Genomic DNA, 56450 nt, shown 5'->3' with positions numbered 1-56450 from the left:
GCGCGCCAGGCGCCGACTGCGGCGAGGGCGCCGATGCGGCCGCGCCCGTTGCCGGCGTGGGCGGACTCGTAGCCCGCATCGGCGGCCAGTTCGACCGCGTCGGCCACGTCGTGGTAGTCGCGGACGGCCGTCCGAGCGAAGTCGGCCACGGCGCCGGGGACGCCCTCGGGGGACCCGGGTGCGACGACCACGCCGGGGTTCGTCCGCGGATCGGCGGTCTCGGCCAGGTCGAGGTGGTCCCGGGCGAGCGCGAGCGCGCGCTCCGGGTCGAGGTCCGTGTGGACGGCGAGCGCGGCGTTCCCCCGGGTCTTGTGTTCGACGCCGGGATTGAGCCGCACCAGCAGGCGGCGCTCGACGCGGCCGCCGGCCTCGCGGACCTGCTCGGCGAGGGTCGCGGCGACGTAGGTCGTGCACATCCCGCGTTCGCGGGAATCGGTGTCGTCGAGGCCGATGACGGTCACGAACGCCCGTAGCGCGGTCGCGGGCAAACGGGTTTCGACTGCGTTTCTCTACATCAATCTATCGGTTAACGCGAAAGAACGGGGCGTAGGGACAGTCTACGGGCGGCACAACGCATATATGCAGTGACGTACTTACGAATACGTATGTCACGGTCGGCACTGGTCGGCAACGTCACCGCGATGTTGGAGGACGCGGGCTTCGTGGTGAGCGAGCGCTGTGCCATCCGGCCCAAGAGCTTCGACGTCGCGGCCCGCCGCGGGGAGGAGGTCCTCCTCGTGAAGATCCTCGGCAACATCGACGCGTTCGACGGCCAGACCGGCGCCGAGATGCGCCGCCTCGGCACCTACCTCGGCGCCACCCCGATGGTCATCGGTCTGCGAACCAGGGACGAGGAGCTCAAACCGGGCGTCACGTACTTCCGCCACGGCGTCCCGGTCCTCTCGCCCGACACGGCGATGGATCTCTTCGTCGAGGAGGTCCCGCCGCTCATCTACGCCGCGCCCGGCGGCCTCTACGTCAACATCGACAGCGACGTCCTCGCGGGCGCCCGCGAGGACCGCGACTGGTCGCTGGGTCGGCTGGCGAACGAACTCGGGGTCTCCCGTCGCACCGTCTCGAAGTACGAGGACGGCATGGACGCCTCCGTCGAGGTGGCCAGCCAGCTCGAGGAGCTGTTCGACGAGCCGCTCACGGCGCCCGTCGACGTCCTCGACGGCGCCGACGAGGTGCGCGAGGACGAGCCGACGCCCGAGGACCCCGAGGTCGACCCCGAGGACGAGCCCATCGTCGCCGTCCTCACCCGCGTCGGCTTCGACGTCCACCCGACGGACCGCGCGCCATTCAAGACCGTCAGCGAGAACGAGCGCCGCGAGGAGGAGATGCTGACGGGCCACTCCGAACTCACGAAGACTGCGGAGAAGCGCGCCCGCATCATGTCCTCGGTCGGCAAGGTCACGCGGACCCGCTCGGTGTACGTCGTCGAGCGCGCCACCCGCGAGTCCGTCGAGGGCACCGCTATCATCGAGGAATCGGAGATGGAGAACCTCGAAGAGGCCGACGAACTCCGCGACATCATCCGCGAGCGCGCCGACATCGAAGGCAGCTCGGCGTAAGCGCGTCGCGGCCCCGGCGTTCGGTTTTCCGCTACTCGAACGCGTAGAGCCGCAGCGTCGTCGGTTCGGGCCTGCCCTCGCGTGCCCGGTCTCGATTGGCCGGCAGCGTCTCCCAGCGGAGGGCGTACGTGCGAGTGTCTTCGCCCTGTTCGGTGCCAGTCGCCGAATCCGCGACCCACTGCACTTCGTACTCACCACCCGCTGTCGGCCGGCGGAGTTCTTCGGAGAGGCCGTGCCAGGGCACGTCAGCACCCTCGACAGCCAGCATCTCCGGATCCAGGACCCATCGGCCGGGACCGTACTCGGCGTGCCAGAACGTCTGGACGAGGCGGTCGTCGGCGACGCGAACGGGGTCGACCAGGATCTCGTCGTCCAGCGTGCCGTGACCGCCGAACTCCCAGCAGTAGTCCCAGTCGCTGACCTGCGAGACGGTCCAGTCGCCGGCGCTCGCGGCGTCAGTGGCGCTGCTGGAATCGCCGTCCGGACCGCCGCCGTCGAGCCGCGCGTCGTAGACCTGCGTGTCCCCGTCGGCGTCGTGCCTGTGATACGAGATGACGGGTCGACCCGCCGCGTCGAACCCCACGGCGACGTTGCTGTTGAGCAGCCCCTCGCCGGCGGGGACGGGGTCGACGACTGCGCCGTCGTCGGCGGTGATCGGCAGTTCGAGCGCCCGTCCGTCTGCTCGCACCCAGTCGACGAGATTCGAACTCCGGGCGTACGAGAGGTCGTGGTTCGTGGCGGCGTCGGGCGTGTCGCGCCACACCCACGCGAGGTGGTAGTCGCCGTCGGGGCCGCGGACCGGCCCGGTCGGATAGGCGTTCATCTCCCCCCGTCCGTCGAGCAAGGGTTCGTCGAGGAGCCGGCGCCACGTCTCCGTCTCGGGGTCGTAGGCGTTCAGCAGGCGGCGACCGTCGCCGCTGCCGCCGTCGCGGTACATGAACACGAGGTCGCCGCCCGGGCCGTCGAGGAACGTCGGATAGGTGACCGCGTCCTCGTCGCGGCCGACGAGTCCGTCGACGCGGCGGAGCGTCGTCGCGTCGAGCGGTTCGGTGCTCCGGAAGTACACCAGCGGGTCGACGTGCATGTTCCCGCTGACGTGGAGGTGGCCGGCGGAATCGACGGCCGCCACGATATCGTTGTGGCTGTCCCACCCGATTCGCTCGTCCAGGTGTGTCCGCGTCCACTCGTCGTCGTCGAGGTCGCGCTGGGCGACGGTCAGCCGTCGCTCGGCGTCGTAGTAGGCGACGAACTGCCGGCTCTCGGCCGTCAGCAGGTCGAACCCGACCGGGTGGCCGGCCCAGACGTCGTCGACCGCGACAGTGGACGCGGCTCTTCGCTTCACCGGGGGTCGCATGTCTCCCGGTATTTCGTCGGGCTGTCGTAACACCGTCGGATCTGTGGGGCGGGTTCCGTGGTTCGGCACGACCAGGGGTTCGTAACTTGACTCTCGCCATGATGTTCAAAATGAAAACAAATATTAGCAACTGGATATCTCGTGGAAGCAATGGGACCACTGGGTCGAATTGGGGCACTTGGGTGTGCGCTGATATTGGTGATTGCAGCGATTCCTCCGGTAACGGGGGAACAGGTACTGCTTCGGGCGTCGGACTCGCCGGTGCCGGCAACGAGGGCGGTTTGGCAGCGGCCGGGAATACGCCGTCGGAACCATCGGTGGCACTGAAGGCCGAGGCCGCGACGGCTATCGAGGACGTGAGCGTCTCGAAGCCGCGGTTCGCGTCCGCACGTGATCGCGCTTCCGAGCGGATCAACGGGACGCTCAGCGAATATCGTGGTCCGGTTCGCGTCGAATCAATGGGAGTGTTCACTGACGATGCTGTGGCCGTACAGGCGCTCGTGAAACTCGCCCGCTCGGAGGCGAATGTCACTGCACTGCGGGCGAGCCGGTACGTCGCGCTGGCGGACAACCAGACCGCACAGCAGGCCATCACCGACGCACGGCGCGCTCTAGAGCAGACGGAAGGCGAGATGGACAACCAGGGTCTCCGACGGAGTGCCGAGGCGCACGTCCGCAACGCCGAGCGGCAGTTCGACCGTGCACAGCGTCGCCTCAACCGGGCGAACGACTCCGACGGGGCGCGGGCGGTCCGTCGATACGCGCAGGCGATCCGAACGATGCGGACGTCTTGGCAGCAGGCTCAGCAAGCGCTCCACCTGATCGATCGGGGGACCACACCGTCGGTCGCGATCATCGATCGATCCGACCCGATCCGCAACGGCACCACAGAAGCGACGCGGACTGTCGCCGTTCGAGTGTCGGACCCACGGGCGTGGACGCTCGGGAATCTCACCGTCTCCGTGAACGGGCGAGAACAACTCAGTCGGCAACCGAACGTCATTCGAGGTGGCCCCGCAGACAATTTGACGTTTCTAGTTCCGGTCACCCTCACAGAACGCGTCGCGAACGTCACTGTCGCCGTAGCCGACAACGATCGGAAGCCCGGCGAGCGCGGCGGAAGCGGCTCGACCGCACAGGCGACTGCGACGCTTCGCTTGGACGGAGACGGTCTGAACGAGTCGACAGAAATGGAACTCGGAACGGATCCGCTTGATCCGGACAGCGATTCGTCAGAGACCGAACGTGACGAGAGCGGCGATGGTATCATCGATGGTCGCGCGGACTTCGACCGCGACGGTCTCGGGACGCTCTCGGAGTTCGCACTCGGGACTGGTCCGCTCTCGGCTGACACGGATGACGACGGACTCCGCGATGGGGTTGAACAGTACTTCCTCCCGACGAACCCGCTCTCGGCCGATACGGACGAGGACGGGACCCTCGACGGTGCCGAGGACTATGACGGTGACACATTGACCACGGCCGAGGAGATCGAAGCCGGAAGTTCGCCGTTCCTCGCGGATACGGACAGAGACGAACTTCGTGACCCGGTGGAAGTGAGCGGAGAGACGAACGTCACGGACCCCGACACCGACGACGACGGACTGCTCGACGGAGTCGAAGGGACCGAACAATTCGATACGGATCCGCTCGATCCGGACACGGACGACGACGGCATACTCGACGGCAACGAGACCTACACAACGACGACCGGGAACGAGTCGCTCGACGCGACCGTCGACATCACCGGCGAGGGTAACGTCGCCGGGAAGACGACGGTCGAGGAGCCGACGCACGTCCGCTATCAGGAAGAGTACACGCCGAACGCGTCGGTCGCACCGTTCGTCGAGTTCGAGTCGCAGGCGAACTTCTCGCGGGCGAACATCACGATCGCGTACAACGAGTCGCGCGTCGAGAGCAGCGAGGGTAACCTCTCGATATATCGGTTCAACGAGAGCGCGCAGCGCTACGAGCACGTCAATTCGACCGTGGATCCCGACTCGAATACGGTGACGGCGACGACCGAGCACTTCTCGACGTACACGGTCTTCGACAACCAGCAGTGGCTGGATTTCCTCCAGCATCGCAACGACATCCTCTCGATGCGGCCCAACGGCACCAACACCGAGCGGATCGAAAACTGGACGTTCGAGTCGATGCCGTCGTCGATCGCGGCCAGCAACTGGTCCTGTAATATCGAGCCACGCAGCGATGGCTTCAAAGACGAACCAGCGAACGGTGACTGCGAGATCGAGTCCGACCGCGATTCGATCCGCGTCTTGGAGAAGACCAATCGCGAGCGGTACCTGAATCGTTCGCAGACGCTGCCCGACGACGGGCCGCTGTTCGTGAAGGTGAAAGTGACAGCGCACGTCCAGAGTTCGTGGTCACATAGCGCGGCGGTATTGACGGTCACCTCCGAGGGGGAGGAGACGGACATCTACCGCCTGGAGACCGACACGAGTTCGAGTTCGAAGACGCGAACGGCGACCCGGCGGCTGAACATCACCGAGTACGCCGGCGAGAACGTCACCGTCTCGCTGCGAGCCGACGCCCGCCACACCGGCGGCGACAACTCCTGGCTGCGAGCGCACTACGTCGACTTCGAGGCGCCCACCGAGGAAGTCGTCCAGCGGGATTCCGATGGCGACGGCATCCCCGACTTCCGCGAAGTGACGGGTATCCCGCTGGCCAACGGCGACGTCGTCTATACAGACCCCCTCTCGAACGACACCGACGGCGACGGCCTCGAAGACGGCGAAGAAGTCGACATCACCTCCCGAGTCACGCAGGAACCGCCGAACAGCCAGGCGCTCGAAACGGGATACCGCTGGTCGAGTAATCCCGCCCTCGGACACAAAGACACCGACGGCGACGGACTCACCGATTCGACGGAACTTGACGGCTGGCGGGTCCCGACGATCAATCGGAGCGGAACGGCCTACCAGTACGCTCCGCGTGATGCGAACGGTTCGATAGCGGTTTCGTCGGATCCGAGTGACGCGGACTCCGATAGCGACGGCGTAACCGATTACGCCGAGAAGTTTCGCACGCACACCGACCCCAGCGGAGACGTGCGCTACGCCATCGCTGGCACATTGGTCGTCAGCGAGTACGCCGACACGCTGGACCACGACCAGGACGGCTTCCCCGACGAATTAGAGATCGATGGGATCGCGACGCAGGTCAACGGCGAGTTCACTCGGATCGAAACCGATCTGTTGAGCCCCGATACGGACGATGACGAGCTCCACGAGGCCGAAGAGTTCCGATCGAGAGAAGTGATCGGTCGTGACGTCGGACCAACCGAGGTACAGATGTCGGTCTTCCCGTTAATCAGTGATCCGACAAAAACCGACTCCGACGGCGACGGACTATACGACCTGACCGAACACACGGCCGACTCGGATCCCCTCCTCGCCGACTCGGACGGCGATAAGATCGGCGACTTCCGGGACAAGAACCCGATGTCAGACGATTCGCCGCCTGCCGTGCAGTTCGATCTGGAGAAAATGGATCGCATCGGCGGGTTCTTCCGCATCACCGACGACTCCGAGATCGCCTCGATCGACGTGAAAGCCCACTATCCCGGAGTCGGCTGGAAACTTCGGCCAGAGGCTGAGGGGACGATCGAAGAAGACGAACGGTATTCGTTCGGTGTCGGGACCCACAACGCGAAGAAGGCGGATAAATACTGGGTCAACATCACAGATACGAACGGGAACACGGCCAGTTATCTCTTCGAATTCGAGGTCCAAGGAGGGGATATTGCGAGAACTGCAGTAGTTACTGGTAGCGGACTTGCCGTTTCGACGGACCCGTATATTGGTGACAACCTGCTCGGTGGTGCAATAGCAATTGGTGGGATTATATTTATCGCAAACGCCGCCGAGCACATCAGTGATGTTGAAAAGGACCAGATCGGCTCGTTCCTCGCGGCCGAACCAGTTAACCAGTGGGAGGGCACCGTTGTCGGGCATGTCACACTTCGGCCGGGTTTCGCTGAGACGGCCAACGGCCAGACGTGGGGCCGTGGCTGGGCGTACATCCAGGCGACTTCCGGTGTCACGCAGGACCAGATCGGCGACATCCTCCAGAACGGCGAGCACGTTGCCGGTGAAGGGGCGGTAGACTACGTCATCGGGCAGGCCGGCGAGCGGGCGATCATCCTGACCATCATCGGTGGGACGCTGATGGCGGCGTCGCAAACCGCTTACGACGAGTGTTCTGAGACCACAGTAGATCTGGACGAGACTGACGACTGGCAGTATTCAGACCCGAATAAGCCAAATAAGCCATTCGATGGGGACAAGTCTGCTGTGCGAAGTGCGTTTGAAGAGGTGGTGACGGTGTTCAAAGGTAGCAACGGTAAGTGGTACCATATTATCAAAGTCGGTCCAAACCGATTCGCGATAGCAGTGACCCTTGCCAAATCCGGAGGGAGCGGCAAATTTTATCGGTATCTTCAAACATTCCTTACTAATATCGAGAACGGACAGACATTCTTCGAGAATTTGAAAGACGCCGAGGACTATATTGAGGATGAAGAAGTAAAAAATTACGACAAGGTAGATTGTAAGTAATGACGGCATCTGAAAGACCCTATAAAAAAGCCGAGGAAGAACGAGAACGGGGGAATCTCGTCGAGGCCGGGGAGTGGTATACGAGCGCTGCGTTCAAAAAGGCCGCAAGTATGCCGCTATATCCGAGTTCTGGAGGAGAATTAAAGCATTTCCTCGAAGCGGCGACCTGTTACAGAATCGCAGGGCGGATGAACCGCTGTGTAAACCGTTGTCGAACCGGGATCCTGCGTGCAGAAGAGATGGCGGACCGAGCATTATCAGCCCCGACACCTGATCGCGATATTCATCACGCTGATCGAGGTGGGTGGTACGAAGCAGTCGGGATGTTTAGGCTCGTCGGAAACGTAGGTGGAGTCGAGGACGCATACGACAACGCCTTCTCGATCTACGAGGAAGCGGGAGATCCACGCTCTCACAGAGCCGAGCCCCCGAAAACAACGCTGTACACGTGGTTCTATACCCTCGAACACGCGGCGACAGGCGATTCGACGACGATGGAGTTCAGGAAACAGCAAACGTATATCGAATTCGCGGAATACGTCCGAGAAAAAATCCCCCAGTACTTGCAAACACTCGAAGAAACAGGTGAATGGGGGAATGAGGGAGCTTCTGATGGAGAATACGGTTCAAGAGATGGCTCAAATTAGTGATCTTCAGTTGAAGACGCGAAAGACCAGCTAAAACGACAACCCGACGACCCTGGCTGAATCGATAACGGCCTGAACGAGTGTTAATATGACGGATAACCCGGTGTACGAGTACAAGGACCGAGCTGAAGAGGCACGGAGTGATGGGAATTACGATGAGGCCGGCCGATGTTATACGCTCTCCGCCTATCAGGCCTTTGGGAAATGTTACTACCCGGATCCTGAATCGATCAGTACTGGTACGTATATCGGCCTCGGGATGTCGAGCGAACCGTCAAGGACCCAGACTACATTTACCAGAACGGTAGAAACCGCCTCTATGTGAAGGAAATCGACGGAAGGTGGGTGACCGTGCGGGCTTACCTGGTTGACGGTGTATACATTGTCGGAACTGCACCGGTCTACGAGTCACTTTCGGAGGTCAAGGACTTCCTCGAGAGAAAGGGGTATCCGAAATCACTAATCTACGAGAGAAACAAATAATAGCCCCTTCACCTCCAAACAAATGCCCGACGACGAAATCAAGGACACCGCTTCAGAGGAGCAGGCCGGGACAGTGTTAGATCTACTTCAGGGGTACAATCGGTACGCCAGAGAGTTGCGAGAGAACGGTCAGTTAGCACCTGCCGGAGAGTATTACGTAGCTGGCGCCCGCGGAAGACTCATGCGATCTTGGCCACTACCGGATGGTGCATCTGAAAATGTGCAGCCATCTCCAACGTATTCTATCTCTCAATTCACATACGGGATGCGAGAGCTGCTCTTGGGTTCACTCTGTTTTCGGTTAGCTGGTTCCTCTGACCGTTGTCGTAATCATAGCGAGCAGGGTTGTCTGATCGTTTCTGATCTGATCAGAGGGAAAGAACTCGAAGCCGAACCAGAACTCGGTCTTTGTCACGAAATCCTGGGAGATCTGCGAGTAGTCGGTGAGATCGAGAATGCCGATGAGGCGTACGAAACCGCGGCTGAGTTCTATTCGGGAACGGATTCCCACCTCGGATGGCAGATGGAGGATGGGTTTGACGATTTCAGCCTCTTGGTCACCGACTTAGCAGACTCAGCGGGATACACCATCAGTACTGAGACGCGAGAAGAAGTGACTAGAACCTCTCTTGATGCTCGTATCAGATTCAAGCGAAACCACTTTGCGAAGATTATTGACACAGTCCTCGCTGCTGGCAACTGGGAATCTAAGGTTCTCTGATTTCTCCCGAGTGAGAAGACTCTATGAACAAGCGATTACAGGAATTAAAGGGCGAGGGTCGAAAGGCCCTCAAATCACACGAGTTCGAGACTGCGGCTCAGAAGTTCACGTCAGCGGCGCATCTTTCGTTTGCCTCGGGAAGATTCGAGTGCCTGGATACGGTCAGCCCTGGACTCGCGTTACTGCTCAGAGCTAGTCTCAGTTATCGGATAGGCGGTTCCGAACAACGCTCCAGATATCGAGCACGGAGTGGCATTTTAGTGCTAGAAGAACTCGAAACGCTGGCCGTCGAGACCGATGTGGAGTGTGGACTCCTCGCCGAATACAGCGGTGATTTTGAGGTCGTTTCTGGTGGCTCTGACGGTGCTGATTCGTATCGGCAAGCGCTCGACTACTATTCGAGCTACGAAGAGGACAATGGAATTGACGAGCGGATCGGTCAGATGTCAGAACCACCATTCCAAGAAAACACCGAACTCCTCCGTGAATTGACCACCGCTGCACAGATGTCTATCCACGAGGAGAATGCGACAGAGATCGAGTATCACTCTCCTGTCGCACGAATACAGTTCAAACAGGACAGGTTCCCGGATGTGATCGAATCGGTCGCCGAACGGCAACAGTGGCTATGAACCGGGATTCAAAAATACGTGACTTCGAACGCTGGCTCGAAATACCGCGAACGACCTCCGGCTGAACGGACCAAATTGAGACGGTTGCAGAGCCATACCGAACCGCGACCCCCGCAGTTCTCGCAGCGATTCCGCATAACGCGCCCGAACTGGGCCGGTGACCGAGTCGACCGCTCAGTCCGCGGGGTGCGTCGGCGGCCGACGCTCGTCGTCCTCGTCTTTCCGCCGGCGGCGGGCGACGATCTCGCTGGCGACGAACGGCGCGGCGACGATGGCGCCGGCGAGGCCCCACAGCGAGGTCTCGAAGAGGTCGATGCCCGCAGCGCCCGACGCGGCGCCGGCGGGGTTCCCGACGACGACGGCGCCCTTCATCCCGGCGGCCTGGTGGGGCGTACAGGCGTACTTCACCACGCCCTGGCCGTCGAGTTCGAGCGCGTAGGTGTCGCCCTCCGACCCCTGCATCGCGCTCTCGAAGTCGTGGGTCTCGCCGGCGACGTTGTGCTGGCCGCCCTTGCCGGTCCACTCCCAGACGACCTTCGTGCCGGGGTCGACCCGGACCGCAGCGGGACCGAAGGCGAAGGGCCCGCCGTTGCCCTCGGCGCCGACCTCGATCGTCACCTCGTCCTGGCCGGTCTTGTCGACCGTGCCGTCGAAGTTGCCGACGTTCTCGAACCAGCCGTCGTAGTCGGGTTCGACGAACTCGCCGCCCGCAGCGGTGCCGTCGCCGCCGCTGGTCTCGGTGCCGCTCGCGCCGTCACTGTCCGAACCGCCCGAGCCGCCCGACTCGCCCCCGCTCGCGCTCGGGACGGTCACCTCGGCGTCGCCGACGACGACGGCGCCTTTCATCCCCATCGCCTTGTGTGGGACGCAGGCGTACTTCGTGACGCCCGCGCTCTCGAAGGTGTGGGTGAACGTGGCGCCCGCCTCGCTGATCATGTCGCTCTCGAAGCTGCCGTCTTCGGCGACGACGTTGTGCGGCGTGCCCTCGCCGGTCCACTCCCAGACGACTTTCGTGCCGGGGTCGACCCGGACCGCGGCCGGGCCGAACCCGAAGGCGCCGTTGTTGCCCTGGACGCCCACTTCGACGGTCACTTCGCTCTTGCCGGTCTCGTCGACCACGCCGTCGACGTTGCTGACGTTCGAGAACCAGTCGCTCAGGTCGGTCGACTGTGCGGCCGCGGGGGCGGACCCGACCGTCGCGAGTCCGCCCGCGGTCGCCCCGATAGCGAGGGTCTTCATCACGTTCCGACGCCCCTCGTCGATGCCGTCGTCTCCGTTCATATCTCTCCGTAGCCACCTTCGTCAAATAACCCCCAGCGGGCGTTCCCGTGAACTGAGAACCCGCGAACGGTGGCCGAACATGTTCGTCGCCCCCGCACACCTCCGAGAAAACGCGCCTCGGTTATACCCTCACTCGACCGACATGCAGATGTGACCGCCCCATGACCAACTCACCACGCACCACCCGTCGAACGTTCCTGAAGACCAGCGCTGCGGCGGGTGCCGCCGCAGTCGCCGGCTGTGCCGGCGAGATTCCCGCGGACAAGGTCACCTACACGGAGGTCGACAGCGGGCCCCGGTCGCTCGACGCCCCGAAGGCGACGACCGCCGACCGCGTCGCCGCGGACCCGACGGACATCCCCGCGCCCATCGACCGCGACGAGCCCGCTACCGTCGAGGTCGAACTCACGACGAGGGAGGTCACCGCCGAGATCGAGCCCGGCGTCACCTTCGAGTACATGACCTTCGACGGCCAGATCCCGGGGCCGATGATCCGCGCCCGCGTCGGTGACACGGTCGATCTGACCATCACCAACGCCGAGGACAACCGGATGCCGCACAACATCGACCTGCACGCGGTGCGCGGGCCGGGCGGCGGCGCCGAGGCGACGATGGTCGAGCCCGGTGAGTCCACGCGCGTTCGCTTCACGGTCACCTACCCCGGCGCGTTCATCTACCACTGCGCCGTCGCCAACCTCGACTACCACATCTCCTCGGGGATGTTCGGCATCATCCTCGTCGAACCCGAGGAGGGCTTGCCCGCGGTGGACCACGAGTTCTACCTCGGCCAGCACGAGGTGTACACCGACGGCGAGACGGGCCAGGAGGGCCACCACACCTTCGACATGGGCGCGATGGCCCGCGAGGACCCCACGTACGTCCTCATCAACGGCGAGAAGTACGCCATCACGCCCGACAACTACGCCGACATGACCGCCGAGACCGGCGAGACCGCCCGCGTGTACTACTGCGTCGGCGGGCCGAACCTCGCCAGCTCGTTCCACCCCATCGGGAGCGTCTGGGACGAGGTGTACCCCCAGGGCGGCCTGGGCGGCCGACCCCAGCGGAACATCCAGACGACGCCCGTCCAGCCCGGCAGCACCGCCATCGCGACGATGCACTACCCGGTTCCCGGCCCGGTCAAGCTCGTCGACCACGCGCTCTCGCGGGTCGCCCGCAAGGGCGCACTGGCCGTGATCGACGTCCAGGGCGAGGAGAACCCCGAAATCTTCGACCCCGACCCCGACGCCTGAGGAGCGTCGACGGACCGTCGGGGTTGGCGTTTCGGCATGGACCTCCGTTCGACTATCGAAAGCATTCCCGTTTTCTGCCGTGGCGCGCGCTGTCGCGGGTTTCATCCCGCGACGTAACCGTGCGAGGGATGAGCGACCGAAGGGAGCGAATCGGTTGGGGAGGCGTGAGGCGCGGTGCTGTGCGGTGCGGATTCCGGTTTTCTGGTGTCCTGGCGAGCGAAGCGGGCCAGGGCTCAGGAGAGCTTGCTCTCCTGGTGGACTGAAAGGGCGAGACCAGGTCGCGCGGTCTGCGCGGGCCCTATCCGAGGGAGCGCCAGCGACCGAGGATATCCCGCACAGACCGCGCGAGCGGGTCGAGGGCTTTCATCGCTTGTCATTCCCAGCGAGAGCAGCTGTTCCTAGCGAGCGGGTCGAGGGCTTTCATCGCTTGTCATTCCCAGCGAGAGCAGCTGTTCCTAGCGAGCGGGTCGAGGGCTTCTGTCGCGTGCTGTCACCGGCACTCAAAACGAGTTCACAGACACGAACGCCACCTCCCTCCGGAACTGTAAACACGCGTCCGGGCGTCGTGTCAGTCGACACAATGGACGCCGACCCGACGATCTACGACGAGCGACTCGCGGCGGAGATGGACCGCGGCGAGTTCGTGCTCGCTGTCGTCACCGCCACGAAGCCGGACTTCTACAAGCAGGCGCCGGTGGTCGCCGCCGCCCGCGAACGCGGGCTCCCCTGTTTCGTGATCCACACCGGCCAGCACTACGACGACCTGCTGGGGCACGGCCTCGAAGAGTACGACCTCGAAGACTCGATCGCAGTCGACCTGGGCATCCGGGGGGACCTGAGCGAGAAGACCGCCCAGACGATGCTCGCGGTGCGTCAACTCGCCGACCGGCTGGAGGAGTGGCCCGACACCACCGTCCTCCCGCTAGTCCACGGCGACACCCACGCCGCCGCCATCTTCCCGCAGGCGTGGCTGTTCGCCACCAACCAGCAGGTCGCGCACAACGAGGCCGGCCTCCGCGGGATGGCGCCCGACTACGACGCCGTTCCGACCGCGGGGGCGGGAACCGCCACCGACGCCGACTACCCCGACCCCGAAGCCTTCGTCGACGAGCAGTGGAACGGCGAGTGGACGGTCGACCGGACCGAGCCGTTCCCCGAGCAGTACGACACGTTCATCGGCTCTGCAGCCGCCCGCTATCACTTCGCGCCGGTCGAGCTAAATCGCGAACACCTCGAAGCAGAGGGCTACCCCCGCAGCGTCGACGGCCACGAGCGGATGCCCGTCGTCGGCAACTCCGTCGTCGACGCCATCGAGATGAAAGGGGGCCACGACGGCGAGAGCGTCTTCGACATCTACCCCGTCCTCGAAGCCCGAGACGACTGGATCCGCGTCGACATCCACCGCCGGGCGAACCTCCTGCCCGGTCGCTTCGAGGCGCTCGTCGAGGGCGTCGTCGCGCTCGTCGAGGACGGCCGCAACGTCAACTTCGTCGAACTGACCGCGACGCGGCACGCGCTCGAACGTCACGGCTACCGCGAGCGCCTGCAGCGGCTGGCCGACGAGCGCGAGAACTTCCTCTTTACCGGGCTCTGGAAGAAACATGCCCACGTCTACGAGTTCCTCGAATCCGGGCAGTGTCTGGCCGAACTGACCGACTCCGGGAGCATGCAGGAGGAACTCAACCACATCGACGAGGCGTGCTGTCTCACCGCGCGGTTCAACACCGACCGACCGGAGACCGTCTTCGAGGCGAACACGAACCTGCTCGTCCCGCCCATCTCAGGGGAGTTCGTCCGCGAGATGGTCGCCCACGCCCTCGACTCGCCCGACGTGCGCGAGCGCCTGCAGTCGGGCCCCGACCTCTACGGCGAGGCCGTGGGCGAGCGCATCGTGGACTTCCTCGCCGAGCGCCGCGACGAGGGGGTCTTCGAGTGGTCGCACGAACGCCAGGGCTTCGACGGTGTCGGCGGCGAGACCGTCGACTACCTATAGCAGACCGAGTCGCGAAAACGGCACAGAGGTGGGATTTAACTACCGTACTGCTCTTCGAGGTACTGCGACCACCTTTTTCCGCTCGGGGTCGCTCGCTCGCGGGTCACTGCGCTCCCCGCTCGCCTTCGAGGCTCTCACTCCGTTCGAGCCTCGCGCTCGCGACCCGCTCGCGCAAAAAGATGGGGCAAAAAGCCGAGCGCTCCCGTCGGTCGCGCTCGGGAGGACGACCTCAGCTCCCGTACTCTTCTTCGAGGTACTCCACGATGTCGTCGCTCTCGGGCATCCCGTCGACGCCGTTGTCGTGGTCGACGAGGACGGGGACGCCGGTCTGGCCGCTCACTTCCTCGACTTCGGTCCGTTCGCCGTGCGAGCGGGGAACCATGTGGGACTCGTAGTCCAGACCGAGCTCGTCGAGCTTCTGGATCACTTTCGCGCAGTAGGGACAGCCTTCGAGTTCGTACAGTTCGAGGTTTGCCATCACCGACGATTCGTGAGCGACGGGCAAGAGGCCAACGGTCGCGTGTATCGACCGTGCACGGGCGGTGCCGTCCGGTCGCCCCCGAATTCGCCCGCGTTCAAAGCCAGTTTGAAGCTTACGGGGGTGGTATTTGTCCGCCGACGGACCGATCGATCGCAATGGCAGCAAGACGCCACCCTGACCGGTCCCCTCCGGACCGTCGTGTCGACCGACGTATCGCTCGCAGCCGACCGCGCGACGCCCGAGCGCCCCGGCCGGGGGTGGTCGCGTGACCGCCAGGCGCCTCCTCGCCGCGCTCGTCGTCGCGACGCTGGTCACCGCGCCGCTGGCCGGCGTCGTCACCGCCGACGGCGCGGCCGCGACGCCCTCCTTCGAGGAGTCGATCTACACCGTCCACCAGGGCGAGACGGCCGAAATCACGATCAACACGACCGGCGCGGACGACACCGCACGACTCACCGTCGGCGACGCCGCCGAGACGAACTTCGAGGTCCGGGCGACGGTCACCGACGCCGACGGCGACGGCACCGTGACGGTCCGCTTCGACACGGGCGCGGTCCACGAGTCCGGGCTCGAGTCGTCCCTCACCGTCGCCGGCGACGACGCGATCGACAACCGGACCGAGGTCGCCGGTGTCGAGGAACCGCTCGACCCCGCCTCCTACGACCTCTCGCTGGGCGACCCCGACGACCCGCCATCGATCGCCTCGCTGGCGATACTGGCCGACGACGGCGCGGACGAGGGTGATGAGACGCCGAGCGACGGCACGGCGACGCCGAAGCCGACGCACGAGGGCACGACCCTCGACACGACCGACGGCGAGGTCCGCGTCGCCCCCGCGACCGAGCAGACGATCTCCGGCGAGACGACGCTGGACCCCGGGACGACCGTCTCGATCCGCGTGACCTCCGCCTCGTCGTCGTCGCCGTTCCTCATGACGGTCGAGACGACCGTCGACGACGACGGCACCTTCGCGGGCACGTTCGACTTCAGCGGGATGTCGTCCGGGACGCCGTTCGACGTGACCGTCCGCGGCGACGACAGGACCCTCGCCCGCGGTACCGGACAGGTCACGGACTGCGAGACCGACTGTCCGACGGGGACGGCGACCTCCGGCGGGGCCGACGGCGAGACCGCGACGCCCACGCCGCTCGACACCGACGAGATCCAGGTCCGTGACATCGCCCGAGTCGACCAGGGCGACGTCGCCCGGTTCCCGGTCACGTTCGGCGACGCCGACGCGCTGACGGTCACCATCGGCGACGAGGAGGCGGTCAACTACGAGACGACCGCCGTGATCCGCGACACGAACGACGACGGCCGGGCCGTCGTGGTCTTCCGGACGAACGCCACCGACGACGCCGACAGGCCCGCACTCGCGGTCGCGGAGGCCGGCGAGACCCGCCCGGCGAACGTCACGAGTGAGACGACGCTCGACTCGCCGCTCGACCCCGCACCGTACTCCGTCGACGTGTTCTCGGGGACTGATGCGGACGGCAACCCCGCGACGATCGGGACCATCGTCGTGCAAGACGCCGATAGCGACGGCGAACAGAGCGACGGAAGCGCCAGCGACAGTGGTGACGGCGAAGACGCGGCGACCGACGACCCGCCCGGCCCCGGCGATGCGACCGTCGCCGCCGAAGACGCCTCGGGCTCGTTCCTCACCGGTGTGGGCGCGCTGGCCCTCGGGGGCCTGCTCGCCTTCGGCGCCATCGCGATGTTCCTCGGCTTCGTCCGGAGCTGACCCCGCCGTCGAGAGTCACACGCCGCTCCCGCTGTTTTCGTTCCCCGACTCCCTGTTTCCCGCGTGTTCGTCGGTCGCTCTCGCACCTGTTCTTCGCGGTATCGCCGTCCGTCTCAGTTCCTCACTCACGCACTTCTCCTCGACGGATCCGCCGATGGCCGGTCTCAGAATTCGTGGCTGTTCCCGACCGGTCGGGTGACTCCGCGACTGCGTCGGCGGGTCGATAGCGGCCAGATCGTGGCCGATCGCCACCTACCAGTCGAGCGCGAGCGCGACGGCGGAGGCGACGGCGAGGCAGACGAAGAAGAAGAGGACGCCGGGCTCGACGACGTCGAAGACGAACCAGGCCAGCGAGCCGGGTTCGCCGAGGGTCGCGTTCGGGCTGGCGGGGCCGGCGCTGGCGCCGTCGATAGCGGGGCGAGCGATCCGCTCGGCGCCCCACTGGACGAGCAGCGCGGCGACCGCCAGCATGCCGATGCCGCCGACCACGTCCGTCAGCGACCGCTGGACGCGCGGGCGCATCTCGCGGTTCCCGACGATGACGAGCGGGTCGCTCGCTGGGCCGTAGACGGTCATCTCGTTGCCCTTCTCGGAGTATCGGCTGTCGATCGCCTCGACGAGGCCCGCGTCTTCGAGGTTCGAGACGTGGTAGTGGACGTTCTGGACGGAGGTGTCGATGCGGTCGGCGATCTCCGAGGCGGTGCGGGGCTGTTCGAAGAGCGCGCGGTAGACGGCCCGGCGCGTGTCAGTCGCGAGCGCGTCGAGGACGTCGTCGGTCTCCTCGCCCTCGACGTCGAGCACCCGCAACTGCTCGTCGCTCGTCGCCGTCCGGTCCTGAATGCGGTCGATGAGCCCCGACATCTGTCCGTACCCGTCGATCCACCCGCCGGTACTATAGCCCTGTCCGTAGGTTAAATCGCGCTTTGAACGCCGTCGCGGTCCCACCCTCGCCGACCCCCTCACCCGGTCGCGTTCGTCGGCCGACCGACCGCCCGCCGTGGCGCGACCAGGCCGTGCCCGGCGACGGCGTCGGTGCCGTTCGGTCCCACGTCGACGGCCGTCCGTTCGAGCAGGTGCTCGACCCGCTCGGGCGCGAGCCCGGGGCGAGCGTCGAGGACCAGCGCGGCGGCGCCACCGACGTAGGGGGTGGCCGCCGACGAGCCGACCAGGGGCTCGTCGTACCCCCTTATTTCGTGTCGAGCGGGCGCGACCAGGTCGACGCCGAGGCGGCCGTCGAGCGTCGGCCCGCGGGAGCTGAACGGCTCGATACCGTCGTCTGCGAGGTCGTAGGCGCCGACGCCGACCACGCCCCTGCCGGTCGCGGGCGCGGCCAGGCTCCCCTCCGGCTTCGCCTGCTGGAAGCGATGGGTCGGCGAGGCGAGACGGAGGTGCGCGCCGGTCGCGTTCTCGGGGCCGCGGACGGCGACGTAGTAGGTCCCGCCTTCCAGCCGGGCGTTGATCCGCGCGTTCGGTACGTCGTCTCCCCCGTAGGGCTGCGAGCGGGCGACGAGTCGCGACTCGTTGCCAGCGGCGCGGTACAGTTCCGCGGTGTAGGTCTCGTTCTCGTGGGCGCGGTCCCAGGAGAGCCAGATCTGCGTCCGACTGCCGCGGCCGGCGACGTAGTTGCGCGTCGTCTCGCCGAAGCGGAGCGTGCCGTTCGCCACGTCGTCGTAGCGGCCGTGCCAGTGCCCGCGGGCGAGGTTCCCGGTCGGCGCGACGAAGACGACGCCCTGGCGGCGCGCCCACTCGCCCAGTCGGGCGACGGCCGCGCTCCCGTCGCCGGGCGTCCCGTAGAACGACACCGGCGTGACGATGACGTCCACGTCGGCCGTGACGAGCCAGGTCACGGCGCGCCGGAAGTCACGCGTCTCGTCGAAGGTGGCGAGGTACAGGTCTGCGCCGGGGGCCGTCCGCGAGAGCACGGCCGCCGTCGCGGTGCCGTGGCGGTTGCGGCCGCCGTTGGACACCGTGGTCCCGTCGCCGAACGCGCGTGCCTCGACGACCCGGTCGGCGAACGTCGGGTGGTCGGTGTCGAAGCCGGTGACGCCGACGACGCCGACGGTGACGTTCTCGCCGGTGATCCCGGCGGCGTGGAGGCTCCTGAGGTCTGTGTCGGTCGGTCGGGGCGCCTGGTCGGCGGCCGGTGCGCCGGGCACCGTCAGCGCGAGGCCGCCGATGGCGGCCGTCAAGCAGAGGAGGGCGGCCGCCACGACCCCGAGCGCTCGCGTACGGGCGGTCATGCGGGGGACTGTCCGACGGTCCGAGCGCCGCGGCAAAAACGATACCGGAGTCCGACCGGGGGAACCACCGTCGTTTCCGGCTCTCACTCGGTCTGCGGCCGATCGCCGGTTGTCCCATCGTCGCCCGTCTCCGGCCGGTCCGCGGGCGTCGACCCCTCGCCCGTCTCCGGCCGGTCGATCTGGAGCACCGAGAGGACGAGATACCCTGCCGCGCCGACCACGAGCGTCCCAGGGACCAGTACGGACAGGACGGGGTGTAACTGGTAGCCGTAGGCTTCCGCTTGCATGAACCGGTCGAACTGTATCACGAGGACGGAGAGGGGGATCAGGACCAACGCGACGCAGCGACGGACCGTCCGCTGGAGGGCGTCGTCTGCCATGGACGGTGCGTGCGAAGCGGCGAGTGAAAAGCGGTCGGGTCGCGGGGTCGAACCGGCGTCAGCCGCGTTATTCGTCGAGGAAGTCCGGTTCGAGACGCTTCTCGGCGCGCTCGGCGCGCAGGTGCTCGCGGAAGTCGTCGGGGTCGACGTCGCGGGCCTCGCGCTCGGCGCGGTCGCGGACCGAGACGGTTCCCGATTCTTCCTCGTCGGGACCGACGATCAGCATGTAGGGGACGTTCTCGTCGTGGGCGCGGCGGATCTTCCGCTGGAGCGTGTCGTCGCCGTCGGCGACCGACACGCGGAAGCCGTCGTCGTCGAAGTCGTTCTTGAGGCGGTGGGCGTAGCCCAGCACGTCCTCGTTGAGCGGGAGGACGCGGACCTGTTCGGGCGCGAGCCACAGGGGGAACCGGCCGGCGAAGTGCTCGATCATGACGCCCATGAACCGCTCGAACGTCCCGAGGAGGGCGCGGTGGATCATGACCGGCGTGTGTTCCTCGTTGTCCTCGCCGACGTAGTTCAGGTCGAAGCGCTCGGGCTGGACGAAGTCGAGCTGGACCGTGCCGACGGTCCACTCGCGGCCGATGGCGTCCTCGGCGTCGGCGGCGATCTTCGGCCCGTAGAAGGCGCCCTCGCCGGGTTCGACCTCGTAGCCCTCGCCGAGCGAGTCGAGCGAACTGCGGAGGTCGTCCTCGGCGCGCTCCCAGAGGGCGTCGTCGCCGAAGGAGTCGTCGGGCTGGGTCTCCAGCTTGAAGGTGACGTCGAGGCCGAAATCGTCGAGCACCTCGTCGATGACCTCCAGCGTGCGGGTGACCTCGCCCTGGATCTGGTCGCGGCTGACGAACGCGTGGCCGTCGTCCTGGGTGAACCCGCGGACCCGGAGCATCCCGGAGAGCTCGCCCGAGCGCTCGTTGCGGTAGCAGGTCCCGAACTCGGAGTAGCGCTTCGGGAGCTCGCGATACGAGCGGCGCTGGCGCTGGTAGAGGTGGACGTGGTTGGCGCAGTTCATCGGCTTCAGGCCGTACTCGTCGCCCTCGTCGTCGTCGGTGCGGGCGCTGGCCTGCTCCCAGTGGAACATCTCGTCCTCCTCGCAGAAGTGCTCGTAGTGGCCCGAGGTCTTCCACAGGTCCGTCTTGTTCAGTTCCGGCGTCCAGACCTCCTCGTAGCCGAGTTCGTCGTTCTTCTCGCGGATGTAGTCCTCCAGTTCGCGGCGAATGGCCATCCCGTCGGGGTGGAAGTGGACACAGCCAGGGGAGTGCTCGGGGATGGAGAACAGGTCCATCTCGCGGCCGATGCGGCGGTGGTCGCGACGCTCGGCCTCCTGCTTGCGCTCCCAGTAGTCTTCGAGGTCAGACTCGGACTCGAAGGCGGTGCCGTAGACGCGGGTGAGCCGCGCCTCGTCCTCGTCGCCGCGCCAGTTGGTGGCGGCGATCTCCCGGAGGTCGACGGCGCCGATCTGTCCCGTCGAGGCGACGTGCGGGCCGGCACAGAGGTCGGAGAACTCGCCCTGGCTGTAGAACGACACCGTCTCGATGTCGGCGGCGGCGCCGCGCTCGCCGGCGGCCAGGTCCGCGAGGATCTCCTCCTTGTATGGGTCGCCGGCGACCCGCTCGCGGGCCTCCTCGATGGTGACCTCTTCGCGTTCGATGTCGAGGTCGTCCGCGACGATGGACTCCATCTCGGCGACCAGGTCGTCGAGGTCGCCCTCGTCGATGTCGACGCCGTCGAAGTCGTAGTAAAAGCCCTCCTCGGTGGGCGGACCGGTGGCGAGCTCGGCGTCGGGGTAGTGACGCAGGACGGCCTGGGCGAGGACGTGGGCCGCCGAGTGGCGCAGCACCTGCAGGTACTCGTCGGCCGAGGGGGTGACGATCTCGATGGTCGCGCCGTCGTAGACGGGGTCGGCCTTGTCGACGAGTTCGCCGTCGAGGACGCCCGCGACCGTGTCGTCGCCGAGCCCGGGGCCGATCTCGTAAGCCACACCCTCGACTGTGGTGCCCGACGGAACGTCGAGCGTGTTTCCATCGGGCAGTTCGACCGTTACTGAGGATTCCTGTCGTGACATGTCATCGACCTCCGGATCGCCACGCGTCGCTTGCCAGCCGATTGCGAGCGTGAGAACGTGGAGGTGACTGGTTATGGGGCGCGAGGCCCGCGTGTAAAGCAGTCACCTGCCATCTTGAACTCCGCTAACGCGCAATCGGATAAAAGGGTTGTGACGTGCGACGACCGTCGAACTGGCCTGGGAGAGAATGACAGGCTCGATACCGGCCGATCCGGAGTCTCCCCCGGCGGGCGGGACCGCACCGCTCAGACGTCCGCGTCCTCGGGCGCGTCGGCGAGCAGGTCGTCGGCGGTCAGCAGCGAATCCAGTTCGAGGTCGTGGTCGGCGAGGTTCTCGGCGGCGCCCTCCTGGCGGTCGACGACGACGATGACCCGGTCGACGACCGCGCCAGCGTCGCGGAGCGCCTCGGCGGCGTCGACGGCGCTCTGGCCGGTCGTCGCGATGTCTTCGAGGACGACGACCTCCTCGCCTTCGGCGAGTTCGCCCTCGACGAGGTTGGCGGTGCCGTACTCCTTTTTCTGTTTACGGACGATGACGTAGGGGTTGCCCGACTCGACGCTGGCGGCGGCGACGAGCGGGACGGCGCCGAGGGCGACGCCGGCGAGCTTCGTGTCGCCGACCCGCTCTGCGAACGCTGCTGCGATCAGTTCGAGGCAGTGCGGGTCGGTCTCGAAGAGGTACTTGTCGACGTAGTAGTTCGAGGTGCCGCCGTGGGAGAGTTCGAACTCGCCGAACTTGACGGCCTCGGCGTCGCGGAGCGCGTCGATGAGTCCCTGCTTGTCCATACGCAGCCTTTGATCCTATGTGGTTTATGTACTCCGAAGAACGCGGTCGCGCCCCGCTCACATTTCGCGGGTCTCCAGCGGCGGTTCTGCCGCGGAAACCGCCGGTGTCCGGAACGGCCGTCCGGGCCGCCGTCGACCGGGCCGTCTCGGTGGTCCGTCTGTTCCTGACGGGCGGCCACCCCGGCCGGGGACCGACCTCATCGGTAGTCGGAGATGAACTCGGGGTCGACGTCGTCGTACTCGACCGATCGACCGCCGTACTCGTTCGTGAACTGGTCGACGTCGGCCTCGTCCGAGAACGGGATCAGCTCTTTCCCCATCCCGCCGACGACTTCCGACCCGGCGACGTACTGGAGGGTCCGCGCCGGGGCGAACGTCTCCGGGTCCGTGTGTGAACTGATGAAGACCTTCCTCCCGCGCGTTTCCATCTCGTAGTCGGCTTGCGAGTAGTCCGTCACGTACACCGCGACGGCGGTCCACCCCCGCCGTTCCCGCTCGAAGAGGTAGGGGAACAACCCCGACACGAGCGTGTGAAACCACGCCGGGTTGTCGTGACCGTCCGGCGAGTTCTCCTCGTAGAAGATCTGCCCGTTCGGACCGCTGTGTTCCCCGATGACCATCCCTCCCTCGTCGTCCCGTTTGCCACCGGAAAGATCGACAGGAGTCGGGGTTTCTGCCGGGCGCTCGGCTCCGGCCGTACTCCCGCTTCCGTCTCCCAGACATCCCACCAGCGATGCGCTGAGCCCGGTTCCGATAACGGTCAGTGCGCGGCGTCTGGTGACGGGGGCGTCTCTCATGCGTGGACGTATCGGTTCGGTCCGCAAAACGGGGCCGTGCGTTCTCAGATGGCGAGAACGTCGCGTCTCGTTCCCGGGGCTCGGACCGCCCGGACCGGTCACAGCCGACTGTATCGACCGCTGTCTGCGTCACGCATCGTTCGGACGGCAGGGCCGCACACTCCGGAACCACTATGCGGCCAGACCGCCGAGTACCCCCCAATGAGGGTCTTCGGGTCGAGCGGCGTGCGCGGGGTGGTCAACGACGACCTCACCCCCGAGTACGCCACGGACGTGGCACAGGCGGCCGGTTCCGTCTGGGGAGGAGACGGCGACGTCGACCGCGTAGCCATCGCGCGCGACACGCGTGCGACCGGCGCCATGCTGGTCGACGCCGTCGCCAGCGGCCTCGCCAGCGTCGGGCTCGACGTCGACCGCCTGGGCGTCCTCGCCACGCCCGGCCTGCAGGCCTACGCCGAGCGCGAGGGGGTGCCCGGCGTGATGGTCACCGCCTCGCACAACCCGCCGGAGTACAACGGCATCAAACTCGTCGGCGCCGACGGGGTCGAGCTCCCCCGCGAGCGCCTCGAAGCCATCGAACGTCGCCTGCTCGACGAGTCCGTCGAGCGCGTCCCCTGGCACGAGACCGGCGACAGCCGCCGCGTCGACGGCGTCCGCCGCGCGTACCTCGACGACCTCCTCGGCGCCGTCGACCGCGAGGCCGTCGCCGCCGCGGACCTGACCGTCGCCGTCGACCCCGGCCACGGCGCGGGCTCGCTCACGAGCCCCGACTTCTTCCGCCGCCTCGGCTGCTCGGTCAAGACCATCCACGCCCAGCCGGACGGGCACTTCCCCGGTCGCGACCCCGAACCCGTCGACGACAACCTCGGTGACCTCAAGCGGTTCGTCCGCGCGACGAACGCCGACCTGGGGGTCGCCCACGACGGCGACGCCGATCGCGCCATCTTCGTCGACGAGCGCGGCGAGTACGTCGAGGGGAGCGCCACCCTCGCCGCGCTCGCCGCCGCGGCCATCGGCGAGGGGGACACCGTCGTCTCCGCCGTCAACGCCTCCCAGCGACTGGTCGACGTGGCCGACGAGGCCGGCGCGGACCTCACGCTGACGCCCATCGGGAGCACCTACATCGTCTCGCGCATTCGCGACCTGCAGGCCACCGGCGAGCACGTCCCAATCGCCGGGGAGGGCAACGGCGGCATCCTCTTCCCGGACTACCGGATCGCCCGCGACGGCGCCTACACCGCCGCGCGATTCTGCGAGCTACTCGCTCACCGGGACGAGCCCGCCAGCGAGGTGATCGCCCGCTACGACGACTACATGAACGTCCGCCGGGACGTCGAGTACGACGACGACCACCAGCGCCAGGCGATGCTCGACGCCATCGAGCGGACGGCCCGCGAGTCCATCGCGGACCTCGACACCACCGACGGGTACCGCCTCGACTACGGCGACGGCTGGGTGCTCGCCCGCCCCTCGGGCACCGAACCGGTCGTCCGCATCTACGCCGAGGCCCGCACCGCCGACCGCGCCGACGACCTCGCCGACCAGCTCTACGGCGCCCTCTCCGGGATCCGGGTCGATTGAGAACGGTCCCCAAACCCCCTTCGTTTCAGGTGGAACGACTCGGTTGACACGTTTCGCCGTCCGTCCGCGCTTGGGGTTGACTCCGTTCGTCACCGAACGACGACCACGCCAGACGCCTCTTACCGAACGACGGTCACGGTGACGGGGGCTTCGCCGACGACGGTGGTCGCGACGGTCCCGAGGAGTCGCCGGCCGAGGTCGGATCGATCGCCGCCGTGGCCACCCATCACGACGTGGTCGACGTCGCGTTCGTCGACGGCGTCCAGGATCGTCTCGGCGGGGTCGCCGGTCTCGACCACCGTCTCGACGCGCCGGTCGGCTTCGGCGGCGCGCTCGCGGGCTCGTTCGACCAGTCGCTCCGCTCGTTCGCGGGCCTCGGCCTCGCGCTCGTCGTCGGGTTCGAGGACGCCGCCCTCGCTCATCGAGGCGTCGAGCGGCGTCACGACGTTGAGGACGGTGACCCGACAGTCGAAGGTCTCCAGCGCGTGGGCGAGCGCGTCGTCGGCGAGCGGCGACCCGTCCAGCGGGACGAGCACGTGCGAGGGTGCCATACCGGACAATGCGGACGGAGTCTCAAGTAACCACGGCGAACGCGAGCCCCGGGTCGCGAGACCGACACGGTCTCGCCGCCGACGCCGCACTCTTGGCCGTCGGCCCCGAACCCACCGGTCATGCGCGCCGCAGCCTTCACCGAACTCGTCGGACCCGACGGCGTGGACGTGATCGACCGACCCGACCCGGAACCCGGCCCCGGAGATGCGGTCGTCGACGTCGACGCGTGCGCGATCAACCGCCACGACCTGTGGATCCTGGAGGGCGACTCCGCGATGGTCGACGCCGACGACCTGCCCTTCGTCACCGGCCTCGACGTGGCCGGCAGGGTCAGGGAGACGGGACCGGACGTCTCCGGCCTCGAAGCGGGCGACCGGGTGGTCCTCTGCCCGAACGAGACCTGCGGGACCTGCCGGTTCTGCCGCGAGGGGCCGGAGAACGTGTGCGAGCACTTCTCGCTGTACCACGGCGGGCTCGCCGAACGGGCGCGGGTGACGGCCGATCGGCTCGTTCCGCTGCCCGACGGGGTGGACGCGACTACCGCCGCCGCGCTCCCGACGGCGTACGTGACCGCCTACCGGATGCTCCAGCGCGCGGACGTGGAAACCGGCGACACCGTCTTCGTCCCCGGCGCCACGGGCGGCGTCGGCGTCGCGACCGTCCAGCTCTGTGACGTCCTCGGCCTGGAGAGCGTGGGTACCTCGCGCTCGGCGGCGAAACTCGACCGCGTCCGCGAGGTCGGGCTGGACCGGGGGATCGAATCGGCGGACGTCGAGGCGATCCGCGAGTCCGTCGACGAGCCCGTCGACGCCGTGATCAACCACCTCGGCGGCGAGTACACGGAACTCGGGCAGTCAGTGTTGCGTCGCGGCGGGACGATGGTCGTCTGCGGGCGAACCGCCGGTGACGTCTCGGAGTTCGAAGTGGCTGATCTCTTCCTCCAGCACAAGCACATCGTCGGCTCGACGATGGGAACCCAGCCCGACCTGGAGCGACTCGTCGAGTTCGTCGCCGACGGTGCGTTCGAACCGGTGGTCGACACGACGTATCCGCTCGCCGAGACCGGGGAGGCATTCGCGGCGATGCGAGACCGGGAGACCGTCGGGAAGCTCGTGATTACCCCGTAGGAGAGAAACGCGTCGAGAGCGACGACGGCTGTCGGCTCACTGCACCGGCGCGTCGGCGTCCGACTCGACGTCGACGCGCTCGTGGATCGGTCCCTCGCGGGCCTGGAGGTGGCCCGGCGTCCGGCCGTTCGAGACGGCGAGCGCCTCCGCGACGATGCTGTGGGCGATCTGGTACGGTGACCCGCCGCCCACATCGAGCCCCGCGGGCGTGTACAGCGACGACAGCGTCTCCTCGTCGAAGGTTCGCCCCTCCTCCGCGAAGGCCTCCTGCATCTCCTCGAACCGCTCGCGCGGCCCCATCAGGCCGACGTAGGGGACCCCGGCGTCGAGCAACGATTCGACCGTCAGGCGGTCGTCGACGAAGTTGTGCGTCATGACGACCGCGTGCGTGCGGTCGTCGAGGGCGAGGTCCTCGGCGACGCGGGCGGGCGAGGTGGTCACTGTCCGGTCGGCCGCCGGGAACCGGTCCCCGAGGTCGACGGCGCCGCGGAACCCGACGACGGTCACGCGGAAGTCGTTCTTCGCCGCGAGTTCCGTGACCGGTCCCACGTCGTGACCGGTGCCGAAGACGACCAGTTCCGTCGGCGCGGCGAGGCCGTCCACGAACACGTCGAGCTCGGTCGATCCGTGCCCGACGGTGAGCGCGGCCGCGCGCCCGCGCTCGGCGAGTTCGCCCGCGGGGCCGGACAGCGCCTCGGTCGGCCACGCCGCGCTGTCGCTGCCCGCCGGCGCGTCGAACGCCCCGCTGTCCGGGTAGTAGTACGCGCGGTCGCCCTGTTCGAACCCCGAGTCGCCGCCGTCGAGGACGGTGACGACGGCCACGTCGCGACCGTCGAAGAAGGCCTCGACGGCCGGTCGAGAGGCGTCGGTCAGGGGTTCGAGCAGGACCTCGATGACGCCGTTACAGCCGACGCCGAGGCCCCACACGTCGTCTTCGTCGTCTTCCATCAGGTCGTAGGTGACCAGTTCGGGACGACCGGTCTCGCGGACGCGCTCGCCGACGCGGACCAGTTCGTCTTCGAGACAGCCGGCGGTGATGGCGCCGACGCCCGCCCCGCCCTCGTCGAGGAGCATCTTCGCACCGGGTCGCCGGTAGGCGTTCCCGTCGACGTCGACGACGGTGGCGAGCACGTCGGTCCCGTCGGCGTCGAGTCGGTCGCGGATGCGCTGTACTACTTCCGTCTCGGGAACACTCCAGTTGTCCTGTGTCATGTGTCGGTCACCTCGGTGTCGCCGGTCGCGTCGAGGCGGACGCCCGGCGGTCGTTCGACGGCGGCGTAGACCTTCTCGACTCCCGCGTCGTGCAGGTCCGTCCCGCAGGCACCGCGCTGCACCGCGTCGCGGACCCGCGCCACGTCTCTCACCGCCGCGCCCGCGACGACGTCGACTCCCGCGTCGAACAGCGGGCCGGGGAGAAACGACGCGGTCGCGCCGACCACGGCGACGGTCGCAGCGGCGGGCGCCGCGTCGAGGTAGCGGTCGACGCCGCCGTAGACGAACGCCGACCCGGTCACGAAGACGACCTCGGCGTTGGCCAGCGCCGCGTCGGCCTCGTCCGGCACGAACGTCCGCACGTCGACGCCGTCCGGGGCCGCCACGTCGTCGACTGATTCGCGCTCGACCACGGAGACGGTGACGCCGTCGAACTTCCGGAACGCGGGCGCGAACAGCCCGACGGTCGCGATCCGTTCGACGTCGTCGTCGAGCAGCGCCATCGGGTCGCCGGGCCGCCAGTCCACGAGCGGGGCCGACAGCGCGTTCGCCGTCGCGATGCCGAGCGCGCGGCCGGGTCTGGCGGCCGCGGTGGTCGACCCGTCGGCCGCCGTCAGCAGCGACTCGACTGTCGGCCCCTCCGTCGCCGGCGGCGGGCCCGCGGGACGGTGTGCGAGGCCGGCGGTCGTCCCGTCCGGGCCTGCCAGCTCGACGAGCAGCACCTCCTCTCCCACGGTGACGCGGTCGAGGGTCGAGGCGCTCGCCCGCTCTCGGAGTCGCGCGACGACTCGCGACAGCACGTCGGTCACTCCGGCTCACCTCCGCGTTCGGCGTCGAATCGACGCGGATCGTGTTCGTAGCCGACCCGACCGTCGAGCCCGCGTCGCTCGATCTGGCGCGCAGCCTCCGCGAGGTCGGCCGGTTCGGCGAATCCGAACAGCGAGTCGAGATACGGCCGGGCCGTCGACATGCCGCGCGACCGGGGCTCGAACGACGGCGAGACGGCCAGCGGGTTGAGCCAGACCAGGGCGCCGGCGCGCTTCGACAGCCACGTGATGCCGTCGGCCAGCGTCTCCCCGTCGCCGACGTCGAGTCCGTCGCTGACGACCACGACGACACTCCGGCGGTCGACGGCGTGTGGGTGCTCGCGACGGAGCGCGGTGAACGCCGCCCCGATCTGCGTTCCGCCGCCCCACTCGACCTCGGCCTCGCGGAGCGCCGCGGCCGGGTCGCCGTCCGCCCGGTCGAACTGCTCGGTCACGTCGACCAGGTCGGTGTCGAACAGGAAGACGCGGGCCCGCCGAGCGCTCGCGTGCAGTCGCTCGGCGAACGCGAGCAGGACGCTCCGGTCGACGGTGTCGAGGACGGACCCGCTCACGTCGACGAGCAGACAGCACCTGAGTTCGGACGCGACCGGCTCCGACCGGGGGAGGTCGATGGGCGCGCCGCCGGTCGCCAGACTCGACCGCAACGTCCGTCTGGCGTCGATCCGGTCGCCGGCGGTCGAGTCCCGTCGCCGCCGCCCGGGCAGGGTCGCCAGCGCGTCGACGAAGCGGTCGACCGCCGCGGTCTCGGTGCTCGACAGCCCAGCGGCGTCGACGTCGACCAGTTCGCGCCCGCCGACCGCGCTGTACCGGCGCGCGGCGCCCTCATCGGTCTCGGTCGCTCGCTCGCCTGTAGCGTGGCGGCGGTCGGTCGGGATCCGCACCTCGACGTCGCCGTCGCCCGACCCGGTCCCGTCCGGCGGCTCCGCGGCTTCGAGCACGCCCGGCTCGTCGGTGACGGAGTCGTCGGTGTCGGCCGGGCGTCCGTTCTCTCCGTCGCCGTCGCTCTCGTCGTCGCCGGGACTCGGGCCACCGTGTTCGGTCGCGATGCGGTCCAGTCCCGACCGGAGGCGGTGCCAGAACGTCGGGAACGCCTCGTCGAAAGCGTCGCGGTCGGTCGCGTCCGAGAGCAGCGTCGCGCGCAGCGCGTCGGCGGCCCGTTCCTCGTCGCCGAGGCCGACGACGGCGAGCGCACGCGCGCCGTCGAGCGACGCGCTCGGCGGGACGTGGACGCCCTCCTCGCGGAGTCGCGCCGCGAAGCGGAGGAGTTCGATCAGGACGTGTCGCCGCGCGGCGCGGAAGTCCGGAACGCCCTCACCGGCCGAGGCGTCGTCGAGTCCGCCGTCGGGTTCGACGTCCGGTCGGCTGTCAGTCTCGCCCACGGAGACGCCGTCGCCGCTCCCGTTCGCGGACGGTCCGTCGGCGTTCCCGGATCCGGTCATCGCTGGTTACGCTTCGAGTCGTTCGTCGGCGGCCGCGGCGGCCGCCCGCAGTTGTTCGAGCAGTTCGGTGTCCACCCGGTCGATGTCCTCGGCCTCCTTGAGGAGACAGCCGATCGTCCGCTCGATCTCGTCGGTCGAGAGCGGGCGGTCCGCGTCCTCCCGGCGGAGCTGCGCGACCGCCCGCGCCCAGTCGAGCGTCTCGGCGACGCCGGGGCGCTTGAGGAACGCCTCCTCGCGCAACCGGTCGACGACCGCACACACTTCCGCGGCCACGGCGGCGTCCAGTTCCGGCACCTTCCGCTGGACGATGTCGAACTCGTTCTCGAAGGAGGGCGGCTCGACGTGGAGGTACAGACACCGCCGTTTCAGCGCGTCGGAGAGCCCCCGCGTGCGGTTGGAGGTGAGCACGACGACCGGCGGCTGGTCGGCGCCGACGGTGCCGTACTCGGGGATCGACACCTGGAAGTCCGAGAGCAGTTCGAGCAGGAACGCCTCGAACTCCTCGTCGGCGCGGTCGATCTCGTCGACGAGCAGGACCGGCGGCGTGTCGCCGTCGGCGGTCAGCGCCCGCAACAGCGGCCGTTCGAGGAGGAACTCCTCGTCGAAGACGGAGCGGTCGCGGTCTCCCCGACCGGTCTGGTCGGGCTGATCGATCCGGTCGGGCGCCGACCCACTCGCGACGCTGCCCTCGTCGCCCTGCACCGCGAGCAACTGCTTTGTGTAGTTCCACTCGTAGAGCGCGTTCTCGGCGGTCAGCCCCTCGTAGCACTGCAGCCGGATGAGGTCGGTGTCGAACGCCGTCGCGAGGACCTTCCCGAGTTCGGTCTTCCCGCTGCCGGGGGGTCCCTCGACGAGCAACGGTCGGCCGAGCGTGAGCGCGAGGTGGACCGTCGTGACCGTCCGGTCGTCGGCGACGTAGTCCGCCGCCGCGAACCGCTCGTCGAGGTCCGACTCGGTCAGCGAGTCGAACGTCGCGGGGCCCGCGGTCATGGCGGCGCCGTCTCCCCGTCGTTCAGGTACGACGCCGGGTCGCTCTCGAAGGAGTCGGCACACCCCTCACAGCAGAAGTGGTAGGTGCGGCCGTCGTGTTCGACCGTCGCGGCCGCGGTCTCGGGGTCGACGGCCATCCCGCAGACGGGATCCGTCGCGAGGTCGTCGACCGCGTCCGGGTCTCCGGTTCCGTGGTCGTGATCCTCGTGGTCGTGACTGCCGTGGTTCTCGTGGTCGTGGTTGTCCTGACCCTCGTGGTCGCGATCCGCGTGAACGTCCTCGTCCTCGTCGTCGGCCGTCGTCTCGGACTCGGCTGCCGGTGCTCTGCGGCCACCGGTCCCGGCGGCAGTCCGGGCGTCGACGACCTCGGCGAGGATGCTCACGGCGATCTCCGCCGGTGTGTGGGCCGCGATGTCGACGCCGGCGGGGTTGGTCACGGCCGCCCGGACCGTCTCCGGGTCCGTATCGAGCAGCGCGGCGGCCCGCTCCGTCACCTCGTCGCTCCTGGCGTCGCTCGCGACGAGTCCGACGTACTCCGCGTCCGCGTCGAGGCCGGCCGCGACCCCGCGGGCGTCGTACTGCCCCATCGACGCGACGACGACCAGCGGCGACGGGCCGACGGCGTCGGCCACCGTCGCTGGGTCGGTCGCCGTCACCGTCTCGTCGGCCGGGAGGTCGTCGGCTCCCTCTGGGTCGACGACGGTCACGTCGACGGCGAGTTCGGTCGCCAGTCGGGTCAGCGACCGGGCGATCGGCGAGTTCCCGACGACGACGAGCTCCGGCGTCGGGTCGACCGGTTCGACGAACAGTTCGAGGACGCCCTCGCTGTGACAGCGCATCGGGAACGCCTCCAGGCCCGACCGGTCGACCGTGTCGGGGTCGGGGGCGATGCCGATCAGTCGGGGTTCGCCGGCCTCGATGGCGGCCGTCGCCTGGTCGACGGCCGTCGTCTGCGCGCAGGCGGCGCCGCCGATCCACCCGTGGAGTTCGCCGTCGGTGGTCACGACGGCGCGGTCGCCCACGTTCGCCGAGACCGGCGGCTCCCGGCGGACGACGGTCACTCGCGCGTAGGCCTCGCCTCGGTCGGTGAGTTCCCGTTCCAGTTCGGAGACGTCGCCGTCGGTGGCGTCTCGGCGCACCGGCTCGTCGCTTCCTCCGTCGTCTGTCTCGTTCCGTGTCATCTCGTGTGGTGAACTCCGTGGTGGCGCCCCGCGGCCGGGGTCGCCGGCGTCGTCCGTTCAGTCGTCGGCCGGTCCTTCGCTCCCCGCGTCGTCGAACTCGAACTCGACGTTCTGGCTCGGGTCGACCGCGAGGTCGGCCTCGTCGAGCGACTCCCAGACGGTGTCCGGCGTCATCGGCATATCGACGTGGGAGATCCCGCCGTGGGACATCGCGTCGACGACGGCGTTGACGATGGCCGGCGGCGACCCGACGGTCGGCGACTCGCCGACGCCCTTGGCCCCGATCGGGTGGTGGGGCGACGGCGTGACGGTGTGTCCCGTGTCGAAGTTGGGGATCTCGTTGGCCGTCGGCAGCAGGTAGTTCATGAAGTCGCCGCCGGTGACGTTCCCGTTGTCGTCGTAGGTGACGTGCTCCATCATCGCGGTGCCGATCCCCTGGGCGAGCCCGCCGTGGATCTGCCCCTCGATGATCATCGGGTTGATGCGGTTGCCGCAGTCGTCGACCGCGACGAACTTCTCGAAGTCGACCTCGCCGGTCTCCCGGTCGACCTCCACGACCACGACGTACGAGCCGAAGGGATACGTCATCTCCGGCGGGTCGTAGTAGTTCGTCGCCTCCAGCCCGGGCTCCTCGTCCCCGGGGTGATTCATGTAGGCGCCCGCGGCGATCTCCGTGATGGTGATCGAGCGGTCCGGCGCGCCGGCGACGTGGAACTCGCCGGATTCGCGGTCCCACTCGATGTCTTCTTTAGCCGCTTCCAGTTCGTTGGCGGCGATGGACTTGGCCTTGTCGCGGACCTTCCGGGCGGCGACGGCGGCTGCGGCGCCCGCGACCGGCGTCGACCGCGAGCCGTAGGTCCCCAGCCCGTAGGGTTCGGTGTCGGTGTCGCCGTGTTCGACGACGATGTCGTCGACGTCCATGCCCAGCTCCTCCGCGACGATCTGCGCGAAGGTGGTCTCGTGACCCTGGCCCTGCGTCTGGACGCCGACCCGCAACACGGCGTTGCCGGTCGGGTTCACGCGCAGGTCCGCGGAGTCGAACATCTCGATGCCGGCGATGTCACACTGCTTGCCGGGGCCGGCACCGACGACCTCGGTGAACGAGGAGATGCCGATGCCGACGAGCTCGTCGGCGTCTTCCTCGATGCGGCGCTGTTGCTCCTCGCGGTAGTGCTCGTAGTCGGCCATCTCCAGGGCCTTGTCCAGGGCCGTCTCGTAGTCCCCGGAGTCGTAGTTCCACCCCGTCGCGCTCTCGTAGGGGAACGCGTCGGAGGGGATGAAGTTCTTCCGCCGGATCTCGGCCGGGTCCACGTCGAGTTCGTCCGCAAGCACCTTCACCAGCCGCTCGATGAGGTAGACCGCCTCCGTGACGCGGAACGAACACCGGTAGGCGATGCCGCCGGGGGCGGTGTTCGTGTAGGCCGCCGTCAGCGAGCCGTAGGCGGCCTCGATGTCGTAGGACCCGGTGAAGATGTTGAAGAAGCCGGCGGGGAACTTCGAGGGCTGGGCCGCCGCGTTGTACGCGCCGTGGTTGGCGAGCACGTCGACCTTCACGCCCTCGATCACGCCGTCCTCCGTGGCGGCGAGTTCGCCGGTCATGTCGTAGTCGCGGGCGAACCCGGTCGTCTGGATGTTCTCCGAACGCTCCTCGACCCACTTCACCGGCCGTTCGAGCACGTACGACGCCGCGGCGGCGACGACGTAGCCCGGGTAGATCGGGACCTTGTTGCCGAACCCACCGCCCACGTCGGGGCTGACGATCCGGACCTTGTGTTCGGGGATGCCCGACACCTGCGAGAACAGCGTCCGGTGGGCGTGGGGCGCCTGCGAGGTCATGTGGACCGTCATCTTGTCGTCGCCGGGGTCCCAGTCGGCGACCGCGCCACAGGTCTCGATCGGCGCGGGGTGGAGCCGCTGGTAGAGCATGTCCTCCTCGACGGTGACCGCGGCTTCGTCGAAGACCTGATTCGTTGCTTCCTCGTCGCCGGTCTCCCAGTCGAAGATGTGGTTGTCCTCCTGGTCGTCGAGTTCGTCGCGGATCAGCGGCGCGTCCTCGTCCAGCGCCTCCTCGGCGTCGACGACCGGATCGAGTACGTCGTACTCGACCTCGACCTTCTCGGCGCCGTCCTTGGCGGCGTAGCGGTCCTCGGCGATGACCGCGGCGACCTCCTGGGACTGGAACTTCACCTTGTCGTTGACGAGCACGTCCTGGGTGTCGTCCATCAGCGTCGGCATCGTCGCCAGGTCGTACTCCAGCAGGTCGTCGGCGGTCAGTACCGCGACGACGCCGTCGAGCGCCATCGCGCGCGATCCGTCGATGTCCTCGATGCGGGCGTGAGCGTGGGGGCTCCGGACGATCTCGCAGTGGAGCATCCCCGGTTTCTTGATGTCGTCGACGTAGTTGCCCCGGCCGGTGATGAACCGCTTGTCCTCCTTCCGGGTGACTTCCTCGCCCATGCCGCCGCGGCCGTGGCCGCAGTGTTTCTCCGGTTGCGGACCGTCGTCGTCCGGGTGCTGGAACTCCCGCTCGGTCGTCTCCTCGGAGTCGCTGCTCATGAGTCGTCACCCCCGGTGGTGTCGAACTGGGGATCCGCGCCCTCGACGTGGGCGGCGTCGGTCGACGGTCCGCCACAGCAGTTCTCGACGCCGCAGTCGAACTCGGCGGGGGCGTCGACGTCGGCCTCTGCGTCGGCATCCTCACCGTCGAGGTCGGTGTCGCCGTCGAACCGCTCGGCCGCGGTGACGGTGCCGCCGTCGGCGGCGGCGGGCTGTCCCTCGAGTTCCTCGGCGGCGTACTCGATCGAGCGGACGATGTTCTGGTAGCCGGTGCACCGACAGAGGTTGCCGCTGATGGCCTCCCGGATCTCGTCCTCTTCGGGGTCCGGGTTCTCGTCCAGCAGCGCCTTCCCCGACATGATCATCCCGGGCGTGCAGTAGCCACACTGGAGGCCGTGTTCCTCGCGGAACCCCTCCTGGAGCGGGTGGAGTTCGCCGCCCGCTTCGGGCAGGTCCTCCATCCCCTCGACGGTCGTGATCTCGCTGCCGTCGGCCTGGACCGCGAAGGTCAGGCACGACTTGATCGGTTCGCCGTCTTTCAGGACTGTGCAGGCCCCGCAGTTGCCGGTGTCACAGCCGATGTGGGTGCCAGTCAGGTCCAGCTCCTCGCGGATGGCGTGGACCAGCAGGCGCCGCGGTTCGACCTCGATGGTGTGCGCTGTGCCGTTGACGGTCAGCGTGATCGCTCGTTCGTCAGTCACGGTGTGACCCTCCGTTTGACGACCCCGGCGCGCTCGGCGGCGTCACCGAGCGCGCGCTGGGTCAGTACGTCGACCATGCGCTCCTTGTAGGCGGCATCGCCGTGTTCGTCCGATTCCGGGTTCGACTGTTCGGCCGCCAGCTCGCCGGCGCGCTCGAACAGGTCGGCGCTCGGCCGCTCGCCTTCGACGTGGTCCTCGGCGTCCGAGGCCCGCGCGTTCGTGATGTCGACGGCGGTCAGGCCGATGCCGGCCTCCTCGACGACGCCGTCGTCGTCGAGGATCAGCCGGGCGGCGACGCCCGCCATCGCGTAGTCGCCGGTCTTGCGCTTGAGCTTGTGGTAGGCGCTGCCCTCGCGGTCGGCCGGCGTCGGGACCCGCGCCTCGGTGATGAGTTCGTTCTCGCCGAGGGAGGTGTCGTAGGGCAGGAGGAACAGCTCGTCGGCGGGGATCACTCGTTCGCCGTCGGGGCCCTCCGCGACGACTGCCCCGTCGTGGGCGATGAGGACGCTGCCCCAGTCGCCCTTGGGGTCGGCCTGCGCGACGGAGCCGACGACGGTCCCGCGGTTGCGGATCTGCGGGTCCGCGACCAGCGGGGCCGCGTCCGCGAAGCTCCCGTACTTCTCGGCTACCACGTCGGCGTCCTCCACGTCGGCGTGACGGGCGAGCGCGCCCATCTTGAGGTAGCCGTCTTCCTCGTGGAGGTAGTCGAGCTCGTCGATACGATTGATGTCGACGACGGTGTCGGGGCGGGCGAGTCTGAACCGGAGCATCGGGACGAGACTCTGGCCGCCGGCGAGGATCGTGGACTCGTCGAGGCTCTCGATCAGGCTCACGGCCTCGTTGACCGTCGTCGGTTCGTGGTGTTCGAACGGTGCGGCTTTCATAGCATGCTACGGAGTTTGTCGGTGACGCCGCTGTTGGTCTCCGCGTCGACGTCGGTCATCTGCTGCTCGATGCTGCTGAAGAAGTTGTTCACGATCTTGTCGGCGACGGGGTCGATGACTCGCGACCCGAGCTGGGCGATGCGGCCCGAGATGTCGGCCTCGGTCCACCACTCGATCTTGGCGCCATCGCCGTCCTCCAGTTCGTGGATCCGCATCCCGGAGGTCATGCTGAACGTGCTGGACGAGGCGTCGCCGCCGCCCGAGGCGGTCATCTCGAAGGTCTCGTCGTCGCGTTCGTCGATAGTGACCGTCGTCTCGAAGCGCGGTTTCACGCTCCCGACGCCGACCTGCATCAGCGCCGCGTACTTCTGCCCCGCGACGAACGCCCGGTCGGCGACCGTGTCCGGGTCTGCCTCCGGAAGCATCTCGACGTCTTCCTCGGGCTCGTACTCGTCGAAGTTGAAGTCGTCGTCCATCGGGGTGATGTACCGACACCCCTTCAGCGAGTCCCGGACCGCCATCGGGTCCGACAGCACGATCCACGCTTTCTCCGGCGGGACCTCCGCTAACTCGAACTCTCCGTCAAATTCCATCGCTGGTTCCCGTCGTTCGACCCTGTCCACTCGGCGCGCCGTGGCGCCATCTTTTAAGTCCCTCCACTATGTGCATACTATTACCACGTCATATGCTATCAAAGACATCTTCCATAAAAGTTTGTGTTGGTTTCGTGGGGGACGCGGCGCGCGGCCGCTCGGAACGGCGACAGCGATGAACGGGGGATCAGACCCGGACAGTGACGACGGCGAAGGCGCCGCGGACAGCAACAGTCCCAGTGAGGGCGACAGTCCCGGCCACGACCACGATCGCGGCGACGACCACGACCACGGCGAAGACCACGAAGACGCGCTGATCGCGTGGGACGACGCCGCCGAGCGGGTTCGGGCGCTCCGTGAACGGTGGATCGACCGGTTGGGGACCGAGACTGTCGATATCGACCGTCTCGCCGGTCGCGTCCTCGCGGAGGCGCTAGACGCGCCGACGGCCGTCCCCGCCCGGAGCCACTCGACGATGGATGGGTTCGCCTTCGACGCGACCGACGACTACCCGCTGTCGGTCGTCGACGCCGACGTGTTCCCGGAGGACGACCCGCCGGCCATCGACGAGGGGGAGGCCGTCCGCATCGCGACCGGCGCGCCGGTCCCGCCGTCGGCCAACGCGGTGCTCAAACGCGAAGCGGCGACCGTCGAGGACGGCCAGTTGCGGGGCACGGACGTCGACCCCGGGACCTACGTCTACGAGCGGGGGAGCAACGTCGCCGAGGGGGAACGACTGTTCGCCGCCGGCGAGCGTCTCTCCCCGAAAGACGCTATCCTGCTCGGCGACCTCGGTATCGATACCGTCACCGTCCGGGAGCGCTTCGACGTCGGCCTGCTCGCGACGGGGACGGAGATCCACGAGGGGCGCGACCGCGACCTCGACTCGCCGATGCTCGCCGGCCTCGTCCGGTCGTGGGGCCACGACGCGACCCACGAGGGCAGCGTTCCCGACGACTACGACCGCGTGGCGTCCAGACTGGACGACCTGGCCGCCGAGTACGACGTCGTGGTGACGACCGGCGGGACCAGCGTCGGCGACAGGGACTACGTGATCCGGGCGCTCGCCGCGCTCGGAGACGTGCGATTCCACCGAGTGCGGCTCCGCCCGGGGAAACCCATCGGTGTCGCCGAACTCCCCGACCACGACGCCGTCGCGTTCGCCATCCCCGGCAAGCCCGTCGGTGCGCACGCGGTGACGACACTGGTCGCCCGGCCGTTCTTCACGGGCGAGACCGCCCTCCCGACGCTCTCCGCGCGGTTCGCTCGCTCGATAGACATCGCAGTCCCGGGGTTCGCGTACGCGATTCCAGTTACCCTCGACGACGGCGTCGCGATGCCGCTGGGTCACGCCGATTCGGCCCTGTCGGTCTACGAGGAGACGTTCGACCCGAGCGTCCTCTCGTCGAGCACTCGCGCGACCCGCGCGGACGGGTTCGTGCTCACCGAGGACGCCGTCGACCGCGACCAACCGGTCGACGTCGTTCCCTACCCCGTCGTCGAACGATGACGGGGAGCGACCTGCCGCTCGTCGAACCACCGTTCGAAAGCCCGGAGAGTGACGCTCCGCGCGTCGCCGGCGTTCTGCTCGCGGCGGGGACGAGCAGCCGCTTCGGCGAGGCGAACAAACTGCTGGCGACCCACGAGGGCGACCCGCTCGTCCGTCACGCGGCGCGGACCCTGCTGGAGGCCGGCGTCGACCCGGTCGTGGTCGTCGTCGGCCACGAGGCCGACCGCGTGATCGACGCGCTGGAGGGACTGGACGTAGCGTTCGTCCGCAACCCCGACTATCGGCGGGGACAGGCCTCGTCGGTGCGCGCCGGTATCGATGCCGTCCGAGACCGCGGAGACGCCCGCGACGCCTCGGACGCTGCCGTCGTCGCGCTCGGCGACATGCCCTTCGTCGACCCGGAAACCGTTGAGACCCTCGTCGCCGCCTACGCGTCGGGGGCCGGCGACGCGCTCGCGGCGGCCTACGGCGGCGCCCGGGGGAACCCGGTGCTGTTCGACCGGCGATTCTTCGCGGCCCTGACCGACGTCTCCGGCGACGTCGGCGGTCGCGAGATCCTCCTGGAGAGCGACGACGGCGTCCGCGTCGCGGTCAGCGACAGCGGTGTGCGGCGAGACGTCGACGAACAGTCGGACCTCCCCTGAGTCGCCGACGGCTACTCGGTGTCGCGTTTCTCGACGATTATCCGTCCGTCTTCGACGTGCCACTCGACCCGGTCCCCCGCTCCGACTTCGAGGAAGTTCCGGACCGGCTTCGGAACCGTCGTCAGGTTCTTCTCCGATATCTTCGTGTCTGCCAGCGTGCCCATACCCGGGGTTGACACGTAGTAGTTACATAGCTTACGCTATGTCGAACGGTTCGGCAGTCAGACGGCGGACTTCCAGCGGTGGGCGCCGCCGTCAGAGGCGTTCTCGAAGTCGAGGTCGAACCGGTCGGACTCCAGCAGGGTCGGGCCCGGGACGTAGGCGTCCTCGCTGTGAGCCACCAAGATCCCCCGGTCGTCCATCGTCGAGAGCACGTCGCGGACGGTTCGCTCCCGGCCGGCCACGAGATTCGCCTCTTCGATGACCCCCTCGGTGGTGACGCGACCCTCTAACATCGCCAGACGGATAGCCGCCACCCAGGCGGGCTCCCGTTTCGTCTCCCGACACATTACACTCGACCGAGGCTATCCGTGCTATCGTGTTAGTGTTTTGGGAGCGATCATGTTGTACGACCGCGGCGGAGCGTCACGCCGCCGTACTCTACCCCACCCGTCGAAAACCGACCGCGGAAACCACACGACTCGGGGTTTGAACCACTCGCGGCATCGCTTCGCTCATCCATCCGAGGCGAGCGGAGTTCGGCGACGCACTGCTATCCCACTGCGACTGACACTACTCCTCGTTCGTGACTATGAGTTCGATGGTGTATCCGAACGGGTCGGAGACGTAGTAGGTGGTGTAGGCGCCCAGCGCGTCGCTCTCTCGTTCGGCCGTACTGTCGATGCTGATGCCGTTGTCGTCGAGGAGTGTTTCGATGGCATCCGGTGGCTGTGGAATGCGGAGAGCCATGTGGCGATAGTTCGTGGCTTCGGGGTCGAAGTCCTCGGACGGGTTGACGAAGATCCGGTAAGAATCGCCGAGTTCGATGCTGAACAGGCCCGGATAGTCGGTGACGGCCGTCTATGGGTCGTCGAAATCAGTGGTGAATCCGCGGATGTCGACGTAGAACTCAATCACCTCGGAGAGTCGATCCGCGGGGAAGGCGAGGTTGACGTGGTCGATGCCGGTGGTCTGCATGGCCGCGGTTCTGTTTTGGAGCGTAATGGTTCTTCAGGTTCACCGGCAAGCGATGCGTCTCAGCGGCGGGCCGACCCCTCCGCATTGAACACTCGTATCCGGTCTGCGAGCGACCCGGATCCCGCTGCTGCAAGCGTGAGGGGAACTCCTGACGAGACGGTGCCCCGCGATAAGCCGCCTCACCACTGCCAGGTTCGCTGAAAACGGGACTCACCGCTGAAAGAGTCAAACCACTGGGAGAATAGTCCCGGGAAGATTCGAACTTCCGTCGTCAGCCCCAGAAGCTGACAGGATTGGCCACTACCCCACGGGACTTTGACATGTCGCCCTACTGCGGTTTGGGCAACGTTTCAACTGATGATTGGACGGAGCTATACTTGAGTGTTGCGGAGCAGAGAGCTACTGTGAAACGGTAACGCCCCTGAAGAATCACGCTTCTTCGTCGAGCGAAGCGGGAACCTCGTAGTGCTCTCTTCGATGGCAGTTGGCACAGAGGACTTCGCAGTTCTCGATCTCCGCCCGGATGCTCTCCTTCGCGTATCCGTAACTCACCATCTCTCCCACACCCAGATCCTTCTCGGCGGAGTCCGTGTGATGGAAGTCGAGGTACGCGGGGTGTCCGGCACCACATCGCACACATTCGTACTGCTCGCGCTTGACGCGGTGGAGCCAGCCGCGTAACATCTCTCTCCGGTCCTCTTTCTTCTGGATCTCCTTCTCTCGGTTCTTGTAGTACCATCGCTGGTATCCCGACAGCTCTTCCCACTCTTTCTCTTCCGGCAGTTCGACCCAGTCGGGCTTCGGCTGAACGGGACACCCCCCGTTTTCGCCCTGTTCGTACGTCTCCAATCCGGCCCGCTCCTTCGCTTCGTTCCAGCCGCCGAGAATTCGCATGATCGTGGACGCCGCCGGCGTCAACTCCAGTTCGACGTACTCCTTTTTCGTCGGCGCCGTGTCCAGAATGTCGGCTGCACGCTGGAGGGATTCGATGCATTCCTGCTCCGTTGTCGCCATGTTCGTCCCGACTAGTCTCAGTTCATTAACGAGTGGCTACGGAGTGAAAGTGAAACCGAGGCTATAGCTCCTTCGTATAAAAGATCATCTCGCCGACGGGCGTCTCCTCGCGCCGGGCCTCCCGGAAGCCGAACGACTCGTAGAGCGCCGTCGCGGCCTCCTGGCGCGGCGTCGTATCGAGCACCAGCTGCTCGAATCCGCGGTCGGCCGCGCAAGTTTCGAGTTCCCGGAGGATCCGGCTCCCGTGCCCCCGCCGCTGGTGGCCGGGATCGACGCGCATTCGCCGGACCACGGCGGCGTCGCGGTCGCTCTCGTGGTGGTCGACGTCGGTCGAGGGTTGGAGCGCTCCCATCGCGACGACGTCGCTGTCGCGTTCGCCGGGCATCCCGCCCCGCTCACCGTCCAGGGTGGCGCTCCGCTCGACCTCGCCGACCAGGAACTCGCCGCCCGCGTCGAGGTACTCCGATTCGACGTTTCGCAGATCCGCGTCGAGGTGGGCGTACTCCTCGTCGTAGGCGCCCGCGTCCCGGAGCGCCCGCTCGTGGAGGGTCCAGACAGCCTCCTCGTCGTCGGCATCGTACCGGCGGATAGTGAGGTCGGGCACGTTCGATCGGTCGCCGTGCTCCGAGAAAACGTCACTGCGAGCGGCAACGGCTGCCGCGCTCTCGACACGTCGTCGCTGGGCGCAGCGTGGCTGAAAATCGACCGGCTACAGCGACACGGTATCGAGCGTCTCGGAGATCTCCTCGACGTGCTCGTTGAAGGCGTCGACGAAGCCGGGGAAGTCGTCGGCGTGGGCACGCAGGTCGTAGGCCGAGGGCGGCTGGTACTGCGAGAGGATGTAGACGCCGCCCTCCCCGCCGACGCGGAGGTAACTCGCCCGTCCCTCCTCCCACTTGAGTTCCCAGCGGGAGCTGTCGACGCGGGCGGAGAACGACCCGTAGTCGCCGCCTTCGGCGCGCTGGAGTTGCTGGGCCATCCGGTCGCAGGCCTCGCGCATCCGCGAGAGGATGCGCTCGCGTTCCTGGACGACCGAGTCGACGGAGGCGATCTCGGGCAGTTCGTCGGAGACGTCGTCGAGGACGCCGTCGAGCGAGCGGACGTACTCGTTGAACGACTCGACGAAGGCGTCGTAGTCGGTCAACGCGTCGGCGAGCGCTTCCGGCTCCGGCGCCTGCTGGGTCGAGACGACGTAGACGTCGGCCCCCCGGCCGTCGAAGCGGAGGTACTCTACGTCGCCGCCCTCGTACTTGAGCGTCCACGTCCCGCGGTCGGTCTCGAACGCCTCCTGGCCGTAGTCGCCGCCCTGGAGGCGGGCGAGTTCGCGCGCCATCCGGCCGGCGTGGTCGGTCACGTCCGCGACCACTTCGTCGCGCCGCTCGGCGGCGGCGTCGGCACCGACCACGTCCGCATCGAGGCCTGCTGTCATCGACGGATCGAGGGGCGCGAGGGGCATAACCCCCGCGCTCTCGCTTCGTCCTCCCCGCTACGAGGCGCCTTGCACCTCGCTTCGAGGGCTCGTTCCGGGCGGTCACTCGCCCCCGTTCGGATCGACATTTACTTTCGCGACTGGGGCCGACAACCGCGTATGTACCTCGGACGCTTCGTCGTCGTCGCACCTGCGGTGGGCGCCTACCGCGTCTCCTCGCGCTCGTTCCCGAACCGGAAAGCCACCGGCCGCCAGCCGGGCACCGTCACCGTCGGCCCGACCGACGACGCCCCCGAGACGGACAACCCCTACGTCGAGTACAACTGCCTGCAGGAGACCGCCCGCGGCGCGGTGATCGGCAACGGCTCGCACGTCGACCCCATCGCCGAGAAGCTCGCGCTGGGCTATCCCGCCCGCGACGCGCTCGCCGAACCCCTGCTCGCGCTCGACTTCGAGAAGGACGACTACGACACGCCCCGGGTCGCCGGTATCGTCGGCGTCGACCCCGCGGACCCGAGCACGAACGCCGACGGTCCGGGCGCCGTGATCGGGACCGTCCGCCGGGACGCCCTGCTCGTCGAGGAGGTCACCGAACCGACGCTCGTGGCGACCTACGAGACGGACAGCCCCGAGCCCGTCGACTTTTCGGCGGTCGACGCCGCGGGCGCCGCCCGCGAGGCCTACGACATGGACTTCGAACACGAGGTCTGCGCCGTCGGCGTCTCCGGGTCCGCCGTCGAGGGGTACGCGACGGCCATCGTGAACGGCACCGACGAGTAGACGCCGACCGCCAGCCGCCGGCCGCCAGCCGCCGACCGCCGACTGCCAGCCGCCAGCCGCCGACCGCCAGCCGCCGACCGCCGACCGCCAGCCGCCGACCGCCGACCGCCGACCGCCGACCGCCACCCGCCAGCCGCCGACCGCCAGCCGCCGACCGCCGACCGCCAGCCGCCGACCGCGGAACTGCCACTGTGCTGCCCTTCGTCTACCGTGGAACTAAGACGGCGGAGCGCGCACGCCACCTCATGAAAGTGGGCGTCATCTCGGACGTACACGGGAACATCCCGGCGCTGGAGGCGGTTCTCGAGGCCATGCCGCCGGTCGATCGGATCGTCTGCGCGGGCGACGTCGTCGGGTACAACCCCTGGCACGCCGAGTGCGTCGCGGCCATCCGCGGCGAGGGCGAGACGGGACTGAGCGACGAGGCCGAGGCGATGCTGCCCGACGGCGAGGTGCCGACGGTGATGGGCAACCACGACCGCGCGGTCGCGTTCGACCAGGCCTACGGCTTCAACGACATGGCCGCGACCGCGGTCGACCACGCCCGCGAGACCTGTTCCGACGACCAGCTGACGTGGCTCGGCGAACTGCCCGAACAGCGTCTGGTCTGCGACGGCCGGATGCGACTCGTCCACGGCCACCCGAACGACCCCGACCGGTACACCTACCCCGAGGAGTACAGCGCCGACATGCTCGGCAGCGAGGACGTCCTCGTCATGGGCCACACCCACGTCCAGGGCCACGAGATCTTCGACGAGGGGCTCGTCATGAACCCCGGCGCCGTCGGCCAACCGCGGGACGGCGACCCCCGCGCCGCCTACTCCCTGGTCGACTTCGACGCCCAGGAGATCGAGGCCCGCCGCGTCGAGTACGACGTCGACCGGGTCGTCGACGCCGTCCGCGAGGCCGACCTCCCGCTCCGCATCGGGACGCGACTCCGGTCGGGGCAGTAACGCCGCTCGTTCGACGGCCGGCTCCTGGCCGAATCACCCGTCCAGCGGCCGGAGTTCGGCCGAGAAGTGACGCAGCTCTTTCATCGGTGGTTCGTCGACCACCTCGAAGCCGGTGAGTTCGTCCGCCCGCTCGACGACCGCGGCGGCCGTCTCGCCGACGTGCTCGAAGTGTTCGCGGTGGTACGTCCGGCGCGGGACGGCCAGGCGGACGTATTCCGGCCGGTCGGTCTCGGGGAACGCGAAGCTCCCGAGTTCGACCGTCCGGACCCCGCCTTCGAGGTAGAGCTCACAGGCCAGCGCCTGGCCCGGGAAGGCCTCCGACGGGAGGTGCTCCAGGGCCGCGCCCGCGTCGACGTAGACGGCGTGGCCCCCGACCGGTTCGTAGATGGGTAGTCCCGCGGCCGCCAGTTCCGCGCCCAGCGTCGCCACCTGGTCCACGCGGTGGGCGAGGTAGTCGTCCTCGACCGCCTCGCGCAGTCCGACGGCCATCGCCTCCAGATCCCGTCCGGCCAGCCCGCCGTAGGTGGGAAAGCCCTCGTAGAGGATGGTCCGCTGTTTCACGCGCTCGAGGAGGTCGTCGAGCCCGTCGTCGACGGCGACGAACCCGCCGACGTTCGAGAGGCCGTCCTTCTTCGCGCTCATGACGAGCGCGTCGGCGTAACCCAGTTGCTCGCGGGCCACCTCGGCCGCCGACGCGTCGGCGAACTCCCGTTCGCGCTCGGTGACGAAGCGGGCGTTCTCGGCGAAGCGGCAGGCGTCGATCACGAACGTGGCGTCGATCTCGTCGGCGAAGGCGGCCACCTCGCGGGTGTTCGCGACGCTGACTGGCTGGCCCGCCGCGGAGTTGTTTGTGATGGTCAGGACGACGACCGGGACGTTCTCGGCGCCGACCTCCGCGACGCGGGCGCGACCGGCCTCCACGTCGAAGTTCCCCTTGAAGGCGTCCTCGGAGTCGGGATCACGGGCGGCCGGGACGGGGCAGTCCACCGCCTCGCCGCCGTTGGCGACGACGTGGGCGCGCGTCGTGTCGAAGTGAGTGTTGTTGAGCACGCGGTCGCCCGCGGAGACGAGCGTCCCGTAGAGGACGTTCTCGGCACCGCGGCCCTGGTGGGCGGGGACGACGCGGCCGAAGCCCATCACGTCGTCGACGGCCTCGCGGAGTCGCCGGAACGAACTGCTGCCGGCGTAGGACTCGTCGCCGCGGTGGAGCGCGGCCCACTGGGCGTCGCTCATCGTCCCGGTCCCGCTGTCGGTCAGCAGATCGACGAACACCCGGTCGGCGTCGAGATTGAAGAGGTTGTACCCGGCGGCGTCGAGCGCGGCGGCGCGTTCCCCGGAGTCGGGCAGGTCCGCGGGCGTCGCCATCCGCGTCGCGTACGAGCGCATGACTCCACTCCGGGCGGCTCGGACTTATTTCGTGTGTGACAGGAACGTGCACCAGTGGCGCCATCCGGCGAGCGGTGGGCACGACCGTCCACCGGGCACCGCGCTGGGGGCCGGCGCGGACTCGGTGGCGGCCGACGTGGCGGCGGGGCCGCGGCGGATCCGGCAGAGGGTTCAGGTCGCTGCGGCCCGAACGGGGATCCGCGACCGCGAGTTCGAGTCGGTGACTCGCTGCCGTCCGATTCGGGGCGAGATCGCGAACGCGAACGATTGCCAAGTCCAAACGCATGGCAGGTCTCTTCGAACTGCTCGCCGGTATCCTCCTCGTGTTGAGCGTCGCGGCCGCCGTCCGCGTCGTCGCCGCTCGCACCAGCGAGTCGGCCTACCCGGTGTTGCTCGTCGTCGTCGGCGTCGTCCTCTCGATTGCGGGGCTCGATCCCGACTTCCGGCTCTCCTCGGACCTCATCCTGATGGTGCTGGTGCCGACGGTCCTGTTCCAGGGGTCCCAGGAGACGAAATCCGAGGCCTTCGTGCGCGTGCTCCCCGTCGGCGTCCTGCTCCCGATCGTCGGCCTCCCGGTCGCGGTGGTCCTGCTGGGGCTGCTCGGGAGTTACGCGTTCGGGCTCCCGCTCGTGGTGACGCTGCTGTTCGCGGTCATCATCTACCCGGTCGACCCGGTCGCCATCGTCGCGCTGTTCCGGGAAGCGGACGCGGCCGAGCGCCTGTCGATCCTGGCCGAGGTCGAGAGCCACTTCAGCGACGGGTTCGCCGTCGTCACCTTCGGCGCGATGATCGGCATCGTCTCCCAGCGCTTCGAGACCGGAGCCGACCTCTCGACGCTGCTGTCCGCGGCCGACCTGGTCGGCGTGGCCGTCGAGATAACGATCGTCAGTTTCGGCGGCGTCATCGTCGGCCTGGCCGCCGCCGCGCTCGCGCTCGCCGTCCTCCGGGCCATCGAGGACCGGATGGCCGAACTGCTGACGACGGTCGTCCTCGCGTACGGGAGCTTCCTGCTGGCGGAGCACTACCTCCACGTCAGCGGCGTTCTCGCGACCGTCGCGGCCGGGCTCGTGATCGGCCTCTACGGCAAGGGACGTGCCGTTCACCCCGACAACGTCACGTTCATGGAACGGACGTGGGACACCGCCGCGTTCATCGTGTTCACCCTGGTGTTCGTCCTCGTCGGGATCCAGGCACCCTGGCGCCGGCTGCTGTGGAACGCGCCGACGGTCCTGCTGGCCGTCGTGCTGGTGCTCGTCGTCCGGGCGATAATCGTCTACGGCGTCACGAACGTCCTCCCGGTGACGGGCACCGAGCCCGTCCCGCTGCGCTTCCAGCACGTCCTCGTCTGGGGCGGCATGCACACCGTCATCCCGGTCGCGCTCCTGCTCAGCGTCCCCCGGGAGTTGCCATTCCGGCCCGCCCTGGTGGAACTCGTCTTCGGTGTCGCGCTCGTCAGCATCGTCGCTCAGGGGTTGCTGTTCCCCGTCGCCCTCCGTCTCACGGGGTCGAGCGAGGAACCGGACGAGGAGTCGCCCGGACTGTTCTGGTGATCACCACGTCACGATCCGTGCGAGGACGAACACGAGCAGCGCCGACAGCAGGGAGCCGACGATCGAGAGCGTCCCGGCGAGAAAACGTGCCCAGGCGCCGATCGGCTGGATGTCGCCGTAGCCCAGCGTCGCGAACGTCACGACGCTGAAATAGAGGCTCTTGAACAGCACGCGCCCGATCCACCAGACCGGCGCGCTCGAGGGGTCCTCGATGGTGTAGGTGATCGCCTGCTCGCCCTGGATCTCCATGATCCCGCCGGTCAACGGGAAGAGGACGGCCGAGGCGACGATGGCCAGCAGCGCTGCGAGGAGGATGCGATAGGGACTGCTCCCGTAGTGCATCACCCATCGCGACAGTTCCCACTTCGCGGCGGTCAGGTAGTCGCCCTCGCTCCAGGCCAGCCGGCGCCGCGCGTCTTTCTCCTGCGTGTAGCTCTCGCGGGCCAGTCCCGGTAGGGCGTTGTCCTGGTAGAGCCGCCTGAGCTGGCGGTACGTCCACGCGGCGGCCTCCAGGGGATGGTCGTCGCTCAGCGTGGGACGGACTGGCTCGCGCTCGTAGGCGGAGACGTGGCTGAATCGCGTCCCGGCGCCGACGTGGACGTCGGTGAACACCGCCTCGTTGGTCAGGACGTGCTCCAGCGTCGCTCGCCGGAGGTCGGCGTTCGTGAAGACGGCCCCTTCGAGCGTCGCTCCCGTGAAGTCCGCGTCGATGGCGGCGAGGTCGCTCATGTTCGCCAGCGTGAGGTCTGCCCCGCCGAGGTCGGCCCCGTTGACGACGGCGCCCGTGAAGTCGGCACCGACGAGCGACGCCTCCGCGAGCCAGTCGACGCCGACGAGTGACGCCTCCCGGAGGTACGCGCCGTCGAGCGATTCGCCCGGCTCTGGCCGGAACCCCTCCAGCGTCTCCGCGCTCTTGCCGTCGACGGTCGCGTGCCAGACGCAGCGGTCGTTGTCGTCCCACGTCGGGCGGTCGCACTCCTCCGCCGGGACCGATACGTCGCTCAGGCCGACTTCGAGGCGGTAGCCACAGCGGTCGTCAGTCGAAGTCTCCATGGACCCGCTACGGGCGCGAGGGGGAAGTCGGTCGCGACGCGGGACCCGATGGGGGTATGCAGTCCCCGCGAAGTGTGGCCGCCGAGCACTGTGGACGACCGGTTCAGAAGACGTCCTGGACGAGTTCGAGCGTCTGCTCGCGGTCGTCCCAGGGGACGAACACGGAGACGGAGGTCGCGGAGGTGATCACGTCGTAGAGGTGGATGTGCGCCTCCGAGACCGGGTCGATGGTGCGCTTGACGATGCCGGGCTGGTTGGGCAGGTCGCTGCCGGTGACGCGGACGACGGCGATCTCGTCCTCGACGGTGACGCTTGAGAGGGCGTCCTCGTCGACGACGCGGTCGTGCAGCAGCGCCTCGGCCTCCTCGGCGTCTTCGACGTTGACGTAGAAGGTGATCGAGTCCATCCCCGAGGAGTTGGCCTCGATGTTGATGCCCTCCTCGCCGAGCGCCGTCGCGAGTTCGCCCAGGATGCCCGGGCTGTTGCGGATGGCGCGGCCGGCGATCGTCATGCAGGCCAGCTGGTCTTCCTGCAGGTCGATGAGGTTCTGGAACTCGCCCTCGATGGAGGTGCCGCCCGTCAGGAGGTCGTCGTGCTGGTAGTGGACGACCCGAACTCCGAGGTCGCTGTCCTTGTAGGAGAGGGCGGAGGGCGCGACGACCTCGGCGCCGCGGAACGACAGCGACCGGAGCTCGTCGACGGTGATCTCGCCGACGTTGCGGGCGCCCTCGACGACGCGGGGGTCGCCGGTCATGACGCCCTCGACGTCGGTGACGATGACGACCTCGTCGGCGTCCATGAACTTGCCGAGCATGACGGCGGTGGTGTCCGAGCCGCCGCGGCCGAGGGTCGTCACGTTGCCCTGGTGGTCCTGGGCGAGGAAGCCGGTGATGACCGGCACGACGTCCCCGAGTTGCCCTCCGAGCGCGCTGGCGCGCTTGGTCGTCTCGTCGACGTCGACCTCGCCGTACTCGTCGGTGATGATCGGCCATCCCTCGCTGCCTGGCTCGAAGAACTCGGCGTCGATGCCGCGAGCGGCGAGCGCGCCCTTGAGCATCCGGACCGACGTCCGCTCGCCCATACTGACGATCTCGGCTCGGTCGGCGTCGTCGGCGTCGTAGTCGATGTCGTCGAGCAGTTCGTCCGTCGTCGAGCCCATCGCGCTGGCGACGACGGCGACCTCGTGGCCGTTCTCGATGGCCGCGGCGATCGAGTCGGCCGCCCGCGTGACTCGCGAGCCGTTGCCGAGACTCGTGCCACCGAACTTCACTACGACCCGCATCGGATCACCCGCATTGTGTGTGCGTGACGCATAGCTGGTGCAGTGGCGTTGTCCCTCTCCCCGAATAACTGTGTCCATCTCGGGGCGGCGAAACTCCGCTATCGTGGGATTTCCTCGGCAATATCTGCCATAGCCGTGGAAATCTCGCCATCGTTCTCGTAGACGAGGGCGTTCTCGCGGTCGGCCAGCAGGTCGCGAAAGCGCGCCTGACGTTCGGTGTGGCGCTCGCGGACCTCCCCGTCGTCCAGCAGTTCCGGCCGATACGTCTCGAATCGTTCGTGTCGCGTCGCTTCGTCGATCGTCAGTAGAACCGTCAGGTCCGGTTCGACCGGCATCGCCGCCTCGAACTCGGCCAGCGTCTCGGTCATGGGGACCCCGTCCCGGTCTTCGACCAGCGCGGTGTCGTAGACGGCGACGCTGTCGAGGTAGCGCTCTGTGAGGACGACGTCTCCGGCGTCGAGGGCGGGACGGATCACCGTCTCGGCCTGGTAGGAGAGGCTCGCGAGCGCCCCCGCGGTCAGCGAGAGCGCGCGTTCGCGGAACTCCTCGCCGCCGTACACCGAGAGCGTCCCCGTCATGAAGTCGCCGACTTCGGCGTCGGCGAACTCCGGGACGGTCGTGACCGACTCGCCGTGGTCGCGCAGTTCCTCGCCGAGCGCGTCCAGCAACGTCGATTTTCCCGTCCCGGCCGCCCCCTCCAGCACGACGAACGTCCCAGTCATCCCTCGGGGGTGCGAGCGGGCGGGGTATCAATTCAGGGGCAGTCCGCCCGTGAGTCGTCCCAGTCTGCGACCTGTTCTTCGAGAAAGTCGTGAACTCTGTCCGGCGGTTCCGCGAACCATCGCGCCTCGACGATCTCGTCGTCCCCGATATCGATCTCCGTCGCCTGGGCGTCGGCATCGAACCAGACGGTGAGCATCTGGAACCGCCGATCGGGGTCGTTCTCGTGGACGGCGGTCTTCCGACGGGCACGGAAGACGCCGGCCAGGTCGACCTCGATTCCGGTCTCCTCGCGGACTTCTCGGCGGGCGGTCTCGGCCATGGTCTCACCGGGTTCGTGGCCGCCGCCCGGCGTCCCCCAGCGGTCCGGCTCTCCCTCGTGGCGGATCAACAACGCCCGATCGTCCCCGTCGGTCACGAACGCACCGGCGTCGCCGATCCACCCCTCCCGAACCATCTCGACGCCCGACTCGAAGAAATCGGGGTCGTTCTCGACGGTCTCCTCGACGACCGGGAACTCGCCGAACTCGGCCGTCAGGCGGGCCAGTCGGCGGTCGACATCCTCGCGAGTCTGCTCATCGACGGTCATCGCGTGAATCGCGCCGCGAACCCGCCGTTCTCGGGCACCACGATGTCGAGCGCCTCCTGGCCGGTGACGGTCCACTCCTCGGATTCGAGGACGCCCCCCGTTTCGTCTCGAACGACGTGCGCGCTCCACTCGTCCGAAGCGGCCGCGTCGCCCGACCCGAGGAACGAACAGTCGACGGTCACGATCCGCTGCGGACCCGCCGTTATCGACCCGAGGAACCACTCGTCGCCGTCCCGGCGGGCGACGGTCGCCTCGACGCCGGGGTGGCCGCCGACGAACCGCGTCTCGTCCCACGCGGCCGGGACCGCTTCGAGGAACCCCTCCGCTTCGGGTCGAGCGCCGTACTCGTCGATGGAATCCGCGAAGTGCTGGAGCGGCGACTCGAAGACGACCGAGAGCGCGAGTTCGTGGCCGGGCGTCGTCTGTGCCGCCTCGGCGGAGAAGGTGACCGGAGTGTAGTCCATCGGGCCGACGACGTTACGGGTGAACGGGAGCGTGCAGTTATGCTCGGGCGTGACCGTGCTCCACTTGTAGTACTCGGCGCCCATCACGCCCTCGTAGGTCATGACGTGCGGGTAGCGCCGCTGGAGACCGGTGGGCACGACGGAGCCGTGGAAGTTGACGAGCAACTCGTACTCCGCGGCGTCCTCGGCGAGTTGGTCGTAGAACTGCATCCGACCCTGGTCGTCGTGGTCCATGAAGTCGACCTTGATCCCGGCGGCGCCCCAGTCGGCCCACGCCGAGAGCCGCTCTTCGCGCTTGGTCTCGGTGTTCAGGTCGGTCCAGTGCGACCAGAGGACGATATCGACGCCCCGCTCGTTCGCGTAGTCGATCAGGTCGGGAACCTCGTCGCGGCGACGGGGCCATCCGGCGTCGACGAGGACGTACTCCCAGCCGCGGTCGGCGGCGTAGTCGACGTACTCCCGCTGGCGGTCGAAGTCGTCCGGACTCGACGACTCGGACCACCACGACCACGCGACGCGGCCGGGTTCGACCCAGTCGTCGTCGATTTCGGCCGCGCCGACGAGGTCCGTGACGAGCGTCGACTCGACGACGGTCGTCAGGTCGCCGACGACGGCGACGCGCCAGGGCGTCTCCAGCGGGAAGTGGGCGTTCATCTGGGTCTCGGGCACGCCGAAGGTCATCTCGGACTCGCCGGCGACCAGACGCGACGCGGCGTAGTCGCCGTCCGCGCCGGCCTCGGCCAGGAGCAGCCACTGGTCGTCCACCCGAAACAGTCCCGGTGGGCAGTACTCTCCCGCGGTCTCGACGATGGGCTGCTGGCGGGCGCTGGCCTCGTGGGCCTCGTCGAAGGGGATCAGCCACGAGACGGCGTCGCGGGGGAGCGAGAACGTCGTCTCGTCGCCGGTGTGCCGTTGCATCGCCTCGCCGGTGACGCGATAGCGGACGGCGACGCCCTCCGCGGCGACGCGGAGGGCGACCTCGACCACGCCCATCGCGTCGGGGTGGTCGTAGGTGATCGTCCGCTCGACTGCGCGGTGGCTCCGCTCGCGGGCCTTCCCCTTCGGCATCTCGTAGGTCTCCTCGATCTCGGCGGCGTCGCCGACCGACACGTCGGCGTCGGTCCAGTCGACGCCGTGGAGTTGGCGGGAGAGCTTCTCGACGGCGAGTTCGGAGGGCGTGACGAGCGTGGTCCCGGCGCGTTCGATCGCCAGCGTGGCGTCTTCGGGGTCGAACACCGCCGTCGTCGCGCCGTCGGGGCCTATCAGTCGCATGCCCCGAACGGGGGACGGACGTCGCAAAAAGTTGCCGGGTCCCGAGGATCCGGGCGGCGAACCCTCTTCCGGAACGGCCGCCTCAGGTCGGGCGTCGAACGCGGCGTTCGACGCTCCTCACGTCGGATTGACGCGACTGCCCAGTCTGGATTCGGCCAGCGCGAAGGCGAAGGTGCTGGCCAGGCCGAGCAGCGTCGCGCCGGTGAGGGTGAAGGCGAGGTACGACAGGTCCCCGAACGAGAGGACGAAGCTGCAGACGCCGTGGAGGATGAAGGCGATGGCGAGGACGTAGACGGGTGCGTTGAGGTGGCGCCACTCGAACTCGCCGTCGATGTAGCCGTCGACGACGCGGCCGAGGCTGCTGGTCACGCCGGCGGCCGCGAACCACTGGAGCGACCCGTATATCAGCGCCGCGATGACCTCGATGACGTCGAGCGCGGTGTCCGCCTGGGCCTGGAGGTCGGTGACGGTCTGGACGCCGGTGAACCCGCCGATGACCAGGAGGAGGCCGGCGACGAGGTAGGTCACCAGCGACACGCGCCCGCCGTAGAGCCCCTCGCGCACGCGGTCGACGAACGTGTCGAGGCGTTTGCCGAGCGCGAGCCCTCTGGAGAGCAGGTAGAAGCCGATCAGCGCGGAAGTGACCCCGAACACCGCGCCGGGCATGTCGAGTTGCTCGGCGACGATGGACAGCGGGTAGATGAGCAGGAGGATGCCCATCGGGATGAGCAGCGTCCCGCGCGTCTCGGGGTCGTCCAGCACCTGCTTGATGGTGTAGTACATCGATTCCAGGTCCTGGGCCTGGCGGACGACGACGCGCTGGACGCCGTCGATGGGGACGCGCGAGCGGATGACGGGCAGCACCGATTCGTCCTGCGCGCCGTCGGTGACGACCATCGCGCGCACGTCCTCGCCGGTCGCCAGTCCGGCGAGGACGGTGTCGAGTTCCTCGCCGACCGCGCGGTTGGCGGCCACGTCGCTGCCGTCGACGCCGGTGACCGCGGCGACCTCCACGGACTCGTCGGTGATGCGGTCGGCGATGTGACACCCCTCGAAGAGGACGTTCACGTCGCTGTCCTCGGGGTCGGCGGTCGCCAGCTCGACGGCGGCCGCCTCGACGGCGTCGCGGCCGACCACGGGCGTGTCCACTCCCGTCTTGCGCCCCAGGTCGTCGTCGAGGTCCACGCACAGGACCAGCAGCATTGGTCGGAGGTAGACTGCCGGCGTGTATCAGTCTTCGGGGCTCCCGGCGGCGCGACTCGCGGTGCGTTTGCGGCCTTCGGCTCGTCACTCCCGCGACGCGCGGTCGCGCAACCGATCGATACGTCGGTTCAGCGACGGCTCCATTCGCCGCAGTGTCGCGAGGCGCCCCCACTCCATCGGGGCGTCGTTCAGGTCGGCGAACCGACGGATGGCCGCCTCGACCGCCTCGCGACTCGTCCGGCCGGCGGCGTCGGCGTCGGCGCGATACACGAGCCGCGTGCCGGCACACAGTCCGACGGCGCCGGCGGCGAGGACGCCCAGGGCGGCGACTCCATCGCCGACGCCGGGCACCGAGACCAGCCCGGCCGCGAGCCCGCCAGCGAGGGCGATCGCGCCGCCGACGACAGTCAGACGCGCTTCGAGGTGCATGACGCGGGCGCGGCCGGCCTGGAGCGCGAGGTAGCCGCGGAGTCGCTCCTCGTCGAGTTCGGTCAGCAGGTAGTCGGCGACGAAGAGGTGTCGACGGCCCGGCGGTCCGCGGACGAACGCGAACGCCTGCTTCGCGTCGGCGACGTCGATGACGCGTACGCCGTGGGGGTCGAAGCCGACGTCCGCACAGCGGCGGTCCAGCCGCTCGCGTTCGGCGTCGGTCGGCGCTCGCGTCGACTGCGTGAGGCGGATCAGCCACGGCGAGCCGACCCACACGGAGACCAGCAGTGCGCCGACGACGCCGAAGAAACCGACGCCGGTCGAGAGACTGTCGCCGAGGAGCGTCACACCGACGACGACCACGCAGAGGAGCGCGACCATCCCGGCCGCGTAACGGGCGAGTCGCACGGCGACGGCCGCGGCAGATACGTCGACGGCGCGGAGGTCCCGAATCGTCGGAAACGCACCGAAGTAGCCCGCGACGACGGCGACGAGCGGTGCGGTGAGGCCGGCGACGACCGCCACGGCACCGCCGACGGCCGACTCGCCCCCGGGGAGCCTCCCGGCGGCGGCGTCGACGGCGCCGAGCCATCCGGCCGCGGCCATCGCGACGAGCGCGACGACGTAGGCGAGCGGCAGGCCGACCCGGAGGGCCCGGCGGATCCGGGTCAGCGCCGCCGTCGCGTCGGCCGCGCCCCGGAAGCGGCGACTGTACGCGAACAGCGCGAGCGCGGCGACCACGGAGACCGCGGCGAGCGCACCCAGAGCGGTGACGGCGTCGCCAGTGCTGGCGCTCGCGCTCGGCTGGCGTACCGCCGGAGCGCGCGGGAAGGCGCCCGACGGGAGCGGGTGGAGGGCGGGCATAGACGGGCCTGCGGCCGGTTCGGCGAAAAGGTTTGTGTGTCGACATGCAGTTACTCGGCCCTCCGGGCGCCCCGGCCACCTCCTCGTTCGACGCCGTCGGCGACCACCTTGTAGAGCAGACCGAACGTCACGCCGGACAACGCGAGGAAGCCGGCGACCGACAGGACGACGCCCACGAGCAGCCGGCCCCACCGTAGCACTTCCCACCCGCCGTACCCGACGTAGACGGAGCCGGTCGCCATGTTCGTCCCCGCGAGGGCGCACACGAACGCGACCAGCAGGCCGAGCCCGAACGAGAGCGTCGTCTTGAAGCCGTACGCGATGCCGTCCGCCGTACTGACCGAGGTCATGGGGACCAGTGGTCGCCCGTTCCGGGATAAACGTACGGACGGTCCCGCGGCCCTGCGTCGCGGAGAGAGGGAAAGACAGTTGCCCGCGGCCCGTCCAGAGACGGTATGCGCATCGCCGTCCCCAACAAGGGTCGTCTGCACGACCCCGCGATCGACCTGCTGGACCGGGCCGGCCTCCACGTCGTCGACGGGGCCGACCGCAAGCTCTACGCCCAGACCGTCGACCCCGACGTGACCGTGCTCTACGCCCGCGCCGCCGACATCCCGGAGTACGTCGCCGACGGCGCGGCCGACGTGGGAATCACCGGGCTTGACCAGGCTCGCGAGTCCGGTACCGACGAACTCGTCGACCTGCTCGACCTGGGCTTTGGCTCCTGCCGGCTCGTCCTCGCGGCGCCCGAGGACGGCGACATCGAGACCGTCGCGGACCTGGAGGGCGGCACCGTCGCCACCGAGTTCCCCAACGTCACCCGCGGCTTCTTCGCCGAGCGCGGCGTCGACGTCGACATCGCCGAGGTGTCGGGCGCGACGGAGCTGACGCCCCACGTCGACATCGCCGACGCGATCGTCGACATCACGTCGACGGGGACGACCCTCCGGATGAACCGCCTCGCGGAGATCGCCGACGTGCTGGACTCGTCCGTCCGCCTGTTCGCCCGCGAGGACGTCGTCGACGACGAGAAGGTCCAGCAGATCCGGATGGCGCTCGAATCCGTCCTCTCCGCGGAGGGCAAGCGCTACCTGATGATGAACGTCCCCGAGGACAGCCTGGCGGACGTGAAAGAGGTCCTGCCCGGAATGGGCGGCCCGACCGTGATGGACATCGCCGGTGAGTCGGACGTGGCCGTCCACGCGGTCGTCGACGAGCGCGAGGTGTTCGAGACGATCAACGCGCTCAAGGACGTCGGCGCCAGCGACGTGCTCGTCACCGAGATCGAGCGGCTGGTGGAGTAGTTCACTCGTCGCGGTTCGCTCCGTTCCGCTCGGTCACTGATCGACGAGTTCCTCCGGAGTCACCTCCCGGCCATCGCGTTCGATCCGGAAGTCGGCGTCGCCGCCGGTCCGCGTGAAGTCGGTCACGTCCCCGGCGACGACGTAGGTGTCCCCCTGTCCCTCGTTGCCCGTGAACCCCTCGACCGTCCAGGTGCCGTCGCCGTTGTCCGTCACGTCG

Annotated in this window: 54 protein-coding genes and 1 tRNA gene (2 of these 55 running past the window's edge); 17 read left to right on the top strand and 38 right to left on the bottom strand. The window is 68.2% G+C overall.

The window, feature by feature from the left end; genetic code table 11:
* A protein-coding gene (locus tag ACMGFE_RS11165; RefSeq protein ID WP_436926085.1) for a TiaS agmantine-binding domain-containing protein crosses the window boundary here: on the bottom strand, positions 1-461 show its 5' end (the start). 811 nt of this gene lie to the left of the window's left edge; the window shows 461 of its 1272 coding nt (coding positions 1-461); its start codon is at positions 459-461; its stop codon lies beyond the left edge, outside the window.
* A gap of 144 nt (positions 462-605) precedes the next feature.
* On the opposite strand from ACMGFE_RS11165, the gene ACMGFE_RS11160 reads away from it, so the two are divergent.
* The gene (locus ACMGFE_RS11160; RefSeq protein ID WP_436925276.1) at positions 606-1574 is read left to right on the top strand and encodes a transcriptional regulator; all 969 of its coding nucleotides are present in this window, start codon (positions 606-608) and stop codon (positions 1572-1574) included.
* A 31-nt stretch (positions 1575-1605) separates the two neighbouring features.
* Here the strand turns inward: ACMGFE_RS11160 and ACMGFE_RS11155 are convergent, their stop codons facing one another.
* Positions 1606-2916: a BNR repeat-containing protein gene (locus ACMGFE_RS11155; RefSeq protein ID WP_436925275.1), complete on the bottom strand. Its 1311-nt coding sequence runs from the start codon at positions 2914-2916 to the stop codon at positions 1606-1608.
* 1244 nt (positions 2917-4160) lie between these two features.
* Positions 4161-5012 (bottom strand): hypothetical protein, encoded by an 852-nt coding sequence (locus ACMGFE_RS11150; protein ID WP_436925274.1) that lies wholly within the window; start codon positions 5010-5012, stop codon positions 4161-4163.
* Here ACMGFE_RS11150 and ACMGFE_RS11145 point away from each other — a divergent pair.
* The 5 genes from ACMGFE_RS11145 to ACMGFE_RS11125 all read left to right on the top strand — a co-directional run bounded on the left by ACMGFE_RS11145 (position 4938) and on the right by ACMGFE_RS11125 (position 9994).
* On the top strand, positions 4938-7511 hold the full coding sequence (locus tag ACMGFE_RS11145; protein ID WP_436925273.1) for a hypothetical protein: 2574 nt from the start codon (positions 4938-4940) through the stop codon (positions 7509-7511). The two genes, ACMGFE_RS11150 and ACMGFE_RS11145, sit on opposite strands and share 75 nt — an antisense overlap.
* Positions 7511-8158, top strand: coding sequence for a hypothetical protein (locus ACMGFE_RS11140; protein ID WP_436925272.1), 648 nt, complete (start codon positions 7511-7513; stop codon positions 8156-8158). The genes ACMGFE_RS11145 and ACMGFE_RS11140 overlap by 1 nt, the downstream gene beginning before the upstream one ends.
* Before the next feature lie 321 nt (positions 8159-8479).
* Positions 8480-8641 (top strand): hypothetical protein, encoded by a 162-nt coding sequence (locus tag ACMGFE_RS11135; RefSeq protein WP_436925271.1) that lies wholly within the window; start codon positions 8480-8482, stop codon positions 8639-8641.
* Positions 8642-8663: 22 nt separating this feature from the next.
* Positions 8664-9362: a hypothetical protein gene (locus ACMGFE_RS11130; RefSeq protein WP_436925270.1), complete on the top strand. Its 699-nt coding sequence runs from the start codon at positions 8664-8666 to the stop codon at positions 9360-9362.
* Between the two features lie 260 nt (positions 9363-9622).
* Positions 9623-9994 (top strand): hypothetical protein, encoded by a 372-nt coding sequence (locus tag ACMGFE_RS11125; protein WP_436925269.1) that lies wholly within the window; start codon positions 9623-9625, stop codon positions 9992-9994.
* Between the two features lie 174 nt (positions 9995-10168).
* Here the strand turns inward: ACMGFE_RS11125 and ACMGFE_RS11120 are convergent, their stop codons facing one another.
* A complete protein-coding gene (locus tag ACMGFE_RS11120; protein WP_436925268.1) occupies positions 10169-11275 on the bottom strand; it encodes a halocyanin domain-containing protein in 1107 nt (368 codons plus the stop codon).
* 161 nt (positions 11276-11436) lie between these two features.
* Between ACMGFE_RS11120 and nirK the strand changes: the two genes are divergently transcribed.
* Positions 11437-12528: a copper-containing nitrite reductase gene (gene nirK / locus ACMGFE_RS11115; RefSeq protein ID WP_436925267.1), complete on the top strand. Its 1092-nt coding sequence runs from the start codon at positions 11437-11439 to the stop codon at positions 12526-12528.
* Between the two features lie 580 nt (positions 12529-13108).
* Positions 13109-14521: a UDP-N-acetyl glucosamine 2-epimerase gene (locus ACMGFE_RS11110; RefSeq protein WP_436926084.1), complete on the top strand. Its 1413-nt coding sequence runs from the start codon at positions 13109-13111 to the stop codon at positions 14519-14521.
* A gap of 229 nt (positions 14522-14750) precedes the next feature.
* Here the strand turns inward: ACMGFE_RS11110 and ACMGFE_RS11105 are convergent, their stop codons facing one another.
* Entirely contained in the window at positions 14751-14999 is a 249-nt protein-coding gene (locus ACMGFE_RS11105) for a glutathione S-transferase N-terminal domain-containing protein (protein WP_436925266.1), read from the bottom strand.
* 268 nt (positions 15000-15267) lie between these two features.
* On the opposite strand from ACMGFE_RS11105, the gene ACMGFE_RS11100 reads away from it, so the two are divergent.
* Positions 15268-16746, top strand: coding sequence for a BGTF surface domain-containing protein (locus tag ACMGFE_RS11100; RefSeq protein ID WP_436925265.1), 1479 nt, complete (start codon positions 15268-15270; stop codon positions 16744-16746).
* Positions 16747-16998: 252 nt separating this feature from the next.
* On the opposite strand, the gene ACMGFE_RS11095 is transcribed toward ACMGFE_RS11100, so the two are convergent.
* From ACMGFE_RS11095 to ACMGFE_RS11070, 6 genes are all read right to left on the bottom strand, one after another.
* Entirely contained in the window at positions 16999-17607 is a 609-nt protein-coding gene (locus ACMGFE_RS11095; protein ID WP_436925264.1) for an ArsR/SmtB family transcription factor, read from the bottom strand.
* A gap of 98 nt (positions 17608-17705) precedes the next feature.
* Entirely contained in the window at positions 17706-18986 is a 1281-nt protein-coding gene (locus tag ACMGFE_RS11090) for a S8 family serine peptidase (RefSeq protein WP_436925263.1), read from the bottom strand.
* An 83-nt stretch (positions 18987-19069) separates the two neighbouring features.
* Complete coding sequence (locus tag ACMGFE_RS11085; protein ID WP_436925262.1) at positions 19070-19366, bottom strand: hypothetical protein; 297 nt, start codon at positions 19364-19366, stop codon at positions 19070-19072.
* Positions 19367-19433: 67 nt separating this feature from the next.
* Entirely contained in the window at positions 19434-21425 is a 1992-nt protein-coding gene (thrS, locus tag ACMGFE_RS11080) for a threonine--tRNA ligase (RefSeq protein ID WP_436925261.1), read from the bottom strand.
* Between the two features lie 245 nt (positions 21426-21670).
* The gene (gene pyrE, locus ACMGFE_RS11075; RefSeq protein WP_436925260.1) at positions 21671-22210 is read right to left on the bottom strand and encodes an orotate phosphoribosyltransferase; all 540 of its coding nucleotides are present in this window, start codon (positions 22208-22210) and stop codon (positions 21671-21673) included.
* Between the two features lie 197 nt (positions 22211-22407).
* A complete protein-coding gene (locus ACMGFE_RS11070; RefSeq protein WP_436925259.1) occupies positions 22408-23007 on the bottom strand; it encodes a nitrous oxide reductase accessory protein NosL in 600 nt (199 codons plus the stop codon).
* Between the two features lie 201 nt (positions 23008-23208).
* Between ACMGFE_RS11070 and glmM the strand changes: the two genes are divergently transcribed.
* Positions 23209-24588: a phosphoglucosamine mutase gene (glmM, locus tag ACMGFE_RS11065; protein ID WP_436925258.1), complete on the top strand. Its 1380-nt coding sequence runs from the start codon at positions 23209-23211 to the stop codon at positions 24586-24588.
* 119 nt (positions 24589-24707) lie between these two features.
* On the opposite strand, the gene ACMGFE_RS11060 is transcribed toward glmM, so the two are convergent.
* On the bottom strand, positions 24708-25139 hold the full coding sequence (locus tag ACMGFE_RS11060; protein WP_436925257.1) for a universal stress protein: 432 nt from the start codon (positions 25137-25139) through the stop codon (positions 24708-24710).
* Positions 25140-25259: 120 nt separating this feature from the next.
* Between ACMGFE_RS11060 and ACMGFE_RS11055 the strand changes: the two genes are divergently transcribed.
* Positions 25260-26267, top strand: a complete 1008-nt coding sequence (locus ACMGFE_RS11055) for an alcohol dehydrogenase catalytic domain-containing protein (RefSeq protein ID WP_436925256.1) — start codon at positions 25260-25262, stop codon at positions 26265-26267.
* A gap of 36 nt (positions 26268-26303) precedes the next feature.
* Here the strand turns inward: ACMGFE_RS11055 and ACMGFE_RS11050 are convergent, their stop codons facing one another.
* The 9 genes from ACMGFE_RS11050 to ACMGFE_RS11010 are packed head-to-tail and all read right to left on the bottom strand — an operon-like array spanning position 26304 to position 36650.
* A complete protein-coding gene (locus tag ACMGFE_RS11050) occupies positions 26304-27479 on the bottom strand; it encodes an XdhC family protein (protein ID WP_436925255.1) in 1176 nt (391 codons plus the stop codon).
* Entirely contained in the window at positions 27476-28288 is an 813-nt protein-coding gene (locus tag ACMGFE_RS11045) for a Rossmann-like domain-containing protein (protein WP_436925254.1), read from the bottom strand. The genes ACMGFE_RS11050 and ACMGFE_RS11045 overlap by 4 nt, the downstream gene beginning before the upstream one ends.
* Positions 28285-29745, bottom strand: a complete 1461-nt coding sequence (locus tag ACMGFE_RS11040) for a VWA domain-containing protein (protein WP_436925253.1) — start codon at positions 29743-29745, stop codon at positions 28285-28287. The genes ACMGFE_RS11045 and ACMGFE_RS11040 overlap by 4 nt, the downstream gene beginning before the upstream one ends.
* Positions 29746-29751: 6 nt before the next feature.
* Positions 29752-30735: an AAA family ATPase gene (locus ACMGFE_RS11035; protein ID WP_436925252.1), complete on the bottom strand. Its 984-nt coding sequence runs from the start codon at positions 30733-30735 to the stop codon at positions 29752-29754.
* Positions 30732-31916 (bottom strand): XdhC family protein, encoded by a 1185-nt coding sequence (locus ACMGFE_RS11030; RefSeq protein WP_436925251.1) that lies wholly within the window; start codon positions 31914-31916, stop codon positions 30732-30734. The genes ACMGFE_RS11035 and ACMGFE_RS11030 overlap by 4 nt, the downstream gene beginning before the upstream one ends.
* A 57-nt stretch (positions 31917-31973) precedes the next feature.
* Complete coding sequence (locus ACMGFE_RS11025; protein ID WP_436925250.1) at positions 31974-34472, bottom strand: aerobic carbon-monoxide dehydrogenase large subunit; 2499 nt, start codon at positions 34470-34472, stop codon at positions 31974-31976.
* Positions 34469-35173, bottom strand: coding sequence for a (2Fe-2S)-binding protein (locus tag ACMGFE_RS11020; RefSeq protein WP_436925249.1), 705 nt, complete (start codon positions 35171-35173; stop codon positions 34469-34471). The genes ACMGFE_RS11025 and ACMGFE_RS11020 overlap by 4 nt, the downstream gene beginning before the upstream one ends.
* Entirely contained in the window at positions 35170-36057 is an 888-nt protein-coding gene (locus ACMGFE_RS11015; RefSeq protein ID WP_436925248.1) for an FAD binding domain-containing protein, read from the bottom strand. Before ACMGFE_RS11015 ends, ACMGFE_RS11020 begins: the two co-directional genes overlap by 4 nt.
* Positions 36054-36650 carry an SRPBCC family protein gene (locus ACMGFE_RS11010; protein ID WP_436925247.1) on the bottom strand — a complete coding sequence of 199 codons (597 nt, stop codon included), beginning with the start codon at positions 36648-36650 and terminating at the stop codon, positions 36054-36056. Before ACMGFE_RS11010 ends, ACMGFE_RS11015 begins: the two co-directional genes overlap by 4 nt.
* A 175-nt stretch (positions 36651-36825) precedes the next feature.
* Between ACMGFE_RS11010 and ACMGFE_RS11005 the strand changes: the two genes are divergently transcribed.
* Both ACMGFE_RS11005 and ACMGFE_RS11000 read left to right on the top strand, forming a co-directional pair.
* A complete protein-coding gene (locus ACMGFE_RS11005) occupies positions 36826-38160 on the top strand; it encodes a molybdopterin molybdotransferase MoeA (RefSeq protein WP_436925246.1) in 1335 nt (444 codons plus the stop codon).
* A complete protein-coding gene (locus tag ACMGFE_RS11000) occupies positions 38157-38804 on the top strand; it encodes a nucleotidyltransferase family protein (RefSeq protein WP_436925245.1) in 648 nt (215 codons plus the stop codon). Before ACMGFE_RS11005 ends, ACMGFE_RS11000 begins: the two co-directional genes overlap by 4 nt.
* A gap of 11 nt (positions 38805-38815) precedes the next feature.
* Here ACMGFE_RS11000 and ACMGFE_RS10995 read toward each other — a convergent pair whose 3' ends face one another.
* The 7 genes from ACMGFE_RS10995 to ACMGFE_RS10965 all read right to left on the bottom strand — a co-directional run bounded on the left by ACMGFE_RS10995 (position 38816) and on the right by ACMGFE_RS10965 (position 42384).
* On the bottom strand, positions 38816-38968 hold the full coding sequence (locus ACMGFE_RS10995; protein ID WP_436925244.1) for an AbrB/MazE/SpoVT family DNA-binding domain-containing protein: 153 nt from the start codon (positions 38966-38968) through the stop codon (positions 38816-38818).
* Positions 38969-39025: 57 nt separating this feature from the next.
* A complete protein-coding gene (locus ACMGFE_RS10990; protein WP_436925243.1) occupies positions 39026-39313 on the bottom strand; it encodes a hypothetical protein in 288 nt (95 codons plus the stop codon).
* 223 nt (positions 39314-39536) lie between these two features.
* Positions 39537-39713, bottom strand: coding sequence for a hypothetical protein (locus ACMGFE_RS10985; RefSeq protein WP_436925242.1), 177 nt, complete (start codon positions 39711-39713; stop codon positions 39537-39539).
* Positions 39714-40183: 470 nt separating this feature from the next.
* Positions 40184-40256, bottom strand: a tRNA-Gln gene (locus ACMGFE_RS10980).
* Between the two features lie 114 nt (positions 40257-40370).
* Positions 40371-40955 (bottom strand): homing endonuclease associated repeat-containing protein, encoded by a 585-nt coding sequence (locus ACMGFE_RS10975; RefSeq protein WP_436925241.1) that lies wholly within the window; start codon positions 40953-40955, stop codon positions 40371-40373.
* 61 nt (positions 40956-41016) lie between these two features.
* Complete coding sequence (locus ACMGFE_RS10970) at positions 41017-41559, bottom strand: GNAT family N-acetyltransferase (RefSeq protein ID WP_436925240.1); 543 nt, start codon at positions 41557-41559, stop codon at positions 41017-41019.
* 105 nt (positions 41560-41664) lie between these two features.
* Positions 41665-42384 (bottom strand): profilin-fold protein, encoded by a 720-nt coding sequence (locus ACMGFE_RS10965; RefSeq protein ID WP_436925239.1) that lies wholly within the window; start codon positions 42382-42384, stop codon positions 41665-41667.
* Positions 42385-42543: 159 nt separating this feature from the next.
* Here ACMGFE_RS10965 and ACMGFE_RS10960 point away from each other — a divergent pair, with 159 nt between their 5' ends.
* Both ACMGFE_RS10960 and ACMGFE_RS10955 read left to right on the top strand, forming a co-directional pair.
* Positions 42544-43164 carry an IMP cyclohydrolase gene (locus ACMGFE_RS10960; protein ID WP_436925238.1) on the top strand — a complete coding sequence of 207 codons (621 nt, stop codon included), beginning with the start codon at positions 42544-42546 and terminating at the stop codon, positions 43162-43164.
* A 245-nt stretch (positions 43165-43409) separates the two neighbouring features.
* Entirely contained in the window at positions 43410-44117 is a 708-nt protein-coding gene (locus ACMGFE_RS10955) for a metallophosphoesterase family protein (protein ID WP_436925237.1), read from the top strand.
* Positions 44118-44150: 33 nt separating this feature from the next.
* Here ACMGFE_RS10955 and ACMGFE_RS10950 read toward each other — a convergent pair whose 3' ends face one another.
* The gene (locus ACMGFE_RS10950) at positions 44151-45503 is read right to left on the bottom strand and encodes a tryptophanase (RefSeq protein WP_436925236.1); all 1353 of its coding nucleotides are present in this window, start codon (positions 45501-45503) and stop codon (positions 44151-44153) included.
* A 284-nt stretch (positions 45504-45787) separates the two neighbouring features.
* Here ACMGFE_RS10950 and ACMGFE_RS10945 point away from each other — a divergent pair, with 284 nt between their 5' ends.
* The gene (locus tag ACMGFE_RS10945; RefSeq protein WP_436925235.1) at positions 45788-47053 is read left to right on the top strand and encodes a cation:proton antiporter; all 1266 of its coding nucleotides are present in this window, start codon (positions 45788-45790) and stop codon (positions 47051-47053) included.
* Here the strand turns inward: ACMGFE_RS10945 and ACMGFE_RS10940 are convergent, their stop codons facing one another.
* The 8 genes from ACMGFE_RS10940 to ACMGFE_RS10905 form a co-directional block, all read right to left on the bottom strand.
* Complete coding sequence (locus tag ACMGFE_RS10940) at positions 47054-48106, bottom strand: pentapeptide repeat-containing protein (RefSeq protein ID WP_436925234.1); 1053 nt, start codon at positions 48104-48106, stop codon at positions 47054-47056.
* Positions 48107-48209: 103 nt separating this feature from the next.
* Entirely contained in the window at positions 48210-49388 is a 1179-nt protein-coding gene (locus tag ACMGFE_RS10935; protein ID WP_436925233.1) for an aspartate kinase, read from the bottom strand.
* Between the two features lie 98 nt (positions 49389-49486).
* Positions 49487-50110, bottom strand: coding sequence for a dTMP kinase (locus ACMGFE_RS10930; protein ID WP_436925232.1), 624 nt, complete (start codon positions 50108-50110; stop codon positions 49487-49489).
* Positions 50111-50142: 32 nt separating this feature from the next.
* Entirely contained in the window at positions 50143-50697 is a 555-nt protein-coding gene (locus tag ACMGFE_RS10925; protein WP_436925231.1) for an NUDIX hydrolase, read from the bottom strand.
* On the bottom strand, positions 50694-52433 hold the full coding sequence (locus tag ACMGFE_RS10920) for a glycoside hydrolase family 97 protein (RefSeq protein WP_436925230.1): 1740 nt from the start codon (positions 52431-52433) through the stop codon (positions 50694-50696). The genes ACMGFE_RS10925 and ACMGFE_RS10920 overlap by 4 nt, the downstream gene beginning before the upstream one ends.
* Before the next feature lie 117 nt (positions 52434-52550).
* On the bottom strand, positions 52551-53636 hold the full coding sequence (locus ACMGFE_RS10915) for a DUF373 family protein (RefSeq protein ID WP_436925229.1): 1086 nt from the start codon (positions 53634-53636) through the stop codon (positions 52551-52553).
* An 84-nt stretch (positions 53637-53720) separates the two neighbouring features.
* Positions 53721-54929: a hypothetical protein gene (locus ACMGFE_RS10910; RefSeq protein WP_436925228.1), complete on the bottom strand. Its 1209-nt coding sequence runs from the start codon at positions 54927-54929 to the stop codon at positions 53721-53723.
* 50 nt (positions 54930-54979) lie between these two features.
* Positions 54980-55279: a hypothetical protein gene (locus tag ACMGFE_RS10905; protein WP_436925227.1), complete on the bottom strand. Its 300-nt coding sequence runs from the start codon at positions 55277-55279 to the stop codon at positions 54980-54982.
* A 105-nt stretch (positions 55280-55384) separates the two neighbouring features.
* On the opposite strand from ACMGFE_RS10905, the gene hisG reads away from it, so the two are divergent.
* On the top strand, positions 55385-56233 hold the full coding sequence (hisG, locus tag ACMGFE_RS10900) for an ATP phosphoribosyltransferase (protein WP_436925226.1): 849 nt from the start codon (positions 55385-55387) through the stop codon (positions 56231-56233).
* Between the two features lie 33 nt (positions 56234-56266).
* Here the strand turns inward: hisG and ACMGFE_RS10895 are convergent, their stop codons facing one another.
* Positions 56267-56450: the final stretch of a hypothetical protein gene (locus tag ACMGFE_RS10895; RefSeq protein ID WP_436925225.1), read on the bottom strand. 1055 nt of this gene lie beyond the right edge of the window; 184 of the gene's 1239 nt are visible here — the last part of the coding sequence; its start codon lies off the right edge, out of view; its stop codon occupies positions 56267-56269.

Origin of the sequence: Halosimplex amylolyticum (genome assembly GCF_051414035.1) — an archaeon.
Taxonomy (GTDB): Archaea; Halobacteriota; Halobacteria; order Halobacteriales; family Haloarculaceae; genus Halosimplex; species Halosimplex amylolyticum.
The sequence above is the reverse complement of the archived record's forward strand: the minus strand, read 5'-3'. Positions and strand labels throughout refer to the sequence as shown.

Coding starts and splice junctions, on each gene's coding strand:
- ACMGFE_RS11000 (WP_436925245.1), top strand. CDS start 38,157: ATGACGGGGAGCGACCTGCCGCTCGTCGAACCACCGTTCGAAAGCCCG.
- ACMGFE_RS11070 (WP_436925259.1), bottom strand. CDS start 23,007: ATGAGAGACGCCCCCGTCACCAGACGCCGCGCACTGACCGTTATCGGA.
- ACMGFE_RS11005 (WP_436925246.1), top strand. CDS start 36,826: ATGAACGGGGGATCAGACCCGGACAGTGACGACGGCGAAGGCGCCGCG.
- ACMGFE_RS11060 (WP_436925257.1), bottom strand. CDS start 25,139: ATGGCACCCTCGCACGTGCTCGTCCCGCTGGACGGGTCGCCGCTCGCC.
- ACMGFE_RS10955 (WP_436925237.1), top strand. CDS start 43,410: ATGAAAGTGGGCGTCATCTCGGACGTACACGGGAACATCCCGGCGCTG.
- ACMGFE_RS10965 (WP_436925239.1), bottom strand. CDS start 42,384: ATGACAGCAGGCCTCGATGCGGACGTGGTCGGTGCCGACGCCGCCGCC.
- hisG (WP_436925226.1), top strand. CDS start 55,385: ATGCGCATCGCCGTCCCCAACAAGGGTCGTCTGCACGACCCCGCGATC.
- ACMGFE_RS10960 (WP_436925238.1), top strand. CDS start 42,544: ATGTACCTCGGACGCTTCGTCGTCGTCGCACCTGCGGTGGGCGCCTAC.
- ACMGFE_RS10925 (WP_436925231.1), bottom strand. CDS start 50,697: ATGACCGTCGATGAGCAGACTCGCGAGGATGTCGACCGCCGACTGGCC.
- glmM (WP_436925258.1), top strand. CDS start 23,209: ATGAGGGTCTTCGGGTCGAGCGGCGTGCGCGGGGTGGTCAACGACGAC.
- ACMGFE_RS10975 (WP_436925241.1), bottom strand. CDS start 40,955: ATGGCGACAACGGAGCAGGAATGCATCGAATCCCTCCAGCGTGCAGCC.
- ACMGFE_RS10920 (WP_436925230.1), bottom strand. CDS start 52,433: ATGCGACTGATAGGCCCCGACGGCGCGACGACGGCGGTGTTCGACCCC.
- ACMGFE_RS11055 (WP_436925256.1), top strand. CDS start 25,260: ATGCGCGCCGCAGCCTTCACCGAACTCGTCGGACCCGACGGCGTGGAC.
- pyrE (WP_436925260.1), bottom strand. CDS start 22,210: ATGGACAAGCAGGGACTCATCGACGCGCTCCGCGACGCCGAGGCCGTC.
- ACMGFE_RS10910 (WP_436925228.1), bottom strand. CDS start 54,929: ATGCCCGCCCTCCACCCGCTCCCGTCGGGCGCCTTCCCGCGCGCTCCG.
- ACMGFE_RS10985 (WP_436925242.1), bottom strand. CDS start 39,713: ATGGCTCTCCGCATTCCACAGCCACCGGATGCCATCGAAACACTCCTC.
- ACMGFE_RS10950 (WP_436925236.1), bottom strand. CDS start 45,503: ATGCGCTCGTACGCGACGCGGATGGCGACGCCCGCGGACCTGCCCGAC.
- ACMGFE_RS10930 (WP_436925232.1), bottom strand. CDS start 50,110: ATGACTGGGACGTTCGTCGTGCTGGAGGGGGCGGCCGGGACGGGAAAA.
- ACMGFE_RS11085 (WP_436925262.1), bottom strand. CDS start 19,366: ATGGCAGACGACGCCCTCCAGCGGACGGTCCGTCGCTGCGTCGCGTTG.
- ACMGFE_RS11040 (WP_436925253.1), bottom strand. CDS start 29,745: ATGACCGGATCCGGGAACGCCGACGGACCGTCCGCGAACGGGAGCGGC.
- thrS (WP_436925261.1), bottom strand. CDS start 21,425: ATGTCACGACAGGAATCCTCAGTAACGGTCGAACTGCCCGATGGAAAC.
- ACMGFE_RS11050 (WP_436925255.1), bottom strand. CDS start 27,479: ATGACACAGGACAACTGGAGTGTTCCCGAGACGGAAGTAGTACAGCGC.
- ACMGFE_RS11140 (WP_436925272.1), top strand. CDS start 7,511: ATGACGGCATCTGAAAGACCCTATAAAAAAGCCGAGGAAGAACGAGAA.
- ACMGFE_RS11030 (WP_436925251.1), bottom strand. CDS start 31,916: ATGACACGGAACGAGACAGACGACGGAGGAAGCGACGAGCCGGTGCGC.
- ACMGFE_RS11120 (WP_436925268.1), bottom strand. CDS start 11,275: ATGAACGGAGACGACGGCATCGACGAGGGGCGTCGGAACGTGATGAAG.
- ACMGFE_RS11090 (WP_436925263.1), bottom strand. CDS start 18,986: ATGACCGCCCGTACGCGAGCGCTCGGGGTCGTGGCGGCCGCCCTCCTC.
- ACMGFE_RS10915 (WP_436925229.1), bottom strand. CDS start 53,636: ATGCTGCTGGTCCTGTGCGTGGACCTCGACGACGACCTGGGGCGCAAG.
- ACMGFE_RS11105 (WP_436925266.1), bottom strand. CDS start 14,999: ATGGCAAACCTCGAACTGTACGAACTCGAAGGCTGTCCCTACTGCGCG.
- ACMGFE_RS10995 (WP_436925244.1), bottom strand. CDS start 38,968: ATGGGCACGCTGGCAGACACGAAGATATCGGAGAAGAACCTGACGACG.
- ACMGFE_RS10940 (WP_436925234.1), bottom strand. CDS start 48,106: ATGGAGACTTCGACTGACGACCGCTGTGGCTACCGCCTCGAAGTCGGC.
- ACMGFE_RS10935 (WP_436925233.1), bottom strand. CDS start 49,388: ATGCGGGTCGTAGTGAAGTTCGGTGGCACGAGTCTCGGCAACGGCTCG.
- ACMGFE_RS11025 (WP_436925250.1), bottom strand. CDS start 34,472: ATGAGCAGCGACTCCGAGGAGACGACCGAGCGGGAGTTCCAGCACCCG.
- ACMGFE_RS10945 (WP_436925235.1), top strand. CDS start 45,788: ATGGCAGGTCTCTTCGAACTGCTCGCCGGTATCCTCCTCGTGTTGAGC.
- ACMGFE_RS11010 (WP_436925247.1), bottom strand. CDS start 36,650: ATGGAATTTGACGGAGAGTTCGAGTTAGCGGAGGTCCCGCCGGAGAAA.
- ACMGFE_RS11150 (WP_436925274.1), bottom strand. CDS start 5,012: ATGCTGGAGGAAATCCAGCCACTGCTGGTTGTCGAAGACCGTGTACGT.
- ACMGFE_RS11035 (WP_436925252.1), bottom strand. CDS start 30,735: ATGACCGCGGGCCCCGCGACGTTCGACTCGCTGACCGAGTCGGACCTC.
- ACMGFE_RS11130 (WP_436925270.1), top strand. CDS start 8,664: ATGCCCGACGACGAAATCAAGGACACCGCTTCAGAGGAGCAGGCCGGG.
- ACMGFE_RS11160 (WP_436925276.1), top strand. CDS start 606: ATGTCACGGTCGGCACTGGTCGGCAACGTCACCGCGATGTTGGAGGAC.
- ACMGFE_RS11015 (WP_436925248.1), bottom strand. CDS start 36,057: ATGAAAGCCGCACCGTTCGAACACCACGAACCGACGACGGTCAACGAG.
- nirK (WP_436925267.1), top strand. CDS start 11,437: ATGACCAACTCACCACGCACCACCCGTCGAACGTTCCTGAAGACCAGC.
- ACMGFE_RS10905 (WP_436925227.1), bottom strand. CDS start 55,279: ATGACCTCGGTCAGTACGGCGGACGGCATCGCGTACGGCTTCAAGACG.
- ACMGFE_RS10990 (WP_436925243.1), bottom strand. CDS start 39,313: ATGTGTCGGGAGACGAAACGGGAGCCCGCCTGGGTGGCGGCTATCCGT.
- ACMGFE_RS11110 (WP_436926084.1), top strand. CDS start 13,109: ATGGACGCCGACCCGACGATCTACGACGAGCGACTCGCGGCGGAGATG.
- ACMGFE_RS11095 (WP_436925264.1), bottom strand. CDS start 17,607: ATGTCGGGGCTCATCGACCGCATTCAGGACCGGACGGCGACGAGCGAC.